A 53522-nucleotide genomic window follows, 5' to 3' on the forward strand; every position below is an offset into this window, starting at 1 on the left:
AGACACCGTCCTTTTGAAGTCTTTCTTTTATTTTATTACAGGAGAATGGATATTTTAAGAAAAAATAAAGGCTGTCGAGATTTTCTCGACAGCCTGGCGGCTGAATAGCCGTTTTTTTATAAATTGAAAAAAACATCAAAAAACAATTGACATTGATACTGAGAATCATTATCATTTAATTATAGAGAGAAGCTACTCTCTGTTCCCCAACCCCTCTATCAGATCAAGATCCGAAAAAGCTTGGCGCTACCCCCGCCAAGTTTTTTTATTTGCCAGAGCATAAGACAATCCAATGAAACAATAAACCTTACTAGTGAAGAACACTGAACGCTAGGAGGAACAAAAATGTTTAAAAGAAGCAACAGACTGTTCATTGATCTCGCCTGAACACCCGGATCCCAATGCGGCAACGGAAGTGCAAGAGCTATTAGGCGGCAAATTTGGTGAGATGTCCACTCTGAATAATTACATGTTCCAGTCCTTTAACTTTCGAAGCAAGAGAAAATTAAAAACGTTTTAAATCTCGTATCCAGTATGACTGCTGAGGAGTTCGGCCATGTTGAACTTGTATCTAATCTTTAATGCTGACAGGGTCGACTTTTTAAAGGCGATCCCGATGCAACACCGATGCGGGATGCAAAAAACAAATGAAACGCCCAGCAGAAATAGCTAAAACGTCTTATCCATTTGATTCAATGGGAAAAGCCTGGACCGGAGAAAATGTGTTTAACAGCGGAAATCTGGTGCTGGATTCGATTCATAACTTTTTCCCAGGATGCGGTGCCCGAACTCATAAAATGAGAGTGTATGAAATGACTGATCACCCGGTGGCCAGAGAAATGGTCGGATATTTGCTCGTGCAGGGCGGCATTGATATCGTGGCATATGCGAAGGCGCTTGACATTGCGACAGGCGCCAATATCGGCAAAATGCTGCCGATCCCGAATCTTGACAACAAACATTAAATGTGAAGAGCAGGGCAATCTCATACGAAGCTGTATACCTTCAGCAATACAGATTACAAGGATATCAATAAAATATGGAAGGGCGAGCATCCGATTGACGGCAGTGAGCTTCATGTGTAAAGAGAGCGCCGATGCCAGATTTCAGAGAAGTGCCGGAGGAATTTGCACCAGGAATTTCAAAAGAGGATTTTGATAAAATTGCAAAACAGCTTCTTGACTCTGCAGGCATCTCAAAAAAATCATAATTGTGTGTATGACATTCAAAAAAAGCCTCAAACTAATAAAAAAAAACGTTTTTTCACTTTTTTTCTTTTCTTAAATTCAGCAGTGAAAATGCCATCCTGTCCGACTTTATGGTATGATGCTCAATAGAACTTGTATTATAATAAATACTTGTTGATTTGAAGTTGCTTTTTGAAAGGAGTCTTTTTTTAGAATGTCACAATTAATGGGTATCATCACACGGCTGCAAAGTCTGCAAGAAACAGCGGAAGCGGCTAACGAGCCAATGCAGCGTTATTTCGAAGTAAATGGTGAAAAAATATGCAGTGTTAAATATTTCGAAAAGAATCAAACGTTTGAACTGACGGTTTTCCAAAAAGGCGAAAAACCTAACACATATCCGTTTGATAATATCGACATGGTTTCCATCGAAATCTTTGAACTTCTTCAGTAAGATTCCTGAAAAAGGGCGAACAAGCTTCCGCTTTTGCAAAAAGTAATTGAAACGATAAGGAACATACTTGTTTCATGGTTGTAAATCCTTGAAAAGGAGTGTCGTCATGGCTGATTCTTTTCTGTTTTATAATCTTTCAGAAGCAGAGATGACCTTTCAAGATGTGATGGAACGGCTTAAAGCCTTTGTTCGAAAGGACCCCCGTTCTTCCTATGTGTTATCGATCGGAACCGATTCACAGGTCTACCGCGATTACACAAAGTTTATTACCGCATTGCATTTGCACCGTACCGGCAAGGGAGCTTGGGGCTGTTTGAAAAATCATGCAGTCGACAGACCCATACATAGCCTTCGGGAGAAGATTTCGTTAGAAACGGCGTACAGCCAAGAAACGGCCGCTCATATTCTTGATGGGCACTTAATGGATATTACCGATCTGCTCCTGCCCTTTACCGGTGAGGGGGCGGATCTTACCTTTGAGGTTCACTTGGATATTGGGAAAAAAGGCCTTACAAAAGAACTGATTCAAGAAATGACAGGACGTATCACTTCCATGGGGATTGAGGCAAAAATAAAACCGGATTCATACACTGCCTTCAGCTATGCAAATCGTTTCACAAAATAATTCCGGCTGAAAAGCCAAGGGAAATGTCGAATTATGCGGTTGACGTTTGTTTTCTGATTACTTATTCTAGCGGTAGAGCTGAAAGTAAGCTATCTTGCTTTCAGAGGTATTCAGTATAAAACAGGGGGCCTGATTGCGAATGAGTCTTATCGGTGAACGATTTACAGAAGAAGAACAAAAACTTCTGCTGAATATCCTGATCAACCATGAGTATGCCATCGAGCTTTTAAGCAGTGAGATCAACGATATAGAGACAGGTACCAAAAACGTTGACGGAACCACCTACAAAAAACTTGTAACGCTTTACGACCGATTTCGATTTGAAAATTAATGGAACGCCCTATAATTGATACTCGGACAAAGAGTATCTTTTTTATTGAATGGAAACTTTTCGACAAATACTGATAAAGTTTATATTATTGTAATATAGGGAATGTATTGTTGATGAAAATGAAAAGGGGTCGAAAACATGATAAGCTTACAATCAGACCAGCTTCTTGAGGCAACAGTCGGACAATTTATGATTGAGGCGGATAAAGTAGCGCACGTTCAAGTCGGCAACAATCTTGAGCACGCATTATTAGTGCTGACAAAAACCGGATACACTGCTATTCCAGTTCTTGATGCTTCCTATCGTTTACATGGCTTAATCGGTACAAATATGATCATGAACAGTATTTTCGGGCTTGAGCGAATTGAGTTTGAAAAGCTTGACCAGATTACGGTCGAGGAAGTCATGGTGACTGATATTCCGCGTCTGCATATAAATGATCCAATTATGAAGGGGTTCAGCATGGTCATTAATAATGGATTTGTCTGTGTTGAAAATGACGAGCAGGTGTTTGAAGGGATTTTTACAAGAAGAGTGGTACTAAAGGAATTAAATAAGCATATACGCTCATTGAATAAGTAGGCTTCACGGCCTATTTTTATTATATTGGCAGAGCAACAAAGAAAGCGCATACATAAGTTAAACCAGAATAGGGCTTGAAACAGAAACAAAAATTTTATTAGAATGGGAGATAAGAAAAACTTATTGATCATAAAAAGGAGGACGACATGCAGCTTCAAGAGCTTCATATGCTCGTAGTTTTAGCTGAAGAATTAAATATGAGAAAGGCGGCGGAACGGCTTTTTGTCTCCCAGCCGGCTTTATCTCAGCGCTTACAAACGATTGAAAAGGCGTGGGGCACAAAAATCTTTTTAAGATCCCAAAAAGGTTTAACGGTAACGCCGGCCGGTGAGAAAATCATTCAGTTTGCGAATGATGTGACGTTAGAGCAAGAAAGAATAAGAGAAAATATTGACGAGCTTGAAGGGGAAATTCACGGCACATTGAAGCTTGCTGTCGCTTCCATCATCGGCCAGCATTGGCTTCCTAAAGTCCTGAAAACGTATGTGGAAAAGTATCCGAATGCAAAGGTCTCGCTCATTACCGGATGGAGCAGCGAAATGCTGAAAAGCTTATATGAAGACCAGGTACATATCGGCATTATTAGAGGCAACCCTGAGTGGAAGGGCCGTAAAGATTACTTAATGACAGATCACCTGTATTTAGTGGACACCGAAATTTACTGCATTGAGGACATCGCCCATACAGAACGGCCGTTTATCCAATTTAAAAGCGACAGCACGTATTTTCAGGAAATACAGCACTGGTGGCATCAAAAATTTAAAACGTCGCCAAAACAGACAATATTGGTTGATCAGATTGAAACGTGCAAACAGATGGCGCTGCACGGAATTGGTTATGCCATTTTGCCGTCTGTTACTTTGCAAAACGAAGATAAAGTCAATAAAATGCCTCTGTTAGACACAAAGGAGCAACCAATCGGACGGGATACATGGCTATTAGGCTATGAACCTGCCTTTGAACTGAAGCAAGTTCAAGCTTTTGTTCAAGTGATAAAGGATATGCTGGATCAGGAAAATCCATTTTAAAGACAGCGATGTGCTGTCTTTTTTTATTTATATATTGACAATGAAAATCATTATCATTTAAAGTGATACATATGATATTGAAAATCATTATCAATTGGTGAGGTGATACCATGGCGAAAGCCTTGATTACATATGCCAGCATGTCGGGAAATACAGAAGACATTGCTGCGATTATAAGAGATACGCTTCAGGAATATAAGTTGGATATCGATTGTGTTGAGATAGATGATGCAGATGTGTCTGCTCTGACATCCTATGATTATGTGCTGATTGGCACGTATACATGGGGCGACGGCGATTTGCCTTACGAAGCGGAGGATTTTTTTGAAGAGGTCAAACAGCTTCAGCTTAATGGCTTAAAAACAGCGTGCTTTGGATCTGGTGATTATTCTTATCCAAAGTTTTGTGAAGCGGTCAACTTGTTCAGTGCCATGCTGCAAGAGACGGGAGCTGCTGTTTACCAGGAAACATTAAAAATCGAACTCGCGCCTGAAACAGATGAAGATGTAGAAAGCTGCAGAGCGTTTGCAAGAGGGTTTCTTGCATGGGCAGATTATATAAATAAGGAAAAAAGCCATGTTTCATAAAGGAGCCACTGCTGTCACGGCATCAGCATGTTCAGGTTATTTTGTGGCAGTACAAAGAGAAGGTATTTTCCACTATTCTTTGGAGCATGGCTGGAAAAAGCTTTTTCGGTTGAAAAGCAAAATTCATTGCATCAGCTACATAGGGCCGTACTTATTTGGCGTCGGTGAGAAGGGAACGGTCATTCGCTCGTCTGACGAAGGAAAAACCTGGACGATGTCGAGCTTTCCGACAAATGCAACAGTGTGGGCGATTACCGGCCGGAAAGACGGATTTGTCTGCGCCCACGGCAGGCACTGCATTTATGTATCGGATAACTTTGGGGTTTCATGGCGCGTCATAAAACCTTTTGCCGAATTTAATAACCCGCCTGTTATCCGTTCGTTGTGCCTGCACGGCAGCAGTCTTTTCATTGGCACGCAAATACACGAATGTTTTGGTGGCATTTGGGCTTACGACTTTACACGTGACACTGTCCAAATCGTTAAGAAAGAAATAAACAGGATGACGGCATCCATGATTGTGTTCGATGAACATTGGCTGGTGGCGACGATGGGTTCTGTGAAAGGAAAGCACGGTGCTGTCACTGTACGAAATATATTAACTGATGAAGAATTCACCATACAATCCAGCACGATCAGAAAAGAAGAATCATTTCTTGATGTTTCTGAGGATGATGGAATTATATATGTCACCACAACGCAAGATGAAAATGGTTATTCGATGATTTACCAGGCTGATCTCGAAGCTCGTTCGTTAACATGGTTCGATACCATTAAGGGGCATGGATGGAGAGTGGCCAATCAGAAAGAGAACTTCTTTTGTGCAGGCTTGTATGAATGTAAATTTGTCCAGCCGTACGAAGTTTCAGCAATGATACATTAGAGGAGGAGTATTAAATTGGGGAAGATTTTGCTCGTTTATGCAACAATGTCAGGCAACACGGAAGCAATGGCAGATTTGATTGAGAAGGGGCTTCAGGAGGCGGAAGCGGAAGTGGACCGTTACGAAGCGTTGGATATTGATGATGCACAGCTATTTAACGATTATGACCATATCATTATGGGAACCTATACGTGGGGCGACGGAGACCTGCCTGATGAATTTTTAGACATTGCTGAAGACATGGATGAGATTGATTTTTCCGGAAAGACATGCGCTGCATTCGGTTCCGGTGATACAGCATATGAATTTTTCTGCGGAGCGGTTGATACGCTCGAAGCGAAAATAAAAGAACGGGGAGGCGAGATTGTGCTGCCTTCGGTGAAAATCGAAAATAATCCAGAAGGTGAAGAAGAGGAAGAATTAATGGAGTTCGGGAGACAATTCGCAAAGAAAAGCGGGTGCGTTGTCTGATCACCCAATGGGAACTGCTAAAGCGGCTGTTCCTTTTTTTCTTGTCTTTGCATCTCTCCTTTGATACAGTAATGAGGTAGAAAATCAGGAGGAGGACTATACATATGAAAATGATGGACGCAAATGAAATTATTTCATTTATTCAAAATAGTACAAAATCTACACCTGTTAAGGTTTACGTGAAGGGTGAGCTGGAAGGAATCAATTTCGGCGAATCTGCGAAAGCTTTTATCAACGGAAACACTGGTGTTGTTTTCGGTGAATGGAGCGAAATTCAAACAGCAATTGAAGAAAATCAAAGCAAAATCGAAGACTATGTGGTTGAAAATGACCGCCGCAATTCTGCGATTCCAACGCTGGATCTTAAAAATATCAAAGCGCGTATCGAGCCTGGCGCAATCATCCGCGACCAAGTTGAAATCGGCGATAACGCAGTCATCATGATGGGTGCTTCTATCAATATCGGTTCAGTCATCGGCGAAGGTACGATGATTGATATGAACGTTGTTTTGGGCGGACGAGCTACGGTAGGAAAAAACTGCCATATTGGCGCGGGTTCAGTACTTGCCGGCGTTATTGAGCCGCCATCCGCTAAACCGGTTGTCATTGAAGACGACGTTGTAATCGGCGCAAATGCTGTTGTGCTTGAAGGCGTAACAGTAGGTAAAGGAGCCGTTGTTGCTGCGGGAGCGATTGTAGTAAACGATGTTGAGCCTTACACTGTTGTTGCAGGAACACCTGCTAAAAAAATCAAAGACATTGATGAGAAAACAAAAGGCAAAACGGAAATCAAGCAGGAATTACGCCAGCTGTAAGGAATGGTTTGATAAAAGGCGTGGATAATATATCCACGCCTTATTCGTATAGCAGGAGGAATGAAAATGAAGAAAGAGGAGCTCATCGCAATCCGCAGAGATCTGCACCGTATACCGGAGCTTGGATTTCAGGAGTTCAAAACCCAGCAGTATTTATTAAATGTCTTGAAACAATATCCGCAAGACAGAATTGAAATTGAGAAATGGCGAACAGGGCTTTTTGTAAAGGTGAACGGGACGGCGCCAGAAAAAATGCTGGCGTACAGAGCGGATATCGACGCACTTTCCATTGAAGAGCAGACAGGTCTTCCATTCGCATCAGAGCATCACGGCAACATGCATGCCTGCGGACACGATTTGCATATGACGATTGCACTCGGCATTATTGACCATTTTGTTCACCATCCGGTCAAACATGATTTGCTCTTTCTGTTTCAGCCGGCAGAGGAAGGGCCTGGCGGTGCTGAACCTATGCTTGAGAGCGATGTACTAAAAAAGTGGCAGCCTGATTTCATCACGGCACTGCATATTGCTCCGGAGCTGCCTGTAGGCACGATCTCAACAAAAAGCGGCCTCCTTTTTGCGAATACCTCAGAGCTTGTCATCGATCTGGAAGGAAAAGGGGGACATGCAGCCTATCCGCACTTAGCAGAGGATATGGTTGTAGCGGCAAGCACACTTGTCACCCAGCTGCAAACGATCATCTCTAGAAACACAGATCCGCTTGACAGTGCCGTTATTACGGTTGGTACCATTACCGGCGGTTCAGCGCAAAATATCATTGCGCAAACAGCTCATCTGGAAGGCACGATCCGCACGCTTTCTGAAGAATCAATGAAGAAGGTAAAGGAACGGATTGAGGATATAGTGAAAGGAATCGAAATCGGGTTCCGCTGCAAAGGAAAAGTCACATATCCTTCTGTGTATCACCAAGTTTATAATACGAGCGGCCTGACAGAAGAATTTATGTCTTTTGTTGCTGAACATCAACTGGCAACAGTAATAGAAGCAAAAGAAGCAATGACTGGAGAGGATTTTGGCTACATGCTGAAAAAATATCCCGGCTTCATGTTCTGGCTTGGCGCTGATTCTGAACATGGGCTTCATCACGCAAAGCTGAACCCTGATGAAAATGCGATAGAAACAGCGGTTAACGTGATGACAGGTTATTTTTCTGTTTATGCCAATTAAGTACAAATGAAAGAATAAAATTCCATGAATTGAACACTCTAATAAACGGAGGTGTTCAATAATGGCTAAAAAAATTGGAATTGAGCAATCGTTATCAGATGTAGAAGCTGCATTAAAAGAAAAAGGTTATGACGTTGTAATGATGAAAAGCCCTGCCGATGCAAAAGGCTGTGACTGCTGTGTCGTAACAGGTCTTGATAATAATGTGCAAGGGATAGCCGATACGGTAACACAAGCACCTGTCATTACAGCTTCCGGGATGACTGCTGAAGAAATTTGCAGTGAAGTTGAAAGCAGAATTCAGTAAATGAAAAACCGAAGCAAACAGCTTCGGTTCTTTTATTTATTCTGTTTCTTTCGGAAAAGCGCGGTCAAGCGCGGTTTTTATTTCTTTTTTCAGCACTCGCTCGACCCGCCACTGTTCCATATTTTCTGTTTTGGCGATGACTCTGATCACAATTTCAGAAGTTCCCAGTTCTTGAATCCCGATGACATTTGGGCCTTCTTTTATTTGGGGAAGAGCGGCTGCCGTTTCATCACATACTTGCTGTAAAATATGAATCATTTCATCAATGTCTCTTTCAGCCGGCACTTCAATATCAACCAGAGCCTGCATGGTTCCCCGGGAATGATTGCTTACGTTTGTAATGTTTCTGTTTGGGATGTAATGAAGTGTTCCATCAAAGCTGCGGATTTGAGTTGTCCTTAAGCCAACCTGCTCGACAATTCCGTTAAAGGTAGAAACCGTAATATAATCTCCGACATCCAATTGTTTTTCAAGCAAAATAAAAAAACCTGTCACGATGTCGCTGACAAGCCCTTGGGCACCAAATCCGACAGCCAGTCCTACGATTCCTGCTCCCGCTAAAAGAGCGCTTGGATCGTAATGAAATAAATCAAGAACCATGACGAAGAATATGAAAATCAATATGTAAGCAAATATGTTAAGAGTCAGGCTTCGCAGGGTATGTGCACGTCCGATAGACAAGCTGTTCTGCTCTTCGAATTTTGCAAACAGGTGTTTAATGATTTTCATGCCTAATGATCGAACAATAAAATAGAGCAATATCATTATGACAAGTTTAATGAGCAGAACACCGGCATTTGTAATCAATCCCGCCCAATCGTATTGTTTAATAAAATCCATGTTGGAGCTCCTTTTCTGTAATGATTGCTGAATGTTGACATTCATTACCCTATACAAGAATATGTTAAACGTTTTATTCAAAATTGTCGAAGCCAAAGACATGTATAATTTGTTAAAAATTGACTCGGGAAATCTGCTCCTATATAATGGGCATTGTGATGCTATTAACGGAAAATGGATAATCATCCTTTATTTTCATGCGGATCCGGCATTTAAGCCAAACTATCAATTGGAGGGATACATATGGCAGAACGTATGGTAGGTAAACAGGCTCCTCGTTTTGAAATGGAAGCAGTCCTTGCAAGTAAAGAATTTGGCAAAGTAAGTCTTGAGGAAAACATGAAAAACGACAAATGGACAGTACTGTTCTTCTATCCAATGGACTTCACTTTTGTTTGTCCGACGGAAATTACTGCTATGTCTGACCGCTATGACGAATTCGAAGATCTTGATGCAGAAGTCATCGGGGTTTCTACTGATACAATCCATACTCATTTGGCGTGGATTCATACTGACCGAAAAGAAAACGGTCTTGGCCAGCTGAAATATCCGCTTGCTGCCGATACAAACCATGAGGTATCCCGTGAATATGGCGTATTAATCGAAGAGGAAGGTGTGGCCCTGCGGGGATTGTTTATTATCAATCCTGAAGGCGAGCTCCAATATCAGACTGTTTTCCATAACAACATTGGCCGTGATGTTGATGAAACGCTTCGTGTTCTTCAAGCGCTGCAAACTGGCGGACTTTGCCCGGCCAACTGGAAGCCAGGCCAAAAAACACTTTAATACTTTCTAGAACGAAAAACGGTCTAACATATTCGTTAGGCCTTTCTGTTTAATAGGAGGGAAAAGCAATGAAATTACGTCAGCCCATGCCTGAATTGACTGGGGAAAAAGCTTGGTTGAATGGTGAAGTAACAAGAGAGCAATTGATCGGAGAAAAGCCGACGCTTATTCATTTCTGGTCCATCAGTTGCCACTTGTGCAAAGAAGCGATGCCGCAAGTGAATGAATTTCGTGATAAATATAAAGAGCAACTGAATGTTGTAGCTGTGCATATGCCCCGTTCCGAAGATGATCTTGATCTCGAAAAAATTAAAGAAGTAGCAGATGAACACGACATCACTCAGCCGATTTTTGTCGACAGTGATCATGCTTTAACCGATGCATTTGAAAATGAATATGTGCCTGCATACTATGTGTTTGATCAAACAGGACAGCTCCGTCACTTCCAAGCTGGGGGTAGCGGAATGAAAATGCTTGAAAAACGTGTCAACCGCGTTCTTGCTGAAACAGAACAGGCAACAGAATAGTTTTTCGTAAAAAAACCTGATCCCATCGGGTTTTTTTATTTGTACAAGAAAGCAATCGCAGAAGAGTAAGAGGCTTATTTTTCCAAATTTGGATATAAGATATGTGGATTTTCCTGCTTAAGGGGCTAAATAAACGCTATTTTTTTATGTTTTTCTTCAAAATTAGATATATTTCATATTCCAGAACTCGAAAATTGTAGATATTACACTAAATTTCATTAAAGAAGTAAGTAAAATATATATTTTCAACATTATACCAATTCAATTTGAAAGACCTTTGATCCCTTGTGAATAAAGGACTCTTTTGAAAAATAAAACATTTTCAGAAAATAAGGAATTTTTCATAGAGTAAATATAATAGTAAAATGCTAAAATAATAGTTGATAAAATTACTTTTGTAATCTAATATCTTAATAAAGATGTTAATTCTGATAGGGGGTACATTGAGGAATGTTTAATGAAAGAGAAGCTTTGCGCTTGCGGTTAGAACAATTAAATGAAGCTGAAGTGAAAGTCATTCGTGAATATCAAATCGAACGTGATAAAATATACGCAAAGTTAAGAGAGCTGGACAGAAATGGAAGCCCTTCCGAAATCAAAAAGGATTTCCGTTCTGAAAGAAAAACGGACTCTCTGCCGGTTCTCGCTGAGCTTGCGGCTCAGGAAATCAGAAGCTATCAGCCGCAGTCACAGCAGCAGTCCGTCCAGCCTCAGCTTCAATCAATTTCCTCTCTTCCTGCCGGTATACCAGACGGATCAACACGAAGAAGAAGAGGAACGGCAAGACCGGGATCAAAAGCAGCTAAGCTGCGTGAAGCTGCTATTAAAACGTTAAAACGCCACAACGCGGCGATTAAGAGCTCGGAGCTTCAAAAAGAGATTGAAAAAGAAAGCGGTCTTGAAATCCCTAATATGACAACGTTTATGCAAAGCTTAATTAAAATGTACCCGGAAGTGAAAAAGCCGTATCGCGGCCAGTACATTTTAGAGGGCGAAATCGAATCAACTGAATCTGCAGAATCAGCTGATGAATAAACATTACAGAAAAACTGCTTGGCATGATGCTCAAGCAGTTTTTTATTGAGGTTTTTTATGTGAAGATTTGTTTTCTTTCTCGAGATTAAGCTTATACACCCACTTTTGATAAGGCTTTTCTTCAGCAGCTCTGTTTTTCAGTTCTTCGATTTTATGGCTCATGGCCTGATCAGTTGATTGGGCGCGGGCGAGCTGCTTTTGAAGCGCATGTATCTGTTGGGTGACATCTTCAAGTATGGTTTCTACATGGTTTGGCTGCGTGAAGACCGCTGGAGCTTCTTCTGCCGTTTTTTCTTTTTGTTTCGTGCCGCCATCAATATCGGCAAAATGAGAAGCAATCCAGGCATCGCTTTCATCAAGCTGGCGTTTATACGATATAATAGTTTCGTGAAATAATTTTTCTTTCGTTTTTTCTATTTCGAGCAGTCTTTCTTTCGTTTCTATAATTCGATCTTTCATATGGTCAACTTCTATTTTAATATGTTTTAGCTGATATTCTTTTTCTACCATTTGCTCTTTTAGACGGCCGTTTTCGTCTTTAATCATTTCGGTTTGCTGTTTTGCCTGAAGCAGCGCGTCTTGTTCCTGCTTAATAGAGGCCTGAAGCTGGCTGATTCGTTTATGCAAATTTTTATTTTCTTCTTCAATTTTGATTTTAGCTATATAAAGCTTATGTTTTTCTTCAATTTCGGCTTTGCGTTTGTAGGTTTCTGCAGAAAGAAGCTCCTGCAAAGCAACGATTTTATCAAGCAGCTCAGCTCTTATGTGGTGCAGGGTTTGGCTGGTGTGGGAGGCGTTTTTTTCTTTCGTTGACATTTGTGTTAATTCGGCAGACAACTGCTGGAGTTTTTCTTTCATATCGTTATTTTCTTTGAGCAGTTTGTTATTTTTCTGATGGAAGTAGCTTGCTTCAAGTTCGGCAATAAGCTTATGGCATCTTGATAGCTCTGATTTTAAATATAGGTTCTCCTGAGACACGTCGTGGAAAAAAGGACCTGATCTTTTCATTCGAACCAACTCCCTCATGATGTTAACACTACAATATGCAAATACTGAACAGCTATTCCTCTTTAATAAACAGACAAGCAGTGGCGTCGGGGCCTTGCTTTTGCTATGCTTTTAACGAACTAGAGGTGAGATGATATGGAGCAGATCAATGTACTGCTGGCAGGAGGAGCCTCACGACGCTTCGGAGAACCGAAGGCGTTTGTGAATTGGAGAGGCAGGATGTTTTACGAATGGGCTAAAATGGCGCTTGGAGAACATGCGGTTATCATCAGCCGTCCTGAGTTTATTGATAGATTTCAAGAAAATGGCGAAACCGAAGTGTATCCAGATGCTGAGCCGTTTCAAGGAATGGGGCCTTTGGCTGGTATATATACCGCTTTTAAAAAGACAGACGGTGATCTTTATACTGTTCTTTCCTGTGACACGCCACTGATACAAAGAAGGACCATGCTGGAGCTCAAGCGTCTGATGACTGACGGAACAGATGCGGTCGTCCCGGTTTCAGACGGACGAGAGCAGCCATTGATTGCAATTTACCATAAAAGAATCATGCCCATTCTATATGATCAGCTTTCTGAGAAGAGATTAAGAATATCAGATTTTTTAGGCCGAATTTCAGTTCGTTATATACAGGCTGAAGAAATTGGGGCAAATCCGGCTGAGTTTATCAACATTAATACACGGGATGATTTTAACTGTTTGGAAGAAAAAACGGACTCCTTCAGATGGGACTGAGGGGGCAAAAACATGTTAAGATGACATAAAAGATAAGGAGAACAGTTTGATGGAGGAGCGTTATTCACGGCAAATCAGATTTAAGCAAATAGGCGAAGTAGGCCAGAAAAAACTGGGAGACAGCCATGTGCTGGTTGTCGGAGCTGGGGCGCTTGGGACTGCAGGTGCTGAAGGGCTTTCGAGAGCTGGGGTCGGTACCATTACCATTATTGACCGTGACTATGTGGAGTGGAGCAACCTGCAAAGGCAGCAGCTTTATAACGAAAGCGATGCCAAGCTCCGTATGCCGAAAGCTATGGCTGCTAAAGAGCATCTATCTGCCATTAACAGCGGAATACATATTGAGGCGCATGTTGCCGAAGGAACAGCCGAAACGCTTGAGCCGCTGATTGAAAAGGCAGATGTCGTGCTCGACGCGACAGATAATTTTGAAACCCGCATGCTGATCAATGATCTAGCCCAGAAAACAAAGACACCGTGGGTCTATGGCGCTTGTGTAAGCAGTCAGGGGATGTTCATGACGATTATGCCGGGAGAAACCCCTTGTCTATCCTGTCTGTTTGAGCAAATTCCTGTCGGCGGGGCGACGTGTGATACGGCCGGCATTATTCCGCCTGCTGTGCATATCGTGTCTGCCTATCAGCAGGCTGAGGCTTTAAAGCTGTTAACCGGCCAAACAGACGCCGTACAGCGAGGTTTTGTGACATTCGATGTCTGGAACAACTCACATATGAAGATTAACGTTGATCATGTACGCCGTGAGGATTGCCCGTCTTGCGGAGCACATGCGGTTTATCCTTATCTCCAAGACTGGAACACACCCAAAGCCGCTGTACTGTGCGGCCGTGATACAGTTCAGGTAAGGTCGGAATCATTAAAAAGAATTCCGAAACAGGAGCTTATCAAGCGGCTGAAAACAATCGGCAAGGTTGAGGCCAATGCGTTTTTGCTGCATATTTTTTACGAAGATTTCAGAATCGTCATTTTCAATGACGGACGGGCGCTTGTGCATGGAACAAATGATGTGAAGGAAGCCAATTCCGTGTTGGCAAGAGTAATTGGATTGTAACAACAGGAGGGGTCAGAATGCTGGAGAAAAGAACACCGATACCGGTGGACGAGGCAGTTCGGCGTGTCAGCCATTTTCAAAAACAAGGGGAAACAGAATGGGTGGCGCTTGAAGACAGCCTCCATCGATGTTTAGCTGAAGATGTAACAGCAGATCACCACGTACCCGCGTTTGACCGTTCGCCATACGACGGTTTTGCTGTCAGAGCGTGCGATACGGCTAAAGCTTCACGTGAGAACCCAGTTCGGTTTGAGGTTATTGACCATATAGGAGCGGGGGCTGTATCTGAAAAAGAACTTGGCCCGTTTCAGGCCGTGCGGATTATGACTGGCGCGCAAATCCCTGAAGGAGCAGATGCTGTCGTCATGATTGAGCTGACTCAAACCTTTGAGGAGAACGGACAAGCGTTTATGACTTTAAAACGCCGCTTCCAGACGGGAGATAATATTTCAAAAACTGGTGAAGACGCTCAAAAAGGGAGTGTTTTATTGAGAAAGGGCACCCGGGTGACACCGGGAGTGACTGCGCTTTTGGCAACCTTCGGATACGCGTCTGTGCCTGTTGTGAGAAAACCTGTTGTCGGGATTATCGCAACCGGTACCGAATTGCTGAATGTCAGTGATCCGCTGGAGCCGGGGAAAATCCGCAACAGCAATGCCAGTATGGTGTATGCGCAAGTGATAGAAGCAGGCGGATTGCCGCTTTATTTAGGAAAAATTTCTGATGATCTGGATAAAAGCTTTGCCGCGGTCAAAGAGGCGATAAAAAAAGTTGATTTCCTGATTACAACCGGCGGCGTGTCAGTGGGTGATTTTGACTTTTTGCCTGCGATCTATGAAAAACTCGGAGCGGACGTGCTGTTTAATAAAGTAGCCATGCGCCCGGGCAGCGTGACGACGGTGGCGCATGCAAACGATATGCTGCTGTTTGGCCTTTCGGGTAATCCGTCGGCATGCTATGTCGGCTTTGAACTGTTTGTCAAACCGATGATCCAGACATGGCTTCTCAATGAAAAACCGCATTCGATTTGTGCGGAGGCCGTTTTGACCAAGGATTTTCCAAAGCCGAACCCATTTACCCGATTTGTTCGTGCTTTCGTGTATCATCAGGAAGGAAAACTGTTGGCGGCACCCGTCGGATTAGATAAATCCAGCTCCGTCACGTCACTTGCAGAAGCAAATGCGTTTATCATTCTGCCGGGCGGCACGAGAGGGTATGAATCAGGCAGGACGGTTCAAGTGCTGCTCATCAGAGAAGAGAATGGAAGTGAGTGGCCTTGGTCTGTCCTTTCCCGATCGTCCAAGTTGTAGGATTTCAAAACAGCGGGAAAACAACGTTTATTGAGCGTATTCTTAAAAAAGCTTTTGAAGAGGGGCTCAATTTAGGCTGTCTAAAGCACCACGGTCACGGCGGTGAACCGCAGACGTTCACTGAAGGAAAAGACACTGACCGTTATCGAGCGGCAGGTGCTGGTGTGACAGCAGTAGAAGGTGCTGGTGTGTTACAGCTGACTGCCCGCCGCAATTGGGATTTGCCGCAGCTGATCGAGCTATATCGGTTTCTCGAAACAGACTGCCTTTTGATTGAAGGCTTTAAGAAAGCCTCTTATCCTAAAGTCATTATACTAAGCAAAAAGGAAGATCTAGAAGCACTGCAGGCAGTAAATACAATCGCCATCATCTATAGAAAAAAAGAGCATATGACAGAGCACCCGGGGTTACCCGTTTTTCATGCGGACGATCCGGTTGCCGTGGATTTTGTGCTTTCACAGCTGAAGGGGGAATCTGCATAATGGAACGGTTTGAGATTACGACAACACCCATTAATACTGAAGACATCATCAAAAAAGTGGAGAAACGGGAAGCAGGGGCGATTACCACATTTATTGGCACGGTTCGGGAATGGACAAACGGAAAAAGAACGGTTCGGCTGGAATATGAGGCATATGAACCGATGGCTGTGCAGATGCTGGCTCAAATCGGTGCTGAAATCGAAGATAAATGGGAAGGTGCTTCAGCTGCGATCACGCACCGTATAGGCGTGCTTGATATCGGTGAAGCAGCGGTCGTGATCGCTGTATCTTCTCCTCATCGAAAGGCTGCATATGAAGCCAATGAGTATGCGATCGAACGAATAAAACAGATCGTGCCGATTTGGAAAAAAGAAATTTGGGAAGACGGTGAGCAATGGATCGGCGATCAGCTTGAAACAACAGCTTATCCGAACGGAAAACCAGATCTAAGCGGGGGAGAGCAGCATGATTAAAATTCTTTTATTTGCAGGGCTTGCTGAACAGGCTGGCAAACAAGCGTTAGAATTAGATATGGAACAAGCAACTACAGACGAAATAAAAGCGAGTCTAAAAGAACAACACGGCCTATCATCCATTGATACTGCTATGATTGCCGTTAACGAAAGCTATGTAAAGGAAAATACTTCTGTATCTTCAGGTGACACGGTAGCCATCATTCCGCCGGTCAGCGGAGGATGAAAACCCGGGCGGCACTCAGCCGCCCGGGTTTTTTGTGCTTCATTCGCATATCCCCAAGTACTCCCAGCATACAATGATTTTCTGTAAGCGTTTATTTTACATAAGGGACTCCCTATAAAGTAAGAGACTCACTCTAACATTAGACTGAATTTTTGAAAAACAATAGAAATTTATTTCGGGTATCGATATAGTAAAGAAGATATAAACGAGAAAGGTGCTGGATATGGAGACATTTAAAAGATTAAAAATGTTTTATTGGCCGTACAGAAAGGTGTTTATGTGGTCGCTGCTGGCCATGCTTTTGATGACTGCAATTACTGTCGTTTATCCGATTATCCTGCAAATCACGATTGATGAAATCGTGCTGGGGAGGAAGTACCAGCTTGCAGCATGGGTCAGTTTTGGATTTATTGCGGTGATGGCACTGAAAGGAACTGCTACTTTTTTTCATCAATATTTAGGTGATATGTTCGGGATCAAATCCGTTTATCGGCTTAGAAATGGCCTGTATGAAAAACTGCAGAGGCTTTCCTTTTCTTATTATGATAATGCAAAAACAGGTGATTTGATGTCCAGGCTGACAGCAGATGTTGAAGGGCTTCGTTTTTTCTTATCATATGGCCTCGCTGAGCTCATTCGATTCGGCCTGCTGGTCGCCATCAGCCTGTCGGTCATGTTTTACTATTCTGTTCCGCTTACACTTGTGACAATCGCTGTTCTGCCATTTCTCGCTGTTGCAGTCTATCAGTTTGACAAAAGAGTCCACCCCGCCTTCAGAGGCATCCGCAAATCATTTGCGAAGCTCAATACAAAAGTGCAGGAAAATATCAGCGGCATCAATACGGTTAAATCTCTTTCCAGAGAAGATTTCCAAATCAGTACTTTCAATAAAGCCAATACGGAATACAGAGCGCAATATTTACAAACATCATCCATCTGGTCTGCGTATTTCCCTTTAATGGAGTTTATCGGGAACATTAGTATTGTAGCTCTCCTCTCATACGGCGGCTACTTGGTTATGCAAAATCAGCTTAATCCCGGTGAGCTTGTCGCTTTCTTCAGCCTTGTCAATTATATGATGTGGCCGATTATGAACTTAGGCTTTGTCATCAATATGTTCTCTCAAGCAAAGGCATCAGGGGAACGCCTGCTCGAGATTCTCGAAAAAGAAGAAGACATCACAGATCATCCTCATGCTTTGCATAAACAAAAATTAACCGGAGATATCCATTTTAAAAATGTTTCTCTTGCGTACGGAAAAGAACAAACAAACGCGCTGTGCAATGTAAGCTTTGAGGCAAGCAGCGGGAAGGTAATCGGACTATTGGGCCCGACAGGTTCAGGCAAAAGCTCAGTGACACAGCTCCTCACCAGATTCTACAGCCCTGTTGGCGGAATGATTACCATTGATCATAAACACATCACAGATTATTCGTTAAAAACCCTTCGCTCCAATATCGGTGTTGTACTTCAAGAATCTTTTCTGTTTTCATCTACAATTCGATCCAACATTTCGTACGGGAGGCCGGATGCCTCAATGGAGGACATCATCGAAGCGGCAAAAAGGGCGCAGGCTCACGACTTTATTATGGAGCTTCCTGACGGATATGACACCATGCTTGGAGAGAGGGGAATGGGGCTTTCCGGCGGACAGAAACAGCGTATTGCCATTGCGAGAGCCATCTGTTTGAACCCAGGCATTTTAATATTGGATGACGCCACGAGCGCAGTAGATATGCAAACAGAGCACAGCATACAGCTTGCCTTAAAAGAAGTTATGAAAAACCGCACAACCTTTATCATCGCTCACCGTATTTCTTCACTGAAACACGCCGATGAGATTCTTGTTTTTGATAAAGGGCGCATACGTGAAAGGGGAACACATCAGGACCTTCTTGAAAAAGAAGGCTATTATAAAAAGATTTACGATCTGCAATACCGTGATGTCAAAATGATCAATGAGCCGCATCAGGTCGGATAGGGAGGGCCATATGAAACAAGCAAAAAAACAGGGGATTTTGGAGCGTTTCTCTTATTCTTCAGATGAAATCATTGAAAAGCCGTTTAACTGGGCTCAAATGTGGCGGCTGCTGAGCTATGTCAAACCATATCGGAAAACAATTTTGCCGCTTGCTTTTCTCACCGTATTGATTGGGACTGCTGTGAAGCTTGTGATTCCCATTCTGATCGGCGTTTATGTTCTCGATCAAGCCATTACAGCGAGAAACTCGGAGCTGCTGACCCAGCTCATTTTCATTATCAGCGGATTATATGTCCTGAATTATGCTGCCAATGTGTTAAGAATCAGATGGATGAATCAGCTTGGCCAGCATGTGATTTACGATTTGCGGCAGCATTTATTTACCCATGTGCAGCATTTATCCCACCGATTTTTTGATCAGCGGTCGGCAGGCTCGATCTTGGTCAGGATTATGAATGATATTAACTCTCTTCAGGAGCTCTTTACTAGCGGAGTCATCAACTTATTGACCGACTTGCTGCTTCTGGCCGGCGTTATCATCATTTTGTTTACGCTGAGTCCTGAGCTGACCCTAGCCATTATGGTGACACTGCCGATTATGTTTTTTATTTCAACAAGTTTAAGGAAAAACATACGCCGCTCCTGGCAAACGGTGCGTCTAAAGCAATCAAAGCTGAATTCTCATTTAAATGAAAGCATTCAGGGCATCCGTGTTACACAGGCATTTACGCAGGAAGAAGAGAACATGGCGTATTTTGACGGCGTTAATCAAGAGAACTATCAATCTTGGCGGGATGCGACAAGAAAAAATGCCATGTTCCGTCCGCTTGTAGAAATGACAAATGCGATTGGAACGGCTGTTTTGATTTGGTATGGCGCCACACTCATCATGAATGAAACCATCACAATTGGCGTCTTTGTTTCTTTTGCCTTCTATCTGGGCATGTTTTGGGAACCTATTTCGAGACTGGGCCAGGTCTACAACCAGCTGTTAATGGGGATGGCATCATCTGAGCGGATTTTTGAGTTTCTGGACGAACAGCCAAATGTCAAGGAGAAGCCGGATGCTATTCATAAAAAAACGATAAATGGAGAGATCTGTTTTGAAGAGGTTGAATTTTCGTATGATGAAAAACGAAAAGCTCTTCACGCTGTATCCTTCACTATTCCGGCAGGCTCAACGCTTGCTCTTGTCGGACATACGGGAAGCGGGAAAACGACGATCGCCAATTTAATCAGCCGTTTTTATGACGCCACTGGAGGAACCATTAAAATCGACGGCATTCCGATTCAGGATCTTTCTCTTGCCAGTTTGCGCTCTCAGATCAGCATTGTGCTGCAAGATACATTTATTTTCTCCGGGACCATCATGGAAAATATTCGTTTTGGACGGCCGGATGCTTCAGACGAAGAGGTGATGAAAGCAGCCCAAGCGGTCGGAGCTGATGAGTTTATATCTGGTTTAGCAGAAGGCTACAAAACAGAGGTGGAGGAAAGGGGCAGCGTACTGTCTGCCGGACAGCGCCAGCTTATTTCCTTTGCGAGAGCATTGCTGGCCGATCCAGCTATTATCATTCTCGACGAAGCAACGGCAAGCATTGATACAGAGACGGAGGTGAAAATTCAGCAGGCTCTAAAAACATTGCTAAAAGGGCGTACAGCAGTGATGATCGCCCACAGATTGTCCACGATCCGCGACGCCGACCGCATCATCGTTCTTGATCACGGCAAGAAAATGGAAGAAGGAAACCATGAACAGCTGCTTGCCAAAGGAGGCATCTATGCAGGACTTGTGAAAGCGCAGTACAGCACAGCGATAGAATAATATAAAAAGCCTTCAGTGATATAATTAAGGCTTTTGGAAATTTATTAGAAAAACATGAAACTTTTTGATCCCCGTCTCGTACTACTTGTTAGATATTCCTAAGGAGGTTTTGAAATGGAAACAAATGTAGAAAAAAACAGCGGGATGGCAACTGAAAAGCCATCACTTTTCGGAGTAATCACAAGTCCGGCCGTTCAGTTTGAAAGAATAAGAGAGAGACCGGTTGTATGGGGTCCGTTTTTTATTGTTGCAGTGATTATCATCGTTGGCGCTGTATTGCAATCACTTGGTACGGATTACAGTGAACTTTTGAAAAGCGGGGACACGCAAGGGTTATCAGCTGAACAAATGGAAACTGTCGAAACAATAACCAAATTTGGAGGAATGGCAGGCGCTATTTTCGGCGGTATCGCAGCGTTATTTATTGCCCCTCTTATTTATTGGCTCTGTGTAAAAATATCAGGCGGGGTTACGTCATACAAAAAAATGCTTTCTCTCGGTCTATTTGTCTCTTTGATTAGCAGTCTTGGATTATTGATTAACGGAATTGTTGCTTTTACGACTGACGCAAATCCTCTTTACAGCACGACGTCACTGGCAGGGATTATCCCGTCAGATGGAGCTCTCGCCAGCGTGTTGAACACCTTTGAGATATTCAGCATATGGAGCTATGTATTATTAGCAATCGGACTCCACAAAACAGGCGGCATCTCAAAAAAAGCAGGATGGATTTCAGTCATTGTTCTTTTCGGCATTTTGGTTGCCTTTTCGTTCTTTTCAGGTTTAATCAATACTGTGGCGGGTGCATAAATTCATGAAAAAAGTTTGGATCGGAATTGGAATCGCCGTTTTAGTCGCTCTTTTTATTGGCATAAATATATATCGGTCTGCCGCGCCGACAAGCGGCAGCACCGGCCAGAAGATACAGACGGGAAGCCTCGAAGAAAACGAAATCTCAACAACGGTCATGGTTCCCGGCACACTTAAATTTTCAAATGAACAGTATGTGTTTTATGAAGCGGATAAAGGGACATTAGAAGAGATTAAAGTGAAGGAAGGCGATAAAGTTAAAAAGGGCACGCCTTTAGTCACCTATACAAATGAGCAGCTGAGCCTGGAAAAAGAACAGAACCAGTTAACGGCTGAATCGAACCGGCTTCAAATTGACCAAATTCAAGAAAAGATAAAAGCGTTAGACAATAAAGAAAAAGAATTGGAAAAACAGGTTGGAAAAAAAGAAGCAGAAAAACAAATTGAATCTGAACGGACGGAGCTTCAAATGCAGGAAAGAACAGCTGAGATCGAATTAAAACAAACCGAGCTTCAGCGGCAGTCACTTGCCAATCGGGTGTCAGATCTTGAAGTGAAAAGCGAAATTGAAGGCACCGTTATTTCCGTCAACCAAGAAGCGGCATCCAAAAAGTCAGATATTCAAGAGCCTGTTATACATATCGGCAACCCAAAAGACCTTGTCGTCTCAGGGAAATTGTCTGAATACGATACACTGAAAGTCAAAAAAGGCCAGAAGGTTACACTCACTTCAGATGTTATTCAGGATAAAACATGGAAAGGTACAGTTTCCGCAGTCGGTCTTGTTCCGGATCAGCAGGAAAACACTGCGGCACAAGGAACAGAACAAGCGGTCCAATACCCGCTTCAAGTGAAAATAAAAGGGAAGCTTCCAGAAGGAAAGCCAGGCTTTAAATTCATCATGAATATTGAAACGGATAAGCGGAAAGCAAATACGCTTCCTTCGAAGGCAGTTAAAAAAGAAGATGATCAATATTATGTGTATACAGTAATAGATGGAAAAGCAAAACGAGTTGATGTCAAAATCGGCGAAGTAACAGATGATCTGACAGAAATTAAAGAGGGTATTTCTCAAGATGATCAAGTTATTTTGAATCCTTCTGATCAGGTGACCGATGGAACGGAAGTGAAAGCATAAATGATCCAGCTTTCTAATGTGCGTAAAAGCTACCAGATTGGCAGGGAAACATTTGATGTTCTCCATTCTATTCATTTGGACATCCATCAAGGGGAATATGTTTCGATTATGGGGCCGTCAGGATCAGGGAAATCGACGATCATGAATATTATCGGCTGCCTTGACCGGCCGACTTCCGGCACGTATAAATTAGACGGTGAAGATATTTCTTCATATAAAGATAAAGAACTGGCTGCAGTCCGTAACCGGTCCATCGGTTTTGTATTCCAGCAATTTCAGCTTCTTCCGCGGCTGAACGCAAAAAAAAATGTCGAGCTGCCGATGATTTATTCCGGGATAGGCAAAAAAGAACGTCAAGAGCGGGCTGAGAGGGCGTTGGAAAAAGTCGGGTTAGCTGATCGAATGCTTCACATGCCCAATGAGCTGTCGGGCGGACAGAAGCAGCGGGTGGCGATTGCAAGGGCGATCGTGAATGAGCCAAAGCTGATTTTAGCTGATGAACCGACCGGTGCGCTGGATACGAAAACAAGCGCGGCGATTATGGATCAATTTACAGCATTAAATGCCGAGGGAACGACAATCGTTCTTGTTACTCACGAGCCGGAAGTTGCAGATTGCACAAATCGGATCATCATGGTGCGCGACGGAAACATTGTTCCTGCCAGCTCCGGACAAAGGAGTGTGGGAGAATGAGCCTGTTAGAGAACATCAGAATGGCTCTAAGCTCTGTGCTTGCCCATAAAATGCGTTCAATTTTAACGATGCTTGGCATTATCATTGGTGTAGGCTCCGTCATTATTGTCGTTGCAGTAGGACAGGGCGGCGAGCAAATGCTGAAGCAGTCGATCAGCGGCCCGGGAAATACGGTGGAGCTGTACTACATGCCAAGCGATGAGGAGCTTGCAAGCAATCCGAACGCCGTAGCAGAATCTACTTTTACGGAAAACGATATTAAAGGTTTAAAAGAGATCGAGGGCATCAAACAAGTCGTTGCCTCTACTTCTGAAAGTATGACAGCGCGTTATCATGAGGAAGAAACCGATGTTACGGTAAATGGAATAAACGATGGATATATGAATGTAAATTCATTGGAAATCGAAAACGGCAGAACCTTCACCGACAATGATTTTATTGCAGGGAAAAGAGCCGGAGTCATCTCTCAAAAGATGGCAGAAGAGCTGTTTGATAAAACCTCCCCTCTTGGTGAAGTAGTCTGGATAAACGGCCAGCCTGTTGAAATTATAGGCGTGCTGAAAAAAGAAACAGGCTTGCTTTCTTTCGGTTTAAGTGAAATGTATGTGCCATTTAATATGATGAAATCCTCTTTTGGCACAAGTGATTTCAGTAACGTATCGCTGCAAGTCGAATCAGCGGACAACATAAAAACAGCTGGAAAAGAAGCGGCACAGCTGGTAAATGACAATCATGGGACAGAGGATTCGTATCAAGTGATGAATATGGAAGAGATTGCGGCAGGGATTGGGAAAGTAACGGCGATTATGACGACGATAATCGGCTCAATTGCAGGCATCTCTCTTTTAGTCGGCGGAATCGGTGTCATGAATATTATGCTCGTATCAGTCACAGAACGAACGCGAGAGATCGGAATCAGAAAATCACTCGGCGCGACGAGGGGGCAGATTCTGACTCAGTTTTTAATTGAATCAGTCGTATTAACGCTTATTGGCGGACTGATTGGGATTGGAATCGGATATGGAGGAGCCTCGCTTGTTTCAGCCATTGCGGGCTGGCCGTCTCTCATATCCTGGCAGGTTGTATGCGGGGGCGTGCTGTTCAGTATGCTCATTGGAGTTGTTTTCGGCATGCTTCCTGCAAATAAAGCGGCAAAGCTTGATCCGATTGAAGCGCTTCGTTACGAGTAGCCTCATGCAATATGCATGAGGTTTTTTTATGTTTCGTGATTTCTACTATGAATATAAAAGACTTTTTTCATTAAAATAAGAAGAAAATGTCGTACAATTGTCCTTATTTTTGTCGAATTTACAGTTTACAAACCCTATAGACATACGTTAATATGGAGAAACGTGAAAGATTTTGATAGTTATTGAATGAATTTGAATGATTTTAGTTGCCTAAACTGAAAATAGCGTTTACAATGAAATTGTATTCAAAATGAATACGTTTTCATTAGGAGGTGAAGCATGCTAACTCCTGAACGGCATCAATTGATTATTGATCAAATAGAAAAGCATGATGTGGTGAAAATTCAAGAGCTCATAAGTCTTACAAATGCTTCTGAATCAACAATCAGAAGAGATTTATCGACACTTGAAGAACGCGGTTTTTTAAAGCGTGTTCATGGGGGAGCGGCCAAGCTTTCCGATATCAGACTTGAACCCGATATGCTTGAAAAATCATCCAAAAACCTTCACGATAAGTTGAAGATTGCTGAAAAAGCAGCTTCCCTTATAGAAGAAGGGGATTGCATTTACCTTGATGCAGGCACGACGACTTTGCACATGATTGATTTTATGGATAAAAGCAAAGATATTGTCGTTGTCACAAACGGAGTGATGCATATCGATGCATTAATAAGGAAAGAAATTTCTTTTTATCTGCTTGGAGGATACGTAAAGCACAGAACGGGCGCGGTTATTGGAGGCGCTTCACTGATTGCCATGGATCAGTACAGATTCGACAAGAGTTTTCTGGGAACAAACGGTGTCCATACAGAGGCTGGATTCACAACCCCGGACCCTGATGAGGCCCTATTAAAACAGAAAGCTGTCAAACAGGCAAAACACGCTTACGTCTTAGCAGACCCTTCGAAATTCGGAGAAATTTCATTTTCGGCTTTTGCCGGAATAGGCGACGCAACAATCATTACGACTGACGCTGAAGAGCTTACATTCGATAATTACCAAGAAAAAACTGTCGTAAAGGTAGTGAAACCATGATTTACACTGTAACACTTAATCCATCTGTCGATTATATTGTTCACGTTGAAGATTTTACTGTAGGAGGCCTGAACCGTTCTGCATACGATACAAAGTATCCTGGGGGCAAAGGCATCAACGTATCGAGACTGCTGAAAAGACATCATGTACCGTCTAAAGCGCTCGGGTTCGTCGGCGGATTTACCGGAGAATATATCAAAACATTTTTACGGGAAGAAAACCTGGAAACAGCTTTTTCTGAAGTAAAAGGAGATACCCGTATCAATGTAAAGCTGAAAACTGGTGATGAAACTGAAATTAACGGGCAGGGACCGAATATTTCTGATGAAGATTTCAAAGCCTTTTTAGAACAGTTCCAATCTTTGCAAGAGGGAGATATCGTCGTCCTTGCAGGAAGCATTCCATCTTCACTGCCTCACGATACTTATGAAAAAATCGCAAAAGCCTGCCAACAGCAGAACGCGCGAGTTGTGCTGGATATCTCAGGCGAGGCGCTTTTGAAAGCGACAGAAATGAAACCGTTTTTGATGAAGCCAAATCATCATGAACTGGGAGAAATGTTCGGTACGACGATTACATCAGTTGAAGAAGCTGTTCCTTACGGGAAAAAGCTTGTAGAACAAGGTGCTGAACATGTAATCGTATCCATGGCTGGAGACGGAGCGCTTCTGTTTACGAACGAAGCAACATATTTTGCCAACGTGCCAAAGGGGAAATTGGTAAACTCAGTTGGAGCGGGAGATTCCGTCGTTGCAGGTTTCCTTGCCGGCATTTCCAAACAGCTGCCGCTTGAAGAAGCATTCCGCTTAGGAGTGACGTCAGGCAGTGCTACCGCGTTCTCTGAAGAACTTGGAACAGAAGAATTCGTCCAGCAGCTTCTTCCTGAAGTTAAGGTCACACGTCTATAGAGGAGGAAACAAAAGTGAAAATAACTGAGCTTTTAACGAAGCATACGATAAAGCTTAATATTGAGAGCAAAGAAAAAGAAAATGTTATTGACGAAATGGTCACTGTTCTTGATAAGGCTGGAAAATTAAATGACCGGGAAGCCTACAAAGAAGCCATTTTAAATCGCGAGAGCCAAAGCTCAACGGGTATCGGTGAAGGAATCGCTATCCCCCATGCGAAAACAGCAAGTGTAATCAACCCGGCGATTGCGTTCGGACGTTCAAAAGACGGTGTCGATTATGAATCATTAGACGGCCAGCCGGCTCATTTGGTGTTCATGATTGCGGCAACTGAAGGCGCAAATAACACTCACCTTGAAGCATTATCAAGACTTTCAACACTGTTAATGCGTGAAGAAATCCGCAAGCAGCTCCTTGAAGCTGAGTCAGAGGATGCCATCATCGATATTATTAATCAGCATGATAAAGATGATGACGAAGAGGAAGAGGAAGAAGAAGCGGCACCAGCACCTGCCGGAAAAGGAAAAATCCTGGCTGTTACGGCATGTCCGACAGGTATTGCACACACATTCATGGCTGCGGATGCTCTTAAAGAAAAAGCGAAAGAGCTTGGTGTAGAAATCAAGGTCGAAACAAATGGTTCAAGCGGTATTAAGCACAAGCTGACTGCACAGGAAATTGAAGATGCGCCTGCAATCATTGTCGCAGCGGACAAGCAGGTTGAAATGGAGCGCTTTAAAGGCAAACGCGTACTTCAAGTTCCTGTAACGGCGGGTATCAGACGTCCGCAAGAGCTTATCGAAAAAGCGATGAATCAAGATGCGCCTATTTATCAAGGCAGCGGCGGCGATTCTTCAGCTTCCAATGATGAAGATGAAGCGCGAGGCAAGTCTGGCGGCGGCATCGGAAGCGCGTTTTATAAGCATCTGATGAGCGGTGTTAGCAACATGCTTCCGTTCGTAGTCGGCGGCGGTATACTCGTTGCGATTTCATTCTTCTGGGGAATTAATTCTTCCAATCCGGATGATCCTACTTACAACACGTTTGCTGCAGCTCTTAAGTTTATCGGCGGTGACAATGCGTTAGGATTAATCGTGGCTGTTCTTGCCGGATTTATCGCAATGAGTATTGCAGACCGTCCTGGTTTTGCACCTGGTATGGTCGGCGGATTTATGGCTTCCCAAGCAAATGCTGGATTCTTAGGCGGATTAATTGCCGGATTCTTGGCTGGTTATATCGTTGTTCTTTTGAAAAAAGCATTCGTTTTTATTCCGCAATCACTTGACGGACTGAAACCTGTATTAATTTATCCGCTGTTTGGTATATTCTTAACTGGTATTATCATGCGTTTCGTTGTGAACACACCTGTAGCGGCATTTATGAATTTCTTAACAGACTGGCTTGAAAGCCTTGGTACTGGAAACCTTGTATTAATGGGTATTATCTTGGGCGGTATGATGGCGATCGATATGGGGGGCCCGCTTAATAAAGCAGCCTTTACGTTCGGTATCGCGATGATTGATGCAGGCAACTATGCGCCTCATGCAGCAATCATGGCCGGCGGCATGGTTCCTCCGCTAGGTATTGCACTTGCAACAACAATTTTCCGAAACAAGTTCTCTCAGCGTGACCGTGAAGCAGGTATTACATGCTACTTCATGGGTGCTGCTTTCGTAACAGAGGGAGCAATTCCGTTTGCTGCAGCTGATCCGCTTCGCGTTATCCCGGCTGCTGTAGTCGGTGCAGCTGTTGCCGGCGGATTAACTGAATTCTTCCGTGTAACGCTTCCGGCCCCTCACGGAGGAGTATTCGTAGCCTTTATTACAAACCATCCGCTGCTTTACCTATTAAGTATCGTGATCGGTGCTGTCGTGATGGCCGTTATCCTCGGTATTGTAAAAAAACCTGTTACAGAGAAATAAGAAAAAAGCGTCCTTGATTCGAAAGGACGCTTTTTCTTTATCCTGCTTGCGGGAGCGCGGTTAAGTTATGTATTTTAATATCATTTATGATAAAGTAAAAGAAGAGAAACAACTGACATAGCAATCGTCTAGGATGGAGGAAACACGTTGACCGAGGAAAAAAACACGAAAACTGAAAAAGCGGCGAAGAAAAAAACCAATACGTACTTGGAATGGGGAAAAGCGATCGTCATCGCTGTTCTGTTGGCTCTCCTTATCCGTCATTTTTTGTTTGAACCTTATTTAGTAGAAGGTTCATCTATGTATCCCACATTACATGACGGAGAAAGATTGTTTGTGAATAAAACAGTGAACTATATCGGTGAGCTCGACCGCGGAGATATCGTCATCATCAATGGTGAGACATCAAAAGTCCACTATGTAAAAAGATTGATCGGAAAGCCTGGAGAAACCGTTCAAATGAAGGATGACACGCTTTATATAAACGGAAAAAAAGTAGCCGAGCCTTACTTGTCTAAAAACAAAAAGGAAGCAGAAAAACTTGGCGTCAGTCTGACCGGCGACTTTGGACCGGTAAAGGTTCCGAAAGGCAAATATTTTGTCATGGGAGATAATCGGCTGAATTCTATGGACAGCCGAAACGGACTGGGACTGATTGCGGAAGACCGGATTGTCGGCACATCAAAGTTTGTCTTTTTCCCGTTTAACGAAATGCGTCAAACAAAATAAAAACGCCTTGCTGGCCTTTGGACAGCAGGCGTTTTTTAATTTGAAATAGAAGCAACTAATGCAATGCATAGTACCGTGATGAACACTGAACCGATAATGGCCAGCACACTGAAGAAAAGGTGAACCTGTTTGTTCTCTTTTTCGCGCTTTTCTAAAAAACGTTTAGAAAAAACGTGCGAAAATATGTAAATGAGGGCTATGCCGATATATAAGCCGATATCTTTGGCGGTAAAACCTGTTACGGCAAGGTAAAAGCCCGTAAAAAAGATCAATAAGCAGTATTCAATAAGTGTTAAAAGCCTCAACGTGTTCCTCCATGAGAGTGTGTAATTTTCCAGGTGGATGCATTCTCTCTGCTTCATTGTAACATGCTGGCCGCTTTGAGTGTATACGTGTTTTCTCTCTGTTTTATCAGGGAATCATTTCTCTTGCCCTGTATTCATGGTATACTTTTAATGATGATAGACATGATGGAGGATAATAAATGATTGCTGTAAATAATGTAAGCTTGCGGTTTGCGGATCGCAAGTTATTTGAAGATGTCAATATTAAATTTACCCCAGGCAACTGCTATGGGTTAATTGGTGCAAATGGTGCCGGTAAATCAACGTTTCTGAAAGTGCTATCAGGCGAGATTGAGCCTCAGACAGGCGACGTTCATATGAGTCCCGGCGAGCGTCTTGCCATCTTGAAACAGAACCATTTTGAGTACGAAGAGCATGAAGTGCTGAAAGTGGTCATTATGGGCCACAAACGCCTGTATGAAGTCATGCAGGAGAAAGACGCCATTTACATGAAGCCTGATTTCTCAGATGAGGATGGAATTCGTGCGGCTGAGCTCGAAGGTGAATTTGCAGAGCTGAACGGTTGGGAAGCGGAAAGTGAAGCTGCGATCCTTTTAAAAGGCCTCGGAATCTCAGAAGACCTTCATACGAAGAAGATGGAAGACCTTGGCGGTTCAGAGAAAGTAAAAGTGCTCTTGGCGCAGGCGCTATTCGGCAAGCCGGATGTTCTGCTGCTGGATGAGCCGACGAACCACTTGGACCTTCAGGCAATCCAGTGGCTGGAAGAATTTCTGATTAACTTCGAAAACACAGTTATTGTCGTATCCCATGACCGTCACTTCTTAAATAAAGTGTGTACGCACATCGCTGACCTTGATTTTAACAAAATCCAAATCTATGTCGGAAACTATGATTTCTGGTACGAATCAAGCCAGCTGGCGTTAAAGCTTTCTCAAGAAGCGAACAAGAAAAAAGAAGAGCAAATTAAACAGCTTCAAGAGTTTGTCGCTAGATTCAGCGCCAATGCGTCTAAATCTAAGCAGGCAACATCAAGAAAGAAACTTCTCGAAAAAATTACGCTGGATGATATTAAACCGTCTTCCCGCCGCTATCCTTACGTTAACTTTACGCCTGAACGGGAAATCGGAAATGATGTGCTTCGGGTGGAAGGCTTAACGAAAACAATCGATGGCGTAAAGGTACTCGACAACGTCAGCTTTATTATGAATAGAGAAGATAAAATTGCTTTTACGGGCCGCAACGAACTGGCTGTTACTACACTGTTTAAAATCATTTCCGGGGAAATGGAAGCTGACAGCGGAACGTTTAAATGGGGCGTCACTACATCCCAAGCGTATTTTCCGAAAGACAACAGCGAATATTTCGAAGGCAGTGATTTGAATCTTGTTGACTGGCTTCGCCAATATTCTCCTCATGACCAAAGTGAGAGCTTTTTACGCGGTTTCTTAGGTCGCATGCTGTTCTCCGGAGAAGAAGTCCACAAAAAAGCAAATGTACTTTCCGGGGGAGAAAAAGTTCGCTGTATGCTGTCGAAAGCGATGCTTTCTGGCGCCAATATTTTAATATTGGATGAGCCGACCAACCATCTAGACTTAGAATCCATTACAGCGCTCAATAACGGCTTAATCAGCTTTAAAGGCGCTATGCTGTTTACTTCCCATGACCATCAGTTTGTTCAGACCATTGCCAACAGAATTATAGAAATTACACCTAACGGCATCGTCGATAAGCAAATGAGCTATGACGAGTTCCTTGAAAATGCTGATGTGCAGAAAAAACTGACTGAACTATACGCGTAATAAAAAAAGCAGAGATGTCTCTGCTTTTTTTGATACATAAATATGAAAGGGGACCACAGCATGAAGTTTTTAGTTGTCGGAGCTGGAGGAGTAGGCGGATATATTGGCGGACGGCTTGCAGAGAAAGGTAATGATGTGGCATTTCTCGTGCGTCAAAAAAGAGCTGGGCAGTTAAAAGAAACCGGGATTGTCATTCATAGCGAAAAGGGGAATGTATCATTTCAGCCCTCACTTATCAGTGCCGGAGAAACAGGGCAGTTTGATGTTGTTATCATCGCTTCTAAAGCATATTCACTTGGTCAAGTGATAGACGATGTCAAACCGTTTATCCATCGCGAAACTGTCATTATTCCGTTTTTAAACGGATACCGGCATTACGAGCAGCTGTTCACGGCATTTTCAAAAGAACAGGTGCTGGGCGGCCTATGTTTTATAGAAAGCGCCTTAGACAGCAAGGGAGAAATTCATCATACGAGCGCATCGCATCGTTTTGTATTCGGAGAATGGAACGGCGAGCGTACGGAACGAATAACAGCGCTTGGAGAGGCATTTTCAGGCGTGAAGGCAGAAGTCATCATCAGCGGAAATATCGAGAAGGACATATGGAAAAAGTATCTCTTCATTGCAGCGCAGGCGGGGATCACAACGCTATTTCAACGACCGCTTGGCCCGATTCTCAAAACAGAAGGCGGACGTCACACGGCCAAAAAACTTATTGGGGAAATTGGCGCTATTTTACGAAAAGAAGGCGTTCCGGCTGATCCGAATCTTGAAGAAGAGAGCTTCCGGACGATGACAAGCATGTCTTATCATATGAAGTCATCCATGCTTCGGGATATGGAAAACGGCCAAACGACTGAAGGTGACCACTTGCACGGATTTTTGCTTGAAAAAGCAAAACGTTTATCACTTGCAACGCCTATATTAGAAACCGTTTATGCCAATCTGCAAATGTATGAAGCGGAAAAATAAAAAGGAGGCGAAAAGCCTCCTTTTGTTGATTAAAAAGCCCAATTACCGTTTCTGAAGATAGGCTCTCTTTTTCCGTCTGCCGTAATTCCGTCGATATTCATATCCTTAGAACCAACCATAAAGTCCACGTGTGTGATGCTTTCATTTAAGCCTTCTTTGACAAGCTCTTCCCGAGACATCTGTTTTCCGCCTTCAATGTTAAAGGCATATGCGCTGCCGATCGCTAAATGATTTGACGCGTTTTCATCAAACAATGTGTTATAGAAAAGAATATTTGATTGTGATATAGGAGAATCGTAAGGAACAAGTGCCACTTCACCTAAATAGTGAGAGCCTTCATCTGTTTCCACCAATTCTTTTAAAATGTCCTCACCTTTTTCGGCTTTAATGTCGACTATACGGCCATTTTTAAACGTGAGGGTAAAGTTTTCGATAATATTTCCGCCGTAGCTTAGCGGTTTTGTGCTCGATACCACTCCGTCGACCCCGTCTTTTTGCGGCAGTGTAAACACTTCTTCTGTCGGCATATTGGCCATAAACTCATGGCCGCTTTCATTCACGCTTCCTGCGCCTGCCCAAACATGCTTTTTCGGCAGCTTAATGGTTAAATCAGTTCCTTTTGCTTGATAATGTAAAGCAGCGTAATGTCTCTCGTTCAAATGGTCAACTTTTTCATGCAGATTTTGATCATGTTTGATCCAAGCTTGAACCGGGTTATCTTCGTTTACGCGCGTTGCTTTGAAAATTTCTTCCCACAGAAGCTGAATCGCTTCCTCCTCTGATTTGCCAGGAAACACTTTCTGAGCCCAGCCCGCTGATGCCGCACCTACGACCGTCCAGCTGACTTTGTCCGATTGAATATATTGTCTGTATGTATGTAATGCTTCACCTGCTGCTTTTTGAAATGCAGCGATCCGCTTGGAATCGACACCCTTTAGTAAGTCCGGGTTAGATGACACAACAGAGATGAAAGCAGCCCCTTTTTTAGCAAGCTCTTCTCTTCCTTTTGCTTCCCATTCAGGATATTCTTCAAATGCTTCAAACGGCGCGAGTTCATATTTTAATTTGGCGACTTCGTCATCCTGCCAATTTACTGTTACATTTTTTGCCCCTTTTTCATATGCATGTTTCACTATTAAGCGGACAAAATCCCGTACGTCTGTAGAAGCATTTACAACTACATACTGGCCTTTTTGGACGTTTACGCCAACCTCTACCGCCAGCTGTGCATATGTATTTAATTTCTGTGAAAATGAATCCATAAATCATTCCTCCTCAAGCTTTTTTCTCATCATATCAAATATAATTCAATAAAGGAAAGAAAGGAGGCCAATGTGAAAAACCCAAAACAACATGTCTTGGGTTTTCCGGTTTTATGGATGATTCAGTTTTACAGTGCCGCCTGCAGGCGAATGGGGCATATTTGCCAAAGAAATGCTCATGCCTCCAAGAATGATTCCGCTTAAAATGGCTGCAATCGCTACTCTTCTTCCTAAATCTCTTAGCATCTGTTTCCTCCTTAACGTTTCTCCATTTCCCACAATATGAAGGGAGAGAGGAAAAAAGAAGCAAGAAATTTACTATATGTGAGATTTTTGCAGGAAAAGGCTATTTAATCGCTTTTTGAAGCTTATCGATCACTTCTAAAGAACGGCCTGTGCCGATTGCCACAGATTCAAGCGGATTTTGCGCAACGTGTACAGGAACTACAATTTCTTCTGTGAGCCATTCTTTTATCCCATTAAGGAGCGCGCCGCCGCCTGTTAAAATAACGCCACGGTCAACAATATCACCGCTCAATTCAGGCGGGCAGTCCTCAAGTGTAGCTCTGATGGCTTCAAGAATATGCAGGAGAGATTCACGCATGGCATCTTGAATTTCGTTAGATTGAAGCATAATGGTTTTTGGAAGGCCTGTCACGAGGTCGCGTCCCCGAATTTCCATTGCTTCGGGCACATGCTCAATCAGGGCGTGGCCAATTTCCATTTTTACCTGCTCAGCTGTACGCTCGCCGATCAGCAAATTATATTTTTTTCGGACGAAAGAAACGATATCCTCATCAAGCTGGTCTCCGCCGATTCTGATAGAGTGGCAGGAAACAACGCCGCCAAAGGAAATGATCGCGACCTCTGTCGTCCCTCCGCCGATGTCTACTACCACATTGGCAACCGGCTCATCAACCGGTAAATCCGCTCCGATTGCGGCAGCTACTGGCTCTTCAATTAAATGGACATTTTTCGCACCGCAGTTTTTCACCGCGTCACTGATGGCGCGGCGTTCTACTGCTGTTGATCCTGACGGTGTGCAAACGACGACGTTCGGTTTTCTGAACGTCATGCCGATGCTTTTTGCGGCTTTTTTCATAATATGCTTTAGCAAATCGGTTGTCATATCATAGTCTGCGATAACGCCATCCTTCATTGGTCTGACGGCGACAATTTTTCCCGGCGTTTTGCCGATCATGTTTTTTGCGTCAGTCCCGATTGCAAGGACTGCTTTTGTCGTTGTATCCACTGCGACAACAGATGGTTCATTTAAAATAATCCCTTTATTTTTGCTGTAAACAAGTATATTAGCTGTTCCTAAGTCAATCCCGATTTCAGTTGATTGAAACATGTTTTCACCCAATCTCTATCCTGATTTTATATGATTCTACATTTAAAGTTTCTAACAAATAAAGCGATTTGTGGGGGTGTGCGTCGGGAAAGAAATGTTTTTGTAAAAAATCATGGAACTGTGTAACAGAAGTAATACATTTTTCGGTTTTATGGAAAAAATATCTTGTGATTCTTATAGAAAGCGGGAAACTTTTTCTAAGTTTCGTACGTCTACGATATATTGAGGTACATCCTTAAATATTACATGAGAAAAGAAACATTTAAAGGAAGAAGGGTTTTTATGAAATCAATAGGTGTTGTAAGAAAAGTAGATGAATTAGGCCGTATTGTTATGCCGATAGAATTAAGACGGGCACTGGATATTGCTATTAAAGACAGCATTGAGTTTTTTGTTGACGGAGATAAAATTATTTTGAAAAAGTACAAACCTCATGGCGTTTGTTTAATGACCGGAGAAATCACGTCAGAAAATAAAGAATACGGCAACGGTAAAATTACGTTAAGCCCTGAGGGTGCACAGCTGCTCCTTGAGGAAATTCAAGCCGCTTTAAAAGAATAATACGATATTGAAAAAGGCGGAGCGATGCATCTCCGCCTTTTTTTGCGTGCCAATTTCTGATTACCGCCGCCTAAGATAGAACACCATGAACACCCGGTAATGAATGATTTGGGATACTTTACATATTTTACTCAATTATTTGTCGAAGAATGGTACAATAAGTAGAGAAACACAAGCGGCAGGTGGTCATATGAGAAAATATCAAGCGCGTATCATTTCCATCATCTTGGCAATGATTTTTATTATGTTTTGGGATTATTTATTTTATTTTATAGGCAAAAACCCGATTAATTGGCCTGTTGATATTGTGTATACTGCAGTCACGCTCGTAAGTGTCTGGATGCTGGCTTACTATGTAGATGAAAAACAGCAGCTGGTTAAGAAAATGAAGGATAATGAATGGAAGTATAAACAGCTCTCTGAAGAAAAAAACCGCATCATGGATAATCTGCAGGAAATCGTATTTCAAACGAATGCAAAAGGCGAAATTACATATTTAAACCAGGCGTGGGCATCAATAACGGGCTTTTCAATCAGTGAATGTATGGGAACGATGTATAATGATTACTTCATAAAAGAAAAGCACGTAGCCGACCACATTAACACCCAAATCCAAAACAAAGCGTCTTCTGGCATGTTTACCGCAAAATATGTGACAAAGAACGGCACGATTTTTTGGGGAGAAGTTCATTATAAACTTTACTACGACCGTTATGACCAATTTACAGGCAGCCTCGGTACAATGTCAGATATCACTGAGCGAAAAGAGGCTGAAGATGAGCTTATTGAGATTAATGAACGGCTGGCGAGGGAATCACAGAAACTGTCCATCACAAGTGAACTTGCTGCCGGGATTGCACACGAAGTCAGAAACCCTTTAACATCTGTCAGCGGTTTCCTTCAGATTATGAAAACACAATATCCGGACAGAAAAAGCTATTTTGACATCATCTTTTCAGAGATCAAAAGAATCGATTCGGTGCTCAGCGAGCTGTTGCTGCTTGCAAAACCGCAGGCGATCTCATTTAAAACGCATCAGCTCAATGAGATTCTGAAACAAGTCACGACATTGCTTGATACCAATGCTATTTTGTCCAATATCGTGATCGAAAAAAATTTTGAAGAGACAGACGGCAGTATCATTAACGGGGACGAAAATCAGCTGAAGCAGGTCTTTATCAATATCATTAAAAATGGGATTGAGGCAATGCCAAAAGGCGGTGTCGTAACCATTACGACTGCTAAGACAGCCTCTCACGCAGTAATCAGCGTCAAAGATGAAGGAAACGGCATGCCGCAGGAAAAACTTAAGCAGATTGGCAAACCTTTTTACTCGACAAAGGAAAAAGGCACCGGACTCGGACTTGCCATTTGTTTAAGGATCTTGAAGGAACATAACGGAGAATTGAAAATTGAAAGTGAAGCTGGGAAAGGCAGCGTCTTTCAAGTTGTTTTGCCTTTAACATCAGACGGCTGAGAGGGGAAAAATAAGATGAACTCGCTTCTGTTTGTATACGGGACATTAAGAAAACATGAAAAAGATCATCATTTACTTGCGCAATCGGCATGTATTAATGAACAGGCGAGAACGAAAGGATGCCTGTTTGCCGCAAATGAGGGGCCTGCAGCCGTTTTGGCTGGTGAGGGCTATATATGCGGCGAGGTATATGAAGCAGATGAATTATGTATACATAAGCTCGATCAATTTTTTCAAGGTTACCATAAACAAACGGTGCTTGCGGAAACAGATGGCGGGAACAAAAAAGCACTTGTTTATTTTATGAACAAAGACGATTGTACCGGCTTTCCGAAAATAAGCAGCGGCGACTGGAAAGAACATCAGATGATCAGCAAATCGCAAGATCCTGTTTATTATTTTGCCTACGGGTCCTGTATGGACAATGCACGTTTTCAAAAGGCTGGTGTCGATCATTATTTTCAAGATCCAGTGGGAAGAGCCGTTTTAAAAGGATACACAACCCGTTTCACGCTAAAAAGGGAAGACGGCTCAAGAGCGGATATGATGGAAGACGGAGGAATAACAGAAGGTATTTTATATCGTATCCCTTTTTCTGCGCTCTCCTACCTATACAAAAGGGAGGGTGTCGAATCACTTACGTATCGCCCGGCATTTGTAGATGTTGAAGCAGGCGGAAGGCGTTACACAGACTGCTTAACCTTTCTTGTTCTCCAAAAAGATGCGGAAACCGCCCCGCCTCAGCACTATCAGAGTGAAATTGAACGCGGAGCAGAGCTGTACTTATCACCGGCATTTGCTGAAAAACTCAAGCGGCATATGAATTCGCTGCCAAAAGGATAACGAGATTAACACTGTTACAAAAGAATATGATAAAATTTGATCAATATGATGTCAGGTAAAGGAGCATCACTATGAAAAAAGAATTTGCGGTAATTGGACTCGGCCGTTTTGGAGGCAGTATTTGCAAAGCATTAAGTGAAGAGGGCGTCGAGGTTATGGCGATGGATATTGATGAAGATAAAGTCAACGAGTATGCCAAGATCGCATCTCACGCCGTTATCGGTGATTCAACAGATGAATCTGTCTTAAAAAATTTAGGCCTGCGAAATTTTGACCATGTCATTGTTGCAATTGGAGAAAATATCCAAGCGAGTATTTTAACGACTCTTATTCTGAAAGAGCTGGGTGTCCATACAATTACAGTTAAGGCCCAGAACGATTATCATGAAAAAGTGCTGTCTAAAATCGGTGCGGACCATATTGTCCACCCGGAACGCGATATGGCGAAACGAATTGCGCATAACATCGTGTCCAACAATGTACTTGATTATTTGGAGCTTTCTGAGGAGCATAGTCTTGTTGAAATCGTAGCCAACAGCCGCCTTGCCGGAAATACGCTTCTTGATTTAGATATCCGTGCGAAATACGGCATTAATATCGTAGCCATAAAAAGGGGCAAGGAAGTCATCGTATCGCCGCTTGCAACTGAAGTCATACATCAAGAAGATATTCTCATCGTCATTGGATCGGTTACAGACATTTCCCGCTTTGAAAAAAGAGTTCTTCATACAAAATAACAGTAAATCAAGCCGTCCGGAAAGGGCGGTTTTTTAAATATTATCAGAATATAACAACTTTAATGAAATGAGCGCCAATTTCTTAAAATTTTATTGACTAAGCATAGGCGTTCCGATAGCATATTGTACCATATAATAAAAAAGAGGAGGGGCCTATTTGAATAAAGAAACGCTGGTCAATAGGCTGAACGCTTCAGCCCGAAGACAAAAAGCTGATCTCGTCATTAAGAACGGAAAAATCATGGACGTATTTAACCAAGAGTGGATCCATGAAGATATTGCGATTACAGATGGAGTCATTGTAGGCCTCGGCGAGTATGAAGGCGAAAAGACCATTGATGCAGAGGGAAAAATGATTGTTCCGGGTTTTATTGATGGACATGTACATATTGAATCATCAATGGTTACACCAATTGAATTCGCTAAAGCGGTATTGCCGCATGGAGTGACGACAGTTGTTGCCGATCCGCATGAGATAGCGAATGTGTCCGGTGACAAAGGGATTGCCTTTATGATTGAACAGGCTCGGCAAACACCGCTGAATATTCATTTTATGCTTCCCTCAAGTGTGCCGGCCGCAAGCTTTGAGCGATCAGGCGCAGTACTCAGAGCTGCCGATTTAAAGCCTTTTTATGGAGAGGAAGAGGTTTTGGGGCTGGCTGAAGTCATGGATTATGTGTCGGTTCAGCAGGGTGAAGACGATATGGTTCAGAAACTGCTCGATGCCCGTGTTGCAGGAAAGCGGATTGACGGCCATTTATCCGGTTTATCAACAGATCTCATTAACATTTATAGAACGGCATTTGTCTTAAACGATCATGAAGTAACAACGAAGGAAGAAGCTCTTGATCGTATTAGAAGAGGCATGTATGTCATGATGCGTGAAGGATCAGTTGCAAAAAACACTCAAAAAGTGCTTCCCGCGGTGAATGAAAAGAACGCGCGCCGTTTCTTTTTCTGTACAGATGATAAGCATGTGGATGATTTATTGTCAGAGGGAAGTGTAAATCATCAAGTGAAAATGGCAATTCAAGCTGGGCTTGACCCGTTTTTAGCCTATCAATTAGGAAGCCTTAATGCAGCCGAATGCTACGGGTTAGATACAAAGGGAGCGATTGCCCCTGGTTTTGACGCTGATTTGCTCTTTGTTTCTGATCTGGAAAACGTCACTGTCACAATGACAATGGTAAAAGGGCAGACTGTTGCTGAAGGCAGTAAAGCAGTATATCAAGATAGCGCTCAAGCTGCAATTCCAGAACCGGCACTGCTCCATTCAGTTAAGCTTGCTGGTCCTCTTACAGAACAGAATTTTCACATGCCAATCAATTCAAATCAGCAAATCAATGTGATTCAAATCATTCCAAACCAGCTTGAAACACGATTGGTACATGTTCCGGCTCCTGATGCACGCATTTTTGAAGCTGACACTGACCTTGATTTGTTGAAGATCGCAGTTGTTGAGCGGCATAAAGGATTAGAAGAAACCGGACTTGGTGTTGTGAAAGGATTTGGATTCAAGAGCGGAGCGATTGCCACAACCATTTCGCACGATTCCCATAATATTATTGCCGTCGGTACAAATGATGCCGATATCGCGGCTGCAGTTAATAAGCTGCAGGAAATGGGGGGAGGATTAACGATAATCAAAAATGGAGAAGAGCTACATTCGGTTCCGCTGCCGATTGCAGGGTTATTATCCGACCAATCCGCGGAACAGGTAAATGAGAGCTTGCTGGCGCTGCACGATAAATTACCGTTCATCGGTTTCACAGGCGGGTTTAATCCATTTTTGACGCTTTCGTTTTTAGCTTTGCCCGTCATTCCTGATATTAAAATGACGACAACAGGATTATTTGATGTAAAGGCATTTCAGCATATTTCACTGCAATAAAAAAGATGCACTCCCAAGAGTGCATCTTTTTTTAAACCTCCATAATGATCGGAAGGATCATCGGACGGCGTTTTGTTTTTTCGTATAAGAACGGCGCAAGTGTATCTGTAATCTCGTTTTTGATTTCAGACCATTGAGTCGTTTTTCGTTCCATTACTTTTTGTAAGTGGTTTGAAATGAGCTCTTGGGCGTCATTGATCAAGTCGCCAGATTCTCTCATGTACACAAACCCTCTGGAAATCAAATCAGGTCCTGCTGAAATCTTAAAGTCGTCCATGTCAATGCTGACAACCACGATAACAAGTCCTTCTTCAGAAAGGATTCTGCGGTCACGAAGCACGATATTGCCAATATCACCAATGCCGCTTCCGTCAATGTAGACTGAACCGGATGGAATTTTGCCGGCAACTGAAGCTTCATCGCCTTTAAGAGCCAACACTTCACCATTGTCCATGATAAAGCAGTTTTCTTCAGGAATGCCGCAATCTGTTGCAAGCTTGACATGCATCTTTTGCATTCTGTACTCACCGTGAATCGGCATGAAGAATTTAGGCTTGATTAAACGAAGCATCAGCTTCTGTTCTTCCTGTCCGCCGTGTCCTGATGTATGGATATCATTAAGTGGTCCGTGAATGACCTCGGCCCCCGCACGATACAACTGGTTGATTGTACGGCTTACGCTGATTGTGTTGCCTGGGATTGGGGATGAAGAAAATACGACAGTATCCCCAGGATTGATTGAAATCTGGCGGTGTGTGCCGTTTGCAATTCTTGATAGCGCCGCCATCGGCTCCCCTTGGCTTCCTGTACATAAAATTGTTACTTTATTGGCAGGCATACGATTGATTTCGTTATGCTCAATAAAGGTATTTTTTGGACAGTTAATATATCCGAGAGTTTGTCCGATTTCAATAGCCGATTCCATACTGCGTCCAAATACGGCAACTTTTCTTCCGTTTAATACAGCAGCTTCAATTACCTGCTGCAAGCGGTGAATATTCGACGCAAATGTAGCGAAGATAATTCGGCCGTCCACCTTGCGGAAAATGTCATGAATGCTTTCTCCGACACGGCGTTCAGACATGGTGAATTCCGGGTTTTCACTGTTTGTGCTGTCTGAAAGGAGGCACAAAACGCCTTCTTTGCCGATTTCGGCCATTTTCGTTAAGTTTGCCGGCTCGCCGACTGGAGTAAAGTCGAATTTGAAATCTCCAGTATGTACGATGTTTCCTGGCGGCGTCTTAACAACGATACCGTAAGAGTCCGGAATACTATGTGTTGTTCTGAAAAATGACACAGCCGTTTTGCGGAACTTTACGATATCATCCTCACCGATAATATTCAGTTTCGTTTGTCTTAATAATCCATGCTCTTCAAGTTTATTCCGAAGTAAGCCGATCGCGAGTTTACCGCCGTAAACAGGAATATTTACTTGTCTGAGCAGGTATGGAATACCGCCGATGTGGTCCTCATGCCCGTGGGTGATAAAAAGACCTTTAATTTTATCTTCGTTTTTGACTAAATACGTGTAATCAGGGATAACGTAGTCAATGCCGAGCAGTTCGTCCTCGGGAAACTTGATCCCTGCATCAATCAGTACAATTTCATCCTGAAATTGCACCGCGTACGTATTTTTACCGATTTCGCCCAACCCTCCGAGGGCGAAAACAGCAGTCTGATCATTTTTTACAAATTTCATACCGCTCATAACTCCAATACTTTAAAATTTTCGCTCTGTTGCTCATATTCTAAGAATGCACCATCAACAGGTGTAATAAACTCAATATTCAATTTCTTTTCTTTCAGCTTTGTTCTGACGTCACGCTCAGATACGCCTTCAATATAAAGTGAATCTGTCTTTTCCCGAACAGGTACTTCGTCAGCCTTTTCTTGATAAAATACCTTATAAATCATCCAAATCTCTCCTTAAATGCCGTATGTTAGACTCGCTCATTCTATTATATTCGAAAACGGAATATAAGGAAAGCCTTGAGCAAAATAAGGACCTATCGAAAAGTGAAAGATCCCTTGTCAGGCAATCGCTTTCTTGCGAAGCATTCCGTTCCATTGTCTTCTGAGTTTCTTTCTTAATTTGCGCAGCATTAGTTAGTCCCTCCTTTCATTACATACTTGCCCCAGAGTTGTTTTATACAAATAGTATACGAAGATTGAGGAAGACTTTTCGTGGTTATTAATGGAATCTATTGTGCTTTTTAAACGAAATAGTTTGCTGAATGGCAATCTTTCTGTATGATGAGGGTGGGAATTGCAGATCAAGATGATAAAGGGGAAGTTACGATGAATTCAAAATTAATTTTTTTTGATATTGACGGTACGATATATGATCATGACAAGAATATACCGGAAAGTACGAGAGAAACGATTACAGAGCTGCAGCGCCAAGGACATCATGTGTTTATTGCCAGCGGACGGTCTCCGTTTATGGTTAAACCGATTTTGGAGGAGCTGGGCATACACTCGTTTATTTCCTATAATGGGCAGTATGTTGTCTTTGAAAATCAAGTGATTTATAAAAATCCGCTGCCTGAAGAGGCAATCAGACGATTATTACAGCAAGCGGGAGAGGGGAAACATCCTGTTGTGTTTATGGCTGAAGACACGATGAAAGCGACTGTTGCAGATCACCCTCATGTTTTAGAGGGAATCGGCAGCCTGAAAACCGATTATCCGGAAACTGATGACCTTTTCTATGAAGGAAAAGAAATATTTCAGCTTCTATTATTTTGCCAGGATGAAGAAGAAAAAGCTTATGCCGCTTTTCCTGAATTTGATCTCGTGCGCTGGCATGAACTTTCGACTGATGTACTGCCTCACGGGGGCTCAAAGGCGGAAGGAATCAAAAAAGTGATCGAGCGTCTTCCGTTTGATATCAGCGATACATATGCATTCGGCGACGGATTAAACGATCTGCAAATGATTGAATATGTCGGGACAGGCGTAGCTATGGGAAATGCTGTTCCTGAATTGAAAGAAATTGCGGACTTTGTCACGAAGCCGGTAGACGAAGATGGAATTGCGTACGCTGTCAAAGAATTAGGCCTTTTAAAATAAAGAAACGGCTGGCACTGTGCCAGCCGTTTTTTCGTTTAGCGCTCAATCGCGATTGCATTTTCAGGTTCTTTGAAAGGGTTCTCCTTATCAATATGATCATAGAACATAACGCCATTCAAATGATCAATCTCATGCTGAAATACAATAGCCGGAAATCCTTTTAAACGAATATCAATGTTTTCTCCTTCAAGGGTTGTTCCTTTTACCCTGATGCGAGCATAGCGGGGAACATACCCAGGGATTGCTTCGTCAACAGACAGGCAGCCCTCGCCGCTTGTTAAGTAGCTTCTTTCAACTGAATGGCTGACGATCTTAGGATTAAACAAAGCATAGCTGTATAACTTTCCGGCAGCATCCTCTGCATGAACGGCGATCATTCGTTTTTTGATATTAATTTGAGGAGCTGCGAGTCCCACGCCTGGACGCAGCTTGTATTTTTCGGCTAATTCCGGATCTTGGCTGTTTTTAACAAATTCAATCATGTCGGCCAGCTGCTGTTTTTCTGCATCAGTCGGAGGCAGGTTAACAGGTTCGGCTGTCTCCCTTAGTGCTGGATGGCCGTCACGTACGATGTTTTCCATAGTAATCAAGAAACTTCACTCCTAAAGCTTAATATGTAAATTATATCGGATTTCCTCACAAAGGTGCAACGAACGAATGACCAGCCGCAGATGGCTGGTCAAGTTCAGTGCTGTGCGATTATTAACAGCCTCCGCCTAAATAAGCAGCTCCAACAATGATTAACAGAATGAATAAAACAACGATGAGCGCAAATGTGCGGCCGTAGCCATATCCATAACCGTAACCACCATAACTGCAGCAGCCTCCGCCGTAACCATATCCATACATATTGCAAAACCTCCTCTTTTAATTACGCCAGAGCCTTTATCAGTAGGCATAGCGTCTACTATAACCTATGTAAAAACAAAAAAGTTGTATGGTCATCTGTCCTGCTTTTTCACTTTTTTGATTTGATTTCAGAGTTGAATTCATACAGTACAGCTATTGTCAAATGCCTCCATGAATTCTATAGTAGGAATTGTCAAGATTGGGGGATTTAACGTGAAAGACGCAAAAAAACGGCGGCATGGAATGAAAATCGGAGCCTTTTGTGCTGTGACGCTGTTATTAACAGGTTGTATAGGGAAGGACCCGGTTGATTCAATGCATCACTCATTAGAAAAAGCTGCGGAATCGGAAAAGCCGTTTCAAGAAGAACAGAAAACGCTTGAAGAATTAGAGGCGAAAGAAAATCAGCTTTATGATGATGTCATGAAGCTCAATATGGATGATTATAAAAAAATTGTTGCTTTATCTAACGAGGCGCTTGAAAACGTCAGCAAGCGCGAAGAACATTTGAAGATTGAAAATGACAGCATCAAAAAATCAGAAACAGAATTTGAGGAAGCAAAAACGTCCGTTGAAAAAATCAAGGATAAGCGCATAAAAGAAAAAGCTGATACCGCAGCAAGCCATATGGAAAAAAGGTATTCATCATATAGCTCTATGTATGAAGAATATCAAAATGCGCTTCAGCTTAATAAAAAGCTGTATAAGCAACTGAAAGAGAAAGACTTGACCCGAGACGATTTGGATCAGCAGATCGAAAAAGTCAATGCATCTTATGAAAAGGTCCTTAAATATAGCGGGGAGTTTAATGAACAAACAGAAAAATATAATAAAGCCCGGGAGGATCTATATGATGCTGCTGGCTATCAAGTGAAAAAGAACTGACTTTGAACAGCTCTTTTTTTTCATAATTGGGAGCCAATTTTGTTCAAAATTTTCATTTCTATTGTAGTACAGTATGGTGATGTATACTAGTACAGTTTTGAACACAGTCGGCATCCTTTTTTAAAAGGAAAATGTAAAGCGAATACATTTATTGAAAATCAGCGATGAAAACGATTGACGGTTCTTCTTTATTTGGTGTAAACTAATCCATGTTAAGCGGTGTTGTATTAGTTTTTTACAACTTCGAAATAATACAGTTCAAAGCAGAGTGTAACTATCCTACATAAAAGGTTTCGGCAAACTGGGGATCGGCTAAATATATACGACTTACTGCTGATACTTTAGGGTACCCTAAGTTTGTATGTATAAAAGGAATGCACGTCTAATGACTGTTTAAAAGAAAGGAAGAGGTGACTTAGTATGGCTGCAAAAACGAAAAAAGCTATCGTTGACAGTAAGAAGCAATTTGATGCCATTAAAAAGCAGTTCGAAACGTTCCAAATTTTAAATGAAAAGGGAGAAGTCGTGAATGAAGCGGCGATGCCTGATTTAACTGATGATCAATTAAAAGAGCTTATGCGCCGCATGGTATTTACGCGTGTGCTTGATCAGCGCTCTATCTCATTAAACCGTCAAGGACGTCTCGGATTTTACGCTCCTACTGCGGGTCAAGAAGCTTCTCAGATTGCAACGCATTTCGCGCTTGAAAAAGAAGACTTTGTTCTTCCTGGATATCGTGATGTGCCTCAGTTAATTTGGCACGGCCTTCCATTATATCAAGCGTTTCTTTTCTCTCGCGGACATTTCAGAGGAAACCAAATGCCTGATGATGTGAATGCCCTTTCTCCACAAATCATTATCGGTGCCCAATACATTCAAACTGCCGGTGTTGCGCTAGGTCTTAAAAAACGCGGCAAGAAAGCTGTTGCAATCACTTACACTGGTGACGGCGGAGCTTCACAAGGGGACTTCTACGAAGGAATTAACTTTGCCGGCGCTTATAAAGCACCTGCCATCTTCGTAGTACAAAACAACCGTTATGCGATTTCAACTCCGGTTGAAAAACAATCAGCGGCTGAAACAATTGCACAAAAAGCTGTAGCTGCCGGTATTGTCGGCGTACAAGTAGACGGAATGGATCCGCTTGCTGTATACGCTGCAACTGCTGAAGCACGCGAGCGTGCAATCAACGGCGAAGGCCCGACACTTATTGAAACACTTACATTCCGTTACGGCCCGCACACAATGGCTGGTGACGATCCGACTAAATACCGCACAAAAGAAATCGAAAATGAGTGGGAACAAAAAGATCCGCTTGTACGCTTCCGCGCGTTCCTTGAAAACAAAGGCTTATGGTCTGAAGAAGAAGAAGCAAAAGTAATTGAGGATGCGAAAGAAGAAATTAAGCAAGCAATCAAAAAAGCTGATGCTGAGCCTAAACAAAAAGTAACTGATTTAATGAAAATCATGTACGAAAAAATGCCTCACAACCTTGAGGAGCAATTTGAAATTTATACACAGAAGGAGTCGAAGTAAGCCATGGCGCAAATGACAATGATTCAAGCAATCACGGATGCGTTACGCACAGAACTGAAAAATGACGAAAATGTCTTAGTTTTCGGAGAAGACGTTGGTGTAAACGGCGGCGTATTCCGTGCGACAGAAGGATTGCAAAAAGAATTCGGTGAAGACCGTGTATTTGACACGCCACTTGCTGAATCTGGTATCGGCGGTCTTGCCCTTGGTTTAGGCTTAAACGGCTTCCGTCCGGTAATGGAAATCCAATTCTTCGGATTTGTTTACGAAGTAATGGATTCAGTTTCTGGCCAAATGGCTCGTATGCGCTACCGTTCTGGCGGACGCTGGACTTCACCTGTAACAATTCGTTCTCCATTCGGCGGCGGTGTTCATACTCCTGAACTTCACGCTGACAGCTTAGAAGGTCTTGTTGCACAACAGCCTGGTATCAAAGTGGTTATTCCATCAACTCCTTACGATGCCAAAGGACTTTTAATTTCTGCAATCAGAGACAATGATCCTGTTGTCTTCTTAGAGCATATGAAGCTTTACCGTTCTTTCCGTCAGGAAGTTCCTGAAGAAGAATACACAATTGAGCTTGGCAAAGCTGACGTAAAACGTGAAGGTACTGATCTTTCAATCATCACTTACGGCGCAATGGTTCATGAATCATTAAAAGCTGCTGAGGAGCTTGAAAAAGACGGCATTTCTGCTGAAGTTGTCGACCTTCGCACAGTAAGCCCGCTTGATATCGATACAATCATCGCATCTGTAGAAAAAACAGGGCGCGCGATTGTGGTTCAAGAGGCGCAAAAACAAGCCGGTATTGCTGCAAACGTAGTAGCAGAAATTAATGACCGTGCGATCCTGAGCTTGGAAGCACCTGTACTTCGCGTGGCTGCGCCTGATACAGTATTTCCTTTCTCTCAAGCAGAGAGCGTATGGCTTCCAAACCACAAAGACGTTCTTGAAACAGCAAGAAAAGTACTTGAATTTTAATCAAATTGCATAATCGAGAGGGAAGATGAACGTTTTCCCTCTATTATATATCTGTTTTCAATGCTTATGATGTAAACTTTAAAATTGCTTAATCAAACTAGGAGGTCGAGAACTGTGGCATTTGAATTTAAACTTCCAGATATCGGGGAAGGTATCCACGAAGGCGAAATCGTAAAATGGTTTGTCAAGCCTAACGATGAGGTTGACGAAGATGATGTACTGGCTGAAGTCCAAAATGATAAAGCAGTAGTAGAAATTCCTTCACCTGTTAAAGGAAAAGTATTAGAATTAAAAGTTGAAGAGGGAACGGTTGCAACTGTTGGACAAACGATCATTACGTTTGATGCACCTGGTTACGAAGATCTTCAATTTAAAGGCAGCGATGAGTCTGACGATGCGAAAACTGAAGCACAAGTTCAGTCAACTGCAGAAGCTGGACAAGACGTTGCGAAAGAAGAGCAAGCTCAAGAGCCTGCAAAAGCTACTGGCGCAGGACAGCAGGATCAAGCTGAAGTTGACCCGAACAAACGTGTGATCGCTATGCCTTCTGTACGTAAATATGCTCGTGAAAAAGGCGTAGACATCCGTAAAGTTACTGGTTCAGGCAACAACGGACGTGTTGTAAAAGAAGATATCGACAGCTTTGTAAACGGAGGAGCGCAAGAAGCTGCACCGCAAGAAACAGCTGCACCACAAGAAACAGCTGCTAAACCGGCTGCTGCACCTGCTCCAGAGGGCGAATTCCCAGAAACACGCGAAAAAATGAGCGGTATCCGTAAAGCAATTGCAAAAGCGATGGTTAACTCTAAACACACAGCTCCTCACGTAACGTTAATGGATGAAGTGGACGTAACAAACCTTGTTGCACATCGTAAACAGTTCAAACAGGTTGCTGCTGATCAGGGAATCAAGCTGACTTACTTGCCTTACGTTGTAAAAGCTCTTACATCTGCACTAAAAAAATTCCCTGTTTTAAACACGTCAATTGACGATAAAACAGATGAAGTAATCCAAAAACATTACTTCAACATCGGTATCGCTGCTGACACTGAAAAAGGCTTGCTTGTACCGGTTGTGAAAAATGCAGATCGTAAATCTGTCTTTGAAATTTCTGATGAGATCAATGGCCTTGCAACAAAAGCTCGTGAAGGCAAGCTTGCTCCAGCTGAAATGAAAGGCGCATCTTGCACAATTACAAACATCGGTTCTGCCGGCGGACAATGGTTCACTCCGGTTATCAACCATCCAGAAGTTGCGATTCTTGGTATCGGACGTATTGCAGAAAAAGCGATTGTTCGTGATGGCGAAATCGTAGCAGCTCCAGTCTTAGCTCTTTCTCTCAGCTTCGACCACCGTATGATCGACGGAGCAACTGCGCAAAATGCATTAAATCACATCAAGCGTTTACTGAACGATCCACAATTAATTTTAATGGAGGCGTAATGTTATGGTAGTAGGAGATTTCCCTATTGAAACAGATACTCTTGTAATTGGTGCGGGACCTGGCGGCTATGTAGCTGCCATCCGCGCTGCACAGCTTGGACAAAAAGTAACAGTCGTTGAAAAAGCAACTCTTGGAGGCGTTTGTCTGAACGTTGGATGTATCCCTTCAAAAGCACTGATCAATGCAGGTCACCGTTATGAGAATGCAAAGCATTCTGATGACATGGGAATCACTGCTGAGAACGTAACTGTCGATTTCACAAAAGTTCAAGAATGGAAAGCTTCCGTTGTAAACAAACTTACTGGCGGTGTAGCAGGTCTTCTTAAAGGCAACAAAGTAGATGTTGTAAAAGGTGAAGCTTACTTTGTAGACAGCAATTCAGTTCGTGTGATGGATGAGAATTCAGCTCAAACATACACGTTCAAAAATGCAATCATTGCAACTGGTTCTCGCCCTATCGAATTGCCAAACTTCAAATATAGTGAGCGTGTCCTAAATTCAACAGGCGCTTTGGCTCTTAAAGAAATTCCTAAAAAGCTCGTTGTTATCGGCGGCGGTTACATCGGAACTGAGCTTGGTACTGCGTATGCAAACTTCGGAACTGAGCTTGTTATTCTTGAAGGCGGAGATGAAATTCTTCCAGGCTTCGAAAAACAAATGAGTTCTCTTGTTACACGCAGACTGAAGAAAAAAGGCAACGTTGAAATCCATACAAATGCGATGGCTAAAGGCGTTGAAGAAAGACCAGACGGCGTAACAGTTACGTTTGAAGTAAAAGGCGAAGAAAAAACTGTTGATGCTGATTACGTACTGATTACAGTAGGACGCCGTCCAAATACTGATGAGCTTGGTCTTGAGCAAGTCGGTATTGAAATGACGGACCGCGGTATCGTAAAAACTGACAAACAGTGCCGCACAAACGTACCTAACATTTATGCAATCGGTGATATCATCGAAGGACCGCCGCTTGCTCACAAAGCATCTTACGAAGGTAAAATCGCAGCAGAAGCTATCGCTGGAGAGCCTGCAGAAATCGATTACCTTGGTATTCCTGCAGTTGTCTTCTCTGAGCCTGAACTTGCATCAGTTGGTTACACTGAAGCACAGGCGAAAGAGGAAGGTCTTGACATTGTTGCTGCTAAATTCCCATTTGCAGCAAATGGCCGTGCGCTTTCTCTTAACGAAACAGACGGCTTCATGAAGCTGATCACTCGTAAAGAGGACGGTCTTGTGATCGGTGCGCAAATCGCCGGCGCAAGTGCTTCTGATATGATTTCTGAATTAAGCTTAGCAATCGAAGGCGGCATGACTGCTGAAGATATCGCAATGACAATTCACGCTCACCCAACATTGGGCGAAATCACAATGGAAGCAGCTGAAGTGGCAATCGGAAGTCCGATTCACATCGTAAAATAAAGCTTATATCAAAAAACAGCCCTCGCTTAAAGCGGGGGCTGTTTTATTTATTTTGTCAGCACGTGCTGTAATGGCTTAATGATGTCTTCTTTCTTTTTCACACATCCCTCGATTTTCACCACGACATGGCGCTGATCAACAACCATCAGGGTAGGGACGGTTTCAATCTCATCTTCCCAGCCTTCTTTGTTATCATAGACCTTCATTTTATCTATTTGCTCAGGATAATCCTTTTCTAAATCAAGCAGTGCATCGTAATATGGCGCTTCCTGGTCAATTTGGTTTTCATCAGAAAAAAACAAAATTTGTGTATGATGAATATTGTCAATCCGGCTTTTTTTCATGGGATTGATGGTGGAAAGCGTACAGCCCGATAAAGCAAATACTATTATCAGTATGGGGAATACCGCGCGATATCGCATCTATCTTCTCCTCTGTATAAACAATAGTAAACTAGTTTTAGTTTATCATGAGAGGCGGCTTAAACTGCTTCTTGTTACCTAATTGTTATATAATTGAAACCGTTTTTAAAGTGAGATACATATCATATTCATCGTTTAAAATACCGACCTGGGGGTATATCACATTTATCTCTGTGTTTTCAATGAAAATTCAAAAAACATGAAATTTCAATATGTGTTTTGGCATATGTATCGATTAAAGCTATTGCATTGAAGATGCTATTATGTGATGAAAAATAAAAAATGAGCCATATATAAGTGTATCTAAATTAAATGTGTTATACAATTTAGTGTTGACATTTTAAATGTGACATATTAATATAATAGCAACAAAAGAAATTAAGCGTTTTCAAATTTCAAAGAAATGGGGAATGAGAGATGGGTACGATTGTTTGTCAAGATTGCAACGAAGCCATTCATTACTTTGAAGATGAGAAAGTGACAACATTATACGGAACATGCTGCGGACAATGTCAATGTCCTGTAGATGAAGAGTAAAAAAGCATGCGGCTATTAGCCGCATGCTTTTTATTTATTGAATCGCTTTTTGTTCTTTGATGACCCGGATCATGTTCAAAGTCGAGTCCTCAGGTCCTTGAACAGGGAGACCTGCGTCAAGGTTTTTGAAAATGTAGCTGATGTTTTCTTCTGTAATAATCTCACCTGGAATGAAGATTGGAATACCAGGCGGATATACCATGACAAATTCAGCGATAATCCGTCCCGCTGCTTCTTTTAAGGGGATGACTTCCGTATTTGCGTAAAATGCATCACGCGGAGTCATTGCCAATAAAGGAATTTCCGGAAGAAGAACCTCAGTTTGCTGATGTGTTACATCCTGTTCTGACATTTGATGTGCGATCTCTGCTAAAGCCTCTACAAGACGGTCTGCATCGTTTTGGCTGTCACCAGGAGTGAAAATACACAAAATATTATATAAATCAGAAAGCTCCACTTCGATATTAAAAGATTCACGAAGCCATTTTTCAACGTCATGACCTGTAAGTCCAAGGTTTTTAACAGAGATAATCAATTTTGTCGGATCGTAGCTGTAAGCTGCTTTCGAACCGAGGATCTCAGCACCGACACAATAAATGCCTTCAATCTGATTGAGGCGATCTCTTGTCTGGTTAGCAAGCTTCAGTGTCTCCTCAGCAAGCTGATGGCCTTCTGTTGCAAGGCGTTTTCTGGCAACATCCAGAGAGGAGAGAAGCAAGTAAGATGTTGACGTTGTTGTCAGCATGCTTAGGATGGCTTGCACTCTGTCTTTAGATACAAGGCCATCTTTCATGTTTAAAATAGAGCTTTGTGTCAGTGATCCGCCCAGTTTGTGGACGCTTGTCGCTGCTATGTCTGCTCCTGCCTGCATGGCTGAAAGTGGCAATTCGTCATGAAAATGAATATGAACGCCGTGTGCTTCATCAACAAGCACCGGCACATCAAACGAATGAGCGAGTTCTACAATGCTTTTTAAGTCGGCTGCAACACCGAAATATGTCGGGTTAATGACAAGAAGCCCTTTTGCATCCGGATGCTCGGTAAGCGCCCGTTTAGCAGATTCAAGTGTAATGCCGTGGGAGATACCTAATTCATTGTCAATTTCAGGATGAATAAAGATTGGGACAGCTCCGGAAAATACAATAGCTGTCATGATTGATTTGTGCACATTTCTTGGAATAATAATTTTATCTCCAGGTCCGCAAACAGCCATAACCATTGTCATAATGGCGCCGCTTGTGCCTTGAACAGAAAAAAATGTGTGATCCGCGCCAAATGCTTCAGCCGCCAGATCCTGTGCTTGTTTAATGATGCCTTTCGGCGCGTGCAGGTCATCTAATGGTTCAATATTGATTAAATCTATGCTTAATGCGTTTTCACCGATAAATTGTCTGAATTCTGGGTCCATTCCTGCCCCTTTTTTATGGCCGGGAATGTGGAATTGAACAGGCTGTCTGCTTGCATGCTTTTTCAGTCCTGTGTATAAGGGTGTTTCATGTTGCGACAATTGTTTTCCCACCTTTGTAATGATACCTATGCATAATAGTGTGTATTAAAATCCGTTTCTCAACCGTTTTTTAGACGTAAAACAAATGAATTATATTATGAACTTGAAAGAATGTAAAGAACAATTTATGATCAAATGAAGATGCTTTCTGTTTAGGGAAGCTAATCTATAAGGAGTGAAGAAAATGGAATACCAATATCCGATGAATGAAGATTGGACAACTGAAGAAGCAGTGGATGTGATTGCGTTTTTCCAGCAGGTTGAGCTTGCGTATGAAAAAGGCGCAGATCGTGAAGAACTGCTTAAGGCTTATCGCCGTTTCAAGGAAATTGTACCGGGCAAGGCCGAGGAAAAAAAGCTGTGCAGCGAGTTTGAAGAACAAAGTACATACTCTCCTTATCGCACGGTCAAACAAGCAAGAGAATCTGAAGACGCGAAGATTAAGATGTAAAAAAAGAGCAAGGAGAGATGGGACTGACCCCCGTTTTT

57 protein-coding genes and 1 pseudogene are annotated in these 53522 nt (G+C 42.7%); 46 read left to right on the forward strand and 12 right to left on the reverse strand.

Features of this window, described 5'->3' with window-relative positions:
• Positions 1-345 precede the first annotated feature (345 nt).
• The 12 genes and pseudogenes from MOB98_RS18390 to MOB98_RS18445 all read left to right on the forward strand — a co-directional run bounded on the left by MOB98_RS18390 (position 346) and on the right by MOB98_RS18445 (position 8461).
• Positions 346-1210: pseudogene (locus MOB98_RS18390) on the forward strand (manganese catalase family protein).
• A gap of 191 nt (positions 1211-1401) precedes the next feature.
• The gene (locus MOB98_RS18395; RefSeq protein WP_003218671.1) at positions 1402-1641 is read left to right on the forward strand and encodes a YkuJ family protein; all 240 of its coding nucleotides are present in this window, start codon (positions 1402-1404) and stop codon (positions 1639-1641) included.
• Positions 1642-1747: 106 nt separating this feature from the next.
• Positions 1748-2266 (forward strand): ribonuclease H-like YkuK family protein, encoded by a 519-nt coding sequence (locus MOB98_RS18400; protein ID WP_268361070.1) that lies wholly within the window; start codon positions 1748-1750, stop codon positions 2264-2266.
• Between the two features lie 133 nt (positions 2267-2399).
• Positions 2400-2597: an AbrB antirepressor AbbA gene (gene abbA / locus MOB98_RS18405; RefSeq protein ID WP_010886502.1), complete on the forward strand. Its 198-nt coding sequence runs from the start codon at positions 2400-2402 to the stop codon at positions 2595-2597.
• A 138-nt stretch (positions 2598-2735) separates the two neighbouring features.
• Positions 2736-3179 carry a cyclic-di-AMP-binding protein CbpB gene (gene cbpB, locus MOB98_RS18410; RefSeq protein WP_268361071.1) on the forward strand — a complete coding sequence of 148 codons (444 nt, stop codon included), beginning with the start codon at positions 2736-2738 and terminating at the stop codon, positions 3177-3179.
• Between the two features lie 146 nt (positions 3180-3325).
• Complete coding sequence (ccpC, locus tag MOB98_RS18415) at positions 3326-4207, forward strand: transcriptional regulator CcpC (protein ID WP_268361072.1); 882 nt, start codon at positions 3326-3328, stop codon at positions 4205-4207.
• Between the two features lie 110 nt (positions 4208-4317).
• The gene (locus MOB98_RS18420; RefSeq protein WP_268361074.1) at positions 4318-4794 is read left to right on the forward strand and encodes a flavodoxin; all 477 of its coding nucleotides are present in this window, start codon (positions 4318-4320) and stop codon (positions 4792-4794) included.
• On the forward strand, positions 4784-5677 hold the full coding sequence (locus MOB98_RS18425; RefSeq protein ID WP_268361075.1) for an exo-alpha-sialidase: 894 nt from the start codon (positions 4784-4786) through the stop codon (positions 5675-5677). Before MOB98_RS18420 ends, MOB98_RS18425 begins: the two co-directional genes overlap by 11 nt.
• A 15-nt stretch (positions 5678-5692) precedes the next feature.
• Entirely contained in the window at positions 5693-6148 is a 456-nt protein-coding gene (locus tag MOB98_RS18430) for a flavodoxin (protein WP_268361076.1), read from the forward strand.
• 104 nt (positions 6149-6252) lie between these two features.
• Entirely contained in the window at positions 6253-6963 is a 711-nt protein-coding gene (gene dapD / locus MOB98_RS18435) for a 2,3,4,5-tetrahydropyridine-2,6-dicarboxylate N-acetyltransferase (RefSeq protein WP_003238912.1), read from the forward strand.
• A gap of 66 nt (positions 6964-7029) precedes the next feature.
• Positions 7030-8154, forward strand: a complete 1125-nt coding sequence (locus tag MOB98_RS18440) for an N-acetyldiaminopimelate deacetylase (protein WP_268361077.1) — start codon at positions 7030-7032, stop codon at positions 8152-8154.
• A gap of 61 nt (positions 8155-8215) precedes the next feature.
• A complete protein-coding gene (locus MOB98_RS18445) occupies positions 8216-8461 on the forward strand; it encodes a YkuS family protein (protein ID WP_003238909.1) in 246 nt (81 codons plus the stop codon).
• A gap of 36 nt (positions 8462-8497) precedes the next feature.
• On the opposite strand, the gene mscT is transcribed toward MOB98_RS18445, so the two are convergent.
• Positions 8498-9301: a small-conductance mechanosensitive channel protein MscT gene (gene mscT / locus MOB98_RS18450; RefSeq protein WP_268361078.1), complete on the reverse strand. Its 804-nt coding sequence runs from the start codon at positions 9299-9301 to the stop codon at positions 8498-8500.
• Positions 9302-9544: 243 nt separating this feature from the next.
• Here mscT and ahpA point away from each other — a divergent pair, with 243 nt between their 5' ends.
• From ahpA to rok, 3 genes are all read left to right on the forward strand, one after another.
• Positions 9545-10087, forward strand: a complete 543-nt coding sequence (gene ahpA, locus MOB98_RS18455; protein WP_268361079.1) for a biofilm-specific peroxidase AhpA — start codon at positions 9545-9547, stop codon at positions 10085-10087.
• 68 nt (positions 10088-10155) lie between these two features.
• On the forward strand, positions 10156-10614 hold the full coding sequence (ykuV, locus tag MOB98_RS18460) for a thiol-disulfide oxidoreductase YkuV (protein ID WP_268361080.1): 459 nt from the start codon (positions 10156-10158) through the stop codon (positions 10612-10614).
• Positions 10615-11064: 450 nt separating this feature from the next.
• Complete coding sequence (gene rok, locus MOB98_RS18465; RefSeq protein ID WP_268361082.1) at positions 11065-11649, forward strand: transcriptional regulator Rok; 585 nt, start codon at positions 11065-11067, stop codon at positions 11647-11649.
• Between the two features lie 42 nt (positions 11650-11691).
• On the opposite strand, the gene MOB98_RS18470 is transcribed toward rok, so the two are convergent.
• On the reverse strand, positions 11692-12657 hold the full coding sequence (locus MOB98_RS18470; RefSeq protein ID WP_268361084.1) for a sporulation protein: 966 nt from the start codon (positions 12655-12657) through the stop codon (positions 11692-11694).
• Positions 12658-12792: 135 nt separating this feature from the next.
• Here MOB98_RS18470 and MOB98_RS18475 point away from each other — a divergent pair, with 135 nt between their 5' ends.
• The 16 genes from MOB98_RS18475 (at position 12793) to sipT (ending at position 29183) form a co-directional block, all read left to right on the forward strand.
• Positions 12793-13392 carry a molybdenum cofactor guanylyltransferase gene (locus tag MOB98_RS18475; protein WP_268361085.1) on the forward strand — a complete coding sequence of 200 codons (600 nt, stop codon included), beginning with the start codon at positions 12793-12795 and terminating at the stop codon, positions 13390-13392.
• 49 nt (positions 13393-13441) lie between these two features.
• Positions 13442-14461 carry a MoeB/ThiF family adenylyltransferase gene (locus MOB98_RS18480; protein ID WP_268361086.1) on the forward strand — a complete coding sequence of 340 codons (1020 nt, stop codon included), beginning with the start codon at positions 13442-13444 and terminating at the stop codon, positions 14459-14461.
• 17 nt (positions 14462-14478) lie between these two features.
• On the forward strand, positions 14479-15771 hold the full coding sequence (gene glp, locus MOB98_RS18485; RefSeq protein WP_268361089.1) for a gephyrin-like molybdotransferase Glp: 1293 nt from the start codon (positions 14479-14481) through the stop codon (positions 15769-15771).
• A complete protein-coding gene (gene mobB / locus MOB98_RS18490; RefSeq protein WP_268361091.1) occupies positions 15732-16253 on the forward strand; it encodes a molybdopterin-guanine dinucleotide biosynthesis protein B in 522 nt (173 codons plus the stop codon). The genes glp and mobB overlap by 40 nt, the downstream gene beginning before the upstream one ends.
• Positions 16253-16726: a molybdenum cofactor biosynthesis protein MoaE gene (locus MOB98_RS18495; RefSeq protein WP_268361093.1), complete on the forward strand. Its 474-nt coding sequence runs from the start codon at positions 16253-16255 to the stop codon at positions 16724-16726. Before mobB ends, MOB98_RS18495 begins: the two co-directional genes overlap by 1 nt.
• Entirely contained in the window at positions 16719-16952 is a 234-nt protein-coding gene (gene moaD / locus MOB98_RS18500) for a molybdopterin converting factor subunit 1 (protein WP_268361094.1), read from the forward strand. The genes MOB98_RS18495 and moaD overlap by 8 nt, the downstream gene beginning before the upstream one ends.
• A gap of 223 nt (positions 16953-17175) precedes the next feature.
• Positions 17176-18933, forward strand: coding sequence for an ABC transporter ATP-binding protein (locus MOB98_RS18505; RefSeq protein ID WP_268361095.1), 1758 nt, complete (start codon positions 17176-17178; stop codon positions 18931-18933).
• Positions 18934-18943: 10 nt separating this feature from the next.
• Complete coding sequence (locus MOB98_RS18510; RefSeq protein ID WP_268361096.1) at positions 18944-20758, forward strand: ABC transporter ATP-binding protein; 1815 nt, start codon at positions 18944-18946, stop codon at positions 20756-20758.
• Between the two features lie 114 nt (positions 20759-20872).
• The gene (gene yknW / locus MOB98_RS18515; RefSeq protein WP_268361098.1) at positions 20873-21568 is read left to right on the forward strand and encodes a toxin SDP protection protein YknW; all 696 of its coding nucleotides are present in this window, start codon (positions 20873-20875) and stop codon (positions 21566-21568) included.
• Between the two features lie 4 nt (positions 21569-21572).
• Positions 21573-22706, forward strand: a complete 1134-nt coding sequence (locus tag MOB98_RS18520; RefSeq protein ID WP_268361100.1) for an efflux RND transporter periplasmic adaptor subunit — start codon at positions 21573-21575, stop codon at positions 22704-22706.
• Positions 22707-23399 carry an ABC transporter ATP-binding protein YknY gene (yknY, locus tag MOB98_RS18525; RefSeq protein WP_003238881.1) on the forward strand — a complete coding sequence of 231 codons (693 nt, stop codon included), beginning with the start codon at positions 22707-22709 and terminating at the stop codon, positions 23397-23399. It begins immediately after the preceding gene.
• Positions 23396-24589, forward strand: a complete 1194-nt coding sequence (gene skiZ, locus MOB98_RS18530) for a sporulation-delaying-protein transporter subunit SkiZ (RefSeq protein WP_268361101.1) — start codon at positions 23396-23398, stop codon at positions 24587-24589. Before yknY ends, skiZ begins: the two co-directional genes overlap by 4 nt.
• Before the next feature lie 279 nt (positions 24590-24868).
• A complete protein-coding gene (locus MOB98_RS18535) occupies positions 24869-25624 on the forward strand; it encodes a DeoR/GlpR family DNA-binding transcription regulator (RefSeq protein ID WP_268361103.1) in 756 nt (251 codons plus the stop codon).
• Positions 25621-26532 carry a 1-phosphofructokinase gene (gene pfkB, locus MOB98_RS18540; protein WP_268361104.1) on the forward strand — a complete coding sequence of 304 codons (912 nt, stop codon included), beginning with the start codon at positions 25621-25623 and terminating at the stop codon, positions 26530-26532. Before MOB98_RS18535 ends, pfkB begins: the two co-directional genes overlap by 4 nt.
• A 14-nt stretch (positions 26533-26546) precedes the next feature.
• On the forward strand, positions 26547-28454 hold the full coding sequence (locus tag MOB98_RS18545; RefSeq protein WP_268361106.1) for a PTS fructose transporter subunit IIABC: 1908 nt from the start codon (positions 26547-26549) through the stop codon (positions 28452-28454).
• Between the two features lie 147 nt (positions 28455-28601).
• A complete protein-coding gene (sipT, locus tag MOB98_RS18550; RefSeq protein ID WP_268361108.1) occupies positions 28602-29183 on the forward strand; it encodes a signal peptidase I sipT in 582 nt (193 codons plus the stop codon).
• 35 nt (positions 29184-29218) lie between these two features.
• Here the strand turns inward: sipT and MOB98_RS18555 are convergent, their stop codons facing one another.
• Positions 29219-29488 (reverse strand): hypothetical protein, encoded by a 270-nt coding sequence (locus MOB98_RS18555; RefSeq protein ID WP_268361109.1) that lies wholly within the window; start codon positions 29486-29488, stop codon positions 29219-29221.
• A gap of 179 nt (positions 29489-29667) precedes the next feature.
• On the opposite strand from MOB98_RS18555, the gene MOB98_RS18560 reads away from it, so the two are divergent.
• Positions 29668-31287, forward strand: a complete 1620-nt coding sequence (locus MOB98_RS18560; RefSeq protein ID WP_268361111.1) for an ATP-binding cassette domain-containing protein — start codon at positions 29668-29670, stop codon at positions 31285-31287.
• A gap of 60 nt (positions 31288-31347) precedes the next feature.
• On the forward strand, positions 31348-32259 hold the full coding sequence (locus MOB98_RS18565; RefSeq protein WP_268361113.1) for a ketopantoate reductase family protein: 912 nt from the start codon (positions 31348-31350) through the stop codon (positions 32257-32259).
• 29 nt (positions 32260-32288) lie between these two features.
• Here the strand turns inward: MOB98_RS18565 and MOB98_RS18570 are convergent, their stop codons facing one another.
• From MOB98_RS18570 to mreBH, 3 genes are all read right to left on the reverse strand, one after another.
• The gene (locus MOB98_RS18570; RefSeq protein WP_268361115.1) at positions 32289-33521 is read right to left on the reverse strand and encodes an aminopeptidase; all 1233 of its coding nucleotides are present in this window, start codon (positions 33519-33521) and stop codon (positions 32289-32291) included.
• 111 nt (positions 33522-33632) lie between these two features.
• The gene (locus MOB98_RS18575; RefSeq protein ID WP_003238865.1) at positions 33633-33767 is read right to left on the reverse strand and encodes a protein YkpC; all 135 of its coding nucleotides are present in this window, start codon (positions 33765-33767) and stop codon (positions 33633-33635) included.
• A 100-nt stretch (positions 33768-33867) separates the two neighbouring features.
• Positions 33868-34875, reverse strand: a complete 1008-nt coding sequence (mreBH, locus tag MOB98_RS18580; protein ID WP_268361117.1) for a cell shape-determining protein MreBH — start codon at positions 34873-34875, stop codon at positions 33868-33870.
• A 282-nt stretch (positions 34876-35157) separates the two neighbouring features.
• Here mreBH and abhA point away from each other — a divergent pair, with 282 nt between their 5' ends.
• From abhA to ade, 5 genes are all read left to right on the forward strand, one after another.
• A complete protein-coding gene (gene abhA, locus MOB98_RS18585) occupies positions 35158-35436 on the forward strand; it encodes a transcriptional regulator AbhA (protein WP_003244728.1) in 279 nt (92 codons plus the stop codon).
• Positions 35437-35626: 190 nt separating this feature from the next.
• Positions 35627-36913, forward strand: coding sequence for a two-component sensor histidine kinase KinC (kinC, locus tag MOB98_RS18590; RefSeq protein WP_268361899.1), 1287 nt, complete (start codon positions 35627-35629; stop codon positions 36911-36913).
• A 15-nt stretch (positions 36914-36928) separates the two neighbouring features.
• The gene (locus MOB98_RS18595) at positions 36929-37756 is read left to right on the forward strand and encodes a gamma-glutamylcyclotransferase (RefSeq protein ID WP_268361901.1); all 828 of its coding nucleotides are present in this window, start codon (positions 36929-36931) and stop codon (positions 37754-37756) included.
• Between the two features lie 71 nt (positions 37757-37827).
• Positions 37828-38493 carry a Ktr system potassium transporter KtrC gene (gene ktrC / locus MOB98_RS18600; protein WP_003222311.1) on the forward strand — a complete coding sequence of 222 codons (666 nt, stop codon included), beginning with the start codon at positions 37828-37830 and terminating at the stop codon, positions 38491-38493.
• Positions 38494-38650: 157 nt separating this feature from the next.
• Entirely contained in the window at positions 38651-40384 is a 1734-nt protein-coding gene (gene ade / locus MOB98_RS18605; RefSeq protein ID WP_268361904.1) for an adenine deaminase, read from the forward strand.
• Positions 40385-40415: 31 nt separating this feature from the next.
• On the opposite strand, the gene rnjA is transcribed toward ade, so the two are convergent.
• Together rnjA and rnpZA are read right to left on the reverse strand one after the other, a co-directional pair.
• On the reverse strand, positions 40416-42083 hold the full coding sequence (gene rnjA / locus MOB98_RS18610; RefSeq protein ID WP_268367392.1) for a ribonuclease J1: 1668 nt from the start codon (positions 42081-42083) through the stop codon (positions 40416-40418).
• Positions 42084-42088: 5 nt separating this feature from the next.
• Positions 42089-42298, reverse strand: a complete 210-nt coding sequence (gene rnpZA / locus MOB98_RS18615) for an RNA polymerase subunit omega 1 (RefSeq protein WP_268361909.1) — start codon at positions 42296-42298, stop codon at positions 42089-42091.
• A gap of 384 nt (positions 42299-42682) precedes the next feature.
• On the opposite strand from rnpZA, the gene MOB98_RS18620 reads away from it, so the two are divergent.
• Positions 42683-43456, forward strand: a complete 774-nt coding sequence (locus MOB98_RS18620) for a Cof-type HAD-IIB family hydrolase (RefSeq protein WP_268361911.1) — start codon at positions 42683-42685, stop codon at positions 43454-43456.
• A gap of 35 nt (positions 43457-43491) precedes the next feature.
• Here MOB98_RS18620 and def read toward each other — a convergent pair whose 3' ends face one another.
• Both def and MOB98_RS18630 read right to left on the reverse strand, forming a co-directional pair.
• Positions 43492-44046 carry a peptide deformylase gene (gene def / locus MOB98_RS18625; RefSeq protein WP_268361914.1) on the reverse strand — a complete coding sequence of 185 codons (555 nt, stop codon included), beginning with the start codon at positions 44044-44046 and terminating at the stop codon, positions 43492-43494.
• A 112-nt stretch (positions 44047-44158) separates the two neighbouring features.
• Positions 44159-44305, reverse strand: coding sequence for a YjcZ family sporulation protein (locus tag MOB98_RS18630; protein ID WP_268361916.1), 147 nt, complete (start codon positions 44303-44305; stop codon positions 44159-44161).
• Positions 44306-44518: 213 nt separating this feature from the next.
• Between MOB98_RS18630 and MOB98_RS18635 the strand changes: the two genes are divergently transcribed.
• The 5 genes from MOB98_RS18635 to lpdA all read left to right on the forward strand — a co-directional run bounded on the left by MOB98_RS18635 (position 44519) and on the right by lpdA (position 50567).
• Positions 44519-45190, forward strand: coding sequence for a YkyA family protein (locus MOB98_RS18635; RefSeq protein WP_268361919.1), 672 nt, complete (start codon positions 44519-44521; stop codon positions 45188-45190).
• A 420-nt stretch (positions 45191-45610) separates the two neighbouring features.
• A complete protein-coding gene (gene pdhA / locus MOB98_RS18640; protein ID WP_003222294.1) occupies positions 45611-46726 on the forward strand; it encodes a pyruvate dehydrogenase (acetyl-transferring) E1 component subunit alpha in 1116 nt (371 codons plus the stop codon).
• 3 nt (positions 46727-46729) lie between these two features.
• The gene (gene pdhB / locus MOB98_RS18645) at positions 46730-47707 is read left to right on the forward strand and encodes a pyruvate dehydrogenase complex E1 component subunit beta (protein WP_014113660.1); all 978 of its coding nucleotides are present in this window, start codon (positions 46730-46732) and stop codon (positions 47705-47707) included.
• Positions 47708-47821: 114 nt separating this feature from the next.
• Complete coding sequence (gene pdhC, locus MOB98_RS18650) at positions 47822-49150, forward strand: pyruvate dehydrogenase complex dihydrolipoyllysine-residue acetyltransferase (protein WP_003232311.1); 1329 nt, start codon at positions 47822-47824, stop codon at positions 49148-49150.
• Positions 49151-49154: 4 nt separating this feature from the next.
• On the forward strand, positions 49155-50567 hold the full coding sequence (gene lpdA, locus MOB98_RS18655) for a dihydrolipoyl dehydrogenase (RefSeq protein ID WP_003232309.1): 1413 nt from the start codon (positions 49155-49157) through the stop codon (positions 50565-50567).
• A gap of 47 nt (positions 50568-50614) precedes the next feature.
• On the opposite strand, the gene slp is transcribed toward lpdA, so the two are convergent.
• Positions 50615-50989 (reverse strand): peptidoglycan-associated lipoprotein Slp, encoded by a 375-nt coding sequence (gene slp, locus MOB98_RS18660; RefSeq protein WP_268361924.1) that lies wholly within the window; start codon positions 50987-50989, stop codon positions 50615-50617.
• 417 nt (positions 50990-51406) lie between these two features.
• Here slp and MOB98_RS18665 point away from each other — a divergent pair, with 417 nt between their 5' ends.
• A complete protein-coding gene (locus MOB98_RS18665) occupies positions 51407-51526 on the forward strand; it encodes a GapA-binding peptide SR1P (protein WP_003232305.1) in 120 nt (39 codons plus the stop codon).
• Between the two features lie 34 nt (positions 51527-51560).
• On the opposite strand, the gene speA is transcribed toward MOB98_RS18665, so the two are convergent.
• Positions 51561-53033: an arginine decarboxylase gene (gene speA / locus MOB98_RS18670; RefSeq protein ID WP_268367393.1), complete on the reverse strand. Its 1473-nt coding sequence runs from the start codon at positions 53031-53033 to the stop codon at positions 51561-51563.
• Between the two features lie 184 nt (positions 53034-53217).
• On the opposite strand from speA, the gene MOB98_RS18675 reads away from it, so the two are divergent.
• On the forward strand, positions 53218-53484 hold the full coding sequence (locus MOB98_RS18675) for a UPF0223 family protein (RefSeq protein ID WP_268362821.1): 267 nt from the start codon (positions 53218-53220) through the stop codon (positions 53482-53484).
• Positions 53485-53522 lie beyond the last annotated feature (38 nt).

The organism is Bacillus sp. N13C7 (genome assembly GCF_026790065.1).
Taxonomy (GTDB): domain Bacteria; phylum Bacillota; class Bacilli; order Bacillales; family Bacillaceae; genus Bacillus.

Coding starts and splice junctions, on each gene's coding strand:
- MOB98_RS18395 (WP_003218671.1), top strand. CDS start 1,402: ATGTCACAATTAATGGGTATCATCACACGGCTGCAAAGTCTGCAAGAA.
- MOB98_RS18400 (WP_268361070.1), top strand. CDS start 1,748: ATGGCTGATTCTTTTCTGTTTTATAATCTTTCAGAAGCAGAGATGACC.
- cbpB (WP_268361071.1), top strand. CDS start 2,736: ATGATAAGCTTACAATCAGACCAGCTTCTTGAGGCAACAGTCGGACAA.
- ccpC (WP_268361072.1), top strand. CDS start 3,326: ATGCAGCTTCAAGAGCTTCATATGCTCGTAGTTTTAGCTGAAGAATTA.
- MOB98_RS18420 (WP_268361074.1), top strand. CDS start 4,318: ATGGCGAAAGCCTTGATTACATATGCCAGCATGTCGGGAAATACAGAA.
- MOB98_RS18425 (WP_268361075.1), top strand. CDS start 4,784: ATGTTTCATAAAGGAGCCACTGCTGTCACGGCATCAGCATGTTCAGGT.
- dapD (WP_003238912.1), top strand. CDS start 6,253: ATGAAAATGATGGACGCAAATGAAATTATTTCATTTATTCAAAATAGT.
- MOB98_RS18440 (WP_268361077.1), top strand. CDS start 7,030: ATGAAGAAAGAGGAGCTCATCGCAATCCGCAGAGATCTGCACCGTATA.
- MOB98_RS18445 (WP_003238909.1), top strand. CDS start 8,216: ATGGCTAAAAAAATTGGAATTGAGCAATCGTTATCAGATGTAGAAGCT.
- mscT (WP_268361078.1), bottom strand. CDS start 9,301: ATGGATTTTATTAAACAATACGATTGGGCGGGATTGATTACAAATGCC.
- ahpA (WP_268361079.1), top strand. CDS start 9,545: ATGGCAGAACGTATGGTAGGTAAACAGGCTCCTCGTTTTGAAATGGAA.
- ykuV (WP_268361080.1), top strand. CDS start 10,156: ATGAAATTACGTCAGCCCATGCCTGAATTGACTGGGGAAAAAGCTTGG.
- rok (WP_268361082.1), top strand. CDS start 11,065: ATGTTTAATGAAAGAGAAGCTTTGCGCTTGCGGTTAGAACAATTAAAT.
- MOB98_RS18470 (WP_268361084.1), bottom strand. CDS start 12,657: ATGAAAAGATCAGGTCCTTTTTTCCACGACGTGTCTCAGGAGAACCTA.
- MOB98_RS18475 (WP_268361085.1), top strand. CDS start 12,793: ATGGAGCAGATCAATGTACTGCTGGCAGGAGGAGCCTCACGACGCTTC.
- MOB98_RS18480 (WP_268361086.1), top strand. CDS start 13,442: ATGGAGGAGCGTTATTCACGGCAAATCAGATTTAAGCAAATAGGCGAA.
- glp (WP_268361089.1), top strand. CDS start 14,479: ATGCTGGAGAAAAGAACACCGATACCGGTGGACGAGGCAGTTCGGCGT.
- MOB98_RS18495 (WP_268361093.1), top strand. CDS start 16,253: ATGGAACGGTTTGAGATTACGACAACACCCATTAATACTGAAGACATC.
- moaD (WP_268361094.1), top strand. CDS start 16,719: ATGATTAAAATTCTTTTATTTGCAGGGCTTGCTGAACAGGCTGGCAAA.
- MOB98_RS18505 (WP_268361095.1), top strand. CDS start 17,176: ATGGAGACATTTAAAAGATTAAAAATGTTTTATTGGCCGTACAGAAAG.
- MOB98_RS18510 (WP_268361096.1), top strand. CDS start 18,944: ATGAAACAAGCAAAAAAACAGGGGATTTTGGAGCGTTTCTCTTATTCT.
- yknW (WP_268361098.1), top strand. CDS start 20,873: ATGGAAACAAATGTAGAAAAAAACAGCGGGATGGCAACTGAAAAGCCA.
- MOB98_RS18520 (WP_268361100.1), top strand. CDS start 21,573: ATGAAAAAAGTTTGGATCGGAATTGGAATCGCCGTTTTAGTCGCTCTT.
- yknY (WP_003238881.1), top strand. CDS start 22,707: ATGATCCAGCTTTCTAATGTGCGTAAAAGCTACCAGATTGGCAGGGAA.
- skiZ (WP_268361101.1), top strand. CDS start 23,396: ATGAGCCTGTTAGAGAACATCAGAATGGCTCTAAGCTCTGTGCTTGCC.
- MOB98_RS18535 (WP_268361103.1), top strand. CDS start 24,869: ATGCTAACTCCTGAACGGCATCAATTGATTATTGATCAAATAGAAAAG.
- pfkB (WP_268361104.1), top strand. CDS start 25,621: ATGATTTACACTGTAACACTTAATCCATCTGTCGATTATATTGTTCAC.
- MOB98_RS18560 (WP_268361111.1), top strand. CDS start 29,668: ATGATTGCTGTAAATAATGTAAGCTTGCGGTTTGCGGATCGCAAGTTA.
- MOB98_RS18565 (WP_268361113.1), top strand. CDS start 31,348: ATGAAGTTTTTAGTTGTCGGAGCTGGAGGAGTAGGCGGATATATTGGC.
- MOB98_RS18570 (WP_268361115.1), bottom strand. CDS start 33,521: ATGGATTCATTTTCACAGAAATTAAATACATATGCACAGCTGGCGGTA.
- MOB98_RS18575 (WP_003238865.1), bottom strand. CDS start 33,767: ATGCTAAGAGATTTAGGAAGAAGAGTAGCGATTGCAGCCATTTTAAGC.
- mreBH (WP_268361117.1), bottom strand. CDS start 34,875: ATGTTTCAATCAACTGAAATCGGGATTGACTTAGGAACAGCTAATATA.
- abhA (WP_003244728.1), top strand. CDS start 35,158: ATGAAATCAATAGGTGTTGTAAGAAAAGTAGATGAATTAGGCCGTATT.
- kinC (WP_268361899.1), top strand. CDS start 35,627: ATGAGAAAATATCAAGCGCGTATCATTTCCATCATCTTGGCAATGATT.
- MOB98_RS18595 (WP_268361901.1), top strand. CDS start 36,929: ATGAACTCGCTTCTGTTTGTATACGGGACATTAAGAAAACATGAAAAA.
- ktrC (WP_003222311.1), top strand. CDS start 37,828: ATGAAAAAAGAATTTGCGGTAATTGGACTCGGCCGTTTTGGAGGCAGT.
- rnjA (WP_268367392.1), bottom strand. CDS start 42,083: ATGAAATTTGTAAAAAATGATCAGACTGCTGTTTTCGCCCTCGGAGGG.
- rnpZA (WP_268361909.1), bottom strand. CDS start 42,298: ATGATTTATAAGGTATTTTATCAAGAAAAGGCTGACGAAGTACCTGTT.
- MOB98_RS18620 (WP_268361911.1), top strand. CDS start 42,683: ATGAATTCAAAATTAATTTTTTTTGATATTGACGGTACGATATATGAT.
- MOB98_RS18630 (WP_268361916.1), bottom strand. CDS start 44,305: ATGTATGGATATGGTTACGGCGGAGGCTGCTGCAGTTATGGTGGTTAC.
- pdhA (WP_003222294.1), top strand. CDS start 45,611: ATGGCTGCAAAAACGAAAAAAGCTATCGTTGACAGTAAGAAGCAATTT.
- pdhB (WP_014113660.1), top strand. CDS start 46,730: ATGGCGCAAATGACAATGATTCAAGCAATCACGGATGCGTTACGCACA.
- lpdA (WP_003232309.1), top strand. CDS start 49,155: ATGGTAGTAGGAGATTTCCCTATTGAAACAGATACTCTTGTAATTGGT.
- slp (WP_268361924.1), bottom strand. CDS start 50,989: ATGCGATATCGCGCGGTATTCCCCATACTGATAATAGTATTTGCTTTA.
- MOB98_RS18665 (WP_003232305.1), top strand. CDS start 51,407: ATGGGTACGATTGTTTGTCAAGATTGCAACGAAGCCATTCATTACTTT.
- MOB98_RS18675 (WP_268362821.1), top strand. CDS start 53,218: ATGGAATACCAATATCCGATGAATGAAGATTGGACAACTGAAGAAGCA.